Source organism: Bacillus sp. z14 (2026) (assembly GCF_058313575.1).
Window position 1 is genome coordinate 1 of the sequence record NZ_JBZFQK010000010.1, and the last position, 56,338, is coordinate 56,338.

A 56,338-nucleotide genomic window follows, 5' to 3' on the forward strand; every position below is an offset into this window, starting at 1 on the left:
AACCAAATAGTCCGGTAATGATGGCGAAGAGGCCACACCCGTTCCCATTCCGAACACGGAAGTTAAGCTCTTCAGCGCCGATGGTAGTTGGGACGCGAGTCCCTGTGAGAGTAGGACGTTGCCGGGCTATTTTTTATATTGGAGGATTAGCTCAGCTGGGAGAGCATCTGCCTTACAAGCAGAGGGTCGGCGGTTCGATCCCGTCATCCTCCACCATTATTGTGAGCCATTAGCTCAGTCGGTAGAGCATCTGACTTTTAATCAGAGGGTCGAAGGTTCGAGTCCTTCATGGCTCATTTTTTATAGATAAATAAGCGAGTGAGCAGGAACGATAACCTCATTGGCCTAAGTTCTTATCACTGCTTTACTGTATAATGCGGAAGTAGTTCAGTGGTAGAACATCACCTTGCCAAGGTGAGGGTCGCGGGTTCGAATCCCGTCTTCCGCTCCAATGCCAAGTTATATGCCGGGGTGGCGGAATTGGCAGACGCACAGGACTTAAAATCCTGCGGTAGGTGACTACCGTGCCGGTTCGAGACCGGCCCTCGGCACTCTATATGCGCCCGTAGCTCAATTGGATAGAGCGTTTGACTACGGATCAAAAGGTTAGGGGTTCGACTCCTCTCGGGCGCGCCATTATATCGGGAAGTAGCTCAGCTTGGTAGAGCACTTGGTTTGGGACCAAGGGGTCGCAGGTTCGAATCCTGTCTTCCCGACCATTTTAAAAATTTGGGGCCTTAGCTCAGCTGGGAGAGCGCCTGCTTTGCACGCAGGAGGTCAGCGGTTCGATCCCGCTAGGCTCCACCATAGTCCGGTAATGATGGCGAAGAGGCCACACCCGTTTCCATTCCGAACACGGAAGTTAAGCTCTTCAGCGCCGATGGTAGTTGGGACGCGAGTCCCTGTGAGAGTAGGACGTTGCCGGGCAGCCAAAACCAGTTCAAATTGAACTGGTTTTTTTGTATTTTAGGGAAAAAAGATCCTTTTTACAGGAAGGTTTCAGGGTTTTAAAAAAGGAAATTTGGGTAGAATTGAAGTATTGGTTTTTTATAAAAAGGTTAATTGTGCAGTATACATATAATAAGTTAGAGTAAAGTATAATGATTGCCAAATTGAGGATGCTTTTGTATAATTATAGTCAAATATAGTCAAAGTCAAAACAGTGAGAGGGGGAGCCTATATGAAAAATATATCCGATATTATTGAAAATTATTTGAAGAGCGTTCTCGATATAAGCGAGAAAGAATTGGTAGAGATAAAAAGAAGCGAAATTGCTGATAAGTTCCAATGCGTTCCCTCTCAAATTAATTATGTGATCAATACTCGTTTTACAATCGAAAGAGGTTATCTGGTAGAAAGTAAACGGGGTGGTGGGGGTTATATTCGTATAATGCGGGTACAGTCCCATGACAGAGCACATTTAATTGAACAAATCAGTAATTTGGTTGGACAGCGTATCTCTCAAAGTAATTCTGAAGATTTAATTGGCAGATTAGTTGAGGAAGAAGTTATATCTTCACGGGAAGCAAAAATCATGTTGAGTGTAATGGACCGTTCTGTACTCCATTATGATTTACCTGAACGAGATGAATTGCGCGCGCGAATCTTAAAAGCGATGTTTATGACATTAAGGTATAAATGAGTTGCTACGGAGAGGGTGAAAACAATGCTTTGTCAGGAATGTAACGAAAGACCCGCTACGATGAAGGTTACAAAAATCGTTAACGGCAAACAAACGGAAGTAAACCTTTGTGAATATTGTGCTGAAGAAAAAGGCGATTTTTTTTCATTCAATAATCTGTTAGCAGGTTTATTAAATATGGGATTAGGTATGAAATCAGCCAACTCTAAATCTCCCTTTAGTAATGAAGATCAACTGACATGTCCCCATTGTGGATTAACATACCGTGAATTTGTTAATATCGGTCGGTTTGGATGTTCGGAGTGCTATAAGACATTCAATCCATATTTGGAATCCATATTAAGAAAATTGCATGGAGGGAATGTCCATCATAACGGAAAAATTCCTAAACGTGCTGGCGGAACTATACATATAAGAAAGCAAATAAATGATTTAAAGGCTCAAATCAATGATTATGTTGAGGCAGAGGAATTTGAGAAGGCAGCAGAAGTCAGGGATCAGATTCGTTCATTAGAGAAGGAAATTGAAGCCTCTCAAGAAGGGGGCGAACAAAAATGACAATTGAACACTTTATGGAAAATGCCATCAGTTCATGGATGAACCAGGAAGGGCCGGAATCGGATATTGTATTGAGCTCAAGAGTCCGGCTGGCCAGAAACGTAAAAAATGTTGCCTTTCCGATTGTTTTTTCACAGGAAGAAGCCAAAAGATTACTAAAAAAAGTTGAAGATCGTATTGGCGGTCAGTATCTTTCAGGATTAGGACATTTGGAAATGGTAAAAATGATAGATCTAAATCCATTAGATAAGCAAGTACTGGTAGAAAAACATTTAATAAGCCCTCTGTTGGCAAAACATAAAGATGTAGGTGCCTGCCTTATTTCAGAAAATGAAGAAGTCAGCATAATGGTTAATGAAGAAGATCATATCCGAATTCAATGTCTATATCCTGGACTGCAAATTTCTGAAGCTCTCGAAGTAGCAAGCAGAATTGATGATTGGGTAGAGAGTGAATTGGACTATGCATTTGACGAAAAGATTGGATATCTAACAAGTTGTCCAACGAATGTTGGAACTGGATTAAGAGCATCTGTCATGGTTCATTTACCGGGCATTGTGTTAACAAGACAGATAGACAGAGTGGTATCTGCTATTAATCAATTAGGATTGGTTGTGCGCGGTATCTATGGTGAGGGCAGCGAGGCACTGGGAAATATATTTCAAATATCCAATCAAATGACGCTCGGAAAGACCGAGGAAGACATCGTTGATGATTTAACCAGTGTAGTGGAACAGATTATTATGCAGGAAAAGGCAGCAAGGGACACATTAGTACAATCATCAAACATACAATTGGAAGATAGGGTTTTCCGTTCACTTGGTATACTGTCTCATGCCAGAATCATTGAATCCAAGGAAGCGGCAAAATGTTTATCAGATGTTAGATTAGGTATTGATTTAGGTTACATTCCTAATATATCTAAACATATATTAAATGAATTAATGATTGTTACTCAGCCTGGATTCCTTCAGCGATATGCAGGAGGGGAGTTAAATTCAAAAAACAGGGATATTCGAAGGGCTACTTTAATCAGGGATCGATTATTGATGGAAGATAAAACACAAGATGAATAGGAGGAAAACATAATGATGTTTGGTCGATTCACAGAAAGAGCACAAAAAGTATTGGCACTTGCACAGGAAGAGGCAATTAGGCTTGGGCATAATAATATTGGCACTGAACATATCTTGCTTGGTTTAGTGAGAGAAGGGGATGGAATAGCTGCTAAAGCGCTCTATGCTCTTGGGTTAAGTCCTGAAAAAATTCAGGAAGAGGTTGAGAGCCTGATTGGTAAGGGATCTGAGACTGTACAAACTATTCATTATACTCCTCGTGCTAAAAAAGTCATTGAATTGTCTATGGATGAAGCCAGAAAGCTGGGACATTCTTATGTAGGTACTGAACATGTCTTATTAGGGTTAATTCGCGAAGGCGAAGGTGTAGCAGCCCGTGTTCTGAATAATCTGGGTGTAAGTTTGAATAAAGCAAGACAACAGGTATTACAACTCTTAGGCAGCAATGAAGCAGGTATTCATCAGGGAGGATCATCTTCTGCAGCAAGCACGCCTACCTTGGATAGCCTTGCCCGTGATTTGACTGCGATTGCGAGAGAAGGCAGCCTGGATCCGGTAATAGGAAGAAATAAAGAAATACAACGGGTTATTGAGGTATTAAGTCGTCGTACTAAAAATAATCCTGTGCTTATTGGTGAACCGGGAGTCGGTAAAACAGCAATTGCAGAAGGACTCGCCCAACAAATCATTAATAATGAAGTTCCTGAGATCCTTCGAGATAAAAGAGTTATGACACTCGATATGGGGACAGTTGTTGCCGGTACGAAATATCGCGGTGAATTTGAAGATCGCCTTAAAAAAGTGATGGATGAAATTCGTGCTGCAGGTAATGTTATTCTGTTTATTGATGAACTCCATACCTTAATTGGTGCAGGCGGAGCCGAAGGAGCAATTGATGCCTCCAATATTCTAAAACCTTCATTGGCTAGAGGGGAATTGCAATGTATCGGAGCCACAACACTTGATGAATATAGAAAATATATTGAAAAAGATGCAGCTTTGGAAAGACGCTTTCAGCCAATTCAGGTTGACGAGCCAACAATTGAGGAATCTATCCAAATACTTAAAGGCTTGCGCGATCGCTATGAGGCACATCACAGAGTATCAATCACAGATGAAGCAATCGATGCTGCAGTTAAGCTATCTGATCGGTATATCTCCGATCGGTTCCTACCAGATAAGGCAATTGACCTGATTGATGAATCAGGTTCCAAGGTAAGACTCCGTTCCTACACTACGCCGCCTAATTTAAAGGAACTTGAAGTTCGCCTGGAAGAGGCACGAAAAGAGAAGGATGCGGCTGTTCAAAGTCAGGAATTTGAAAAAGCGGCATCATTGCGTGATATCGAACAAAAATTACGTGAAGAACTTGAGAATACAAAACGTGAATGGAAAGAGAAACAAGGGAAAGAAAACAGCGAAGTTACTGTAGAAGATATTGCGCACGTTGTATCGAGCTGGACTGGTATACCGGTTACGAAGCTTGCACAAACTGAATCTGATAAGCTTCTGAATATGGAGGAGATTCTCCATAACCGTGTGATTGGTCAGGAAGAAGCAGTTATAGCTATTTCTAAAGCTGTGCGTAGAGCAAGAGCTGGACTGAAAGATCCTAAACGTCCAATCGGGTCATTTATCTTCCTTGGTCCTACAGGGGTTGGTAAAACAGAATTAGCTAGAGCACTGGCCGAATCAATGTTTGGCGATGAAGATGCAATGATTAGAATTGATATGTCTGAGTATATGGAAAAGCATTCAACATCCCGCCTTGTTGGGTCACCTCCAGGATATGTTGGGTATGAGGAAGGCGGACAATTAACAGAAAAGGTTCGTCGTAAACCATATTCCGTTGTGCTTCTTGACGAAATTGAAAAAGCGCATCCGGATGTCTTTAATATCCTGTTACAGGTATTAGAAGATGGACGTCTGACAGATTCAAAGGGTAGGACAGTTGATTTTCGTAACACAATTTTGATTATGACTTCCAATGTCGGAGCTCACAGTTTGAAAAAGAATCGTTATGTTGGGTTCAATATGCAGGATCAAGGCCAGGATTATAAAGATATGAAAGGCCAGGTTATGGAAGAATTAAAACGTGCTTTCCGTCCAGAATTCCTAAACAGAATTGATGAGATTATTGTGTTCCACTCTCTGGAAAAAGAGCATTTGAAATCGATTGTTACGTTGCTGGGTGACCAGCTGATTAAACGCTTGGCTGAGCAGGATATTAATCTTGAATTGACGGAAGCGGCAAAAGGAAAAATTGTAGAAGAAGGCTATGATCCTGATTATGGAGCACGTCCTTTGAGAAGATCTATCCAAAAACATGTTGAAGACTTCTTATCAGAACAACTGTTGAAAGGAAAGATTGAAAAAGGTAAAAAAATTACTATCGATGTGGTTGATGGTGAGTTTACTGCCAAAACAGGGGATGAAGTAATAGCTGCTAAGTAAGAAATATTGGTTTGAGGGCACTGCCATAGGGTTGTGCCCTTTCCTTACAGATAGCTATAAATACTTTATAATGACAAATAATAAGAATAAGAATAGCGATATAATCCGTAAAATAAAAAGAGAAGCACATAATTAGTTAATTTATTCCCCGGAGAGGATTAAAGAAATATGGCAAAAAAGAAAACGAAATTTATCTGCCAAAGTTGTGGATATGAATCAGCAAAATGGATGGGGAAATGCCCTGGCTGTAATGAATGGAATACCATGACAGAGGAAATTGAAATAACAGCTAATAAAAATCAGAGACGTACAGCTTTTACCCATTCGGATCAGGCAATGGCGAAACCTACATCGATTACTTCCATAGGTACGGAGCAGGAACCTCGCGTATTGACAGATTCAAATGAACTCAATCGTGTTCTTGGAGGAGGAATTGTACCTGGGTCCTTATTATTGATAGGTGGAGATCCAGGAATTGGAAAATCTACTTTATTACTGCAGGTTTCATCCCAGCTAGCGAATAATAATTACGATGTTTTGTACATATCTGGCGAAGAATCAGTGAAGCAAACAAAACTGAGGGCTGTTAGACTAGGGGTATCTTCAGACCATCTCTATGTTTATTCTGAAACAGATATGGGGATGATTGAACAAGCTATCAATGAAATGAACCCTAATTTTGTCATAATCGACTCTATTCAAACAGTATTCCATCCTGATGTAACATCTGCTCCAGGCAGTGTATCACAGGTTCGTGAATGTACAGCTGAATTAATGAGACTGGCTAAGACAAAGGGAATTGCAATATTTATTGTTGGCCATGTTACAAAAGAGGGTAATATTGCCGGACCGAGACTATTGGAACATATGGTGGATACCGTGCTCTACTTTGAAGGGGAACGTCATCATACTTATCGTATTCTAAGGGCAGTCAAGAACAGATTTGGTTCTACAAATGAAATGGGTATTTTTGAAATGAAGGAAGAAGGATTGGAGGAAGTTTTGAATCCTTCGGAGATATTCCTCGAAGAACGTTCTCAGGGTGCAGCGGGTTCAACTGTCGTAGCTTCGATGGAAGGAACACGGCCCATACTTGTAGAAATACAAGCCCTCATTTCTCCATCTATCTTCCCTAATCCAAGAAGGATGGCAACAGGAATTGACCATAATCGTGTCTCTTTGTTAATGGCTGTTCTGGAGAAAAGAGTTGGTCTCTTACTTCAAAACCAAGATGCATATTTAAAGGTCACCGGTGGAGTAAAGCTGGGTGAGCCTGCTGTAGATTTGGCTGTAATTGTCAGTATAGCTTCAGGCTTTAAAGACGTACCTACTAGAGCAACGGATTGCATTGTTGGTGAAGTTGGATTAACCGGTGAAGTTAGAAGGGTATCGCGGATAGAACAAAGAGTAAAGGAAGCAGCGAAGCTTGGATTTGAGCGTATTATCGTGCCTGCCAATAATTTGGGTGGCTGGAAACCTCCGTCAGAAATCAAAGTGATTGGAGTCAATTCGGTAAGCGAAGCTTTAAAATATGCATTAGGGGGTTAAGGTAATGGATAAAAAGGCAGCAGAAAAAGCCAAGGCGCAAATCATTCAATTGGTATCCCCAGGCACACCCTTTAGAGAGGGCCTTGATAATGTTTTGCGTGCCAATACGGGTGGATTAATTGTGGTTGGATATAACGATAAAGTTAAATCCCTTGTAGATGGAGGATTTAAAATCGGCTGCCCTTTTTCACCCAGTTATCTATATGAATTAGCTAAAATGGATGGAGCCATTATCCTTAATGAGAAAGTGGAGACCATTATGCTTGCGAATGCCCATCTTGTACCAGATAAAACGATACCTTCAATGGAAACCGGAATGAGGCATCGAACAGCCGAGAGAATTGCTAAAGAGACGAAGGCATTGGTAATAGCTATTTCTCAACGAAGAAATATCATTACTCTTTATCAAGGAAACTTTCGATACGTGCTGAGGGAATTGTCTGTGATATTAACAAAGGCTAATCAAGCGATGCAAACACTTGAACGGTATCGTTCTGTTTTGCAGGAAAGTATTCATAATTTAAGTAAGCTGGAATTTGAAGAGATGGTAACATATGCGGATATTCTATATGTAATGCAGAGGCTTATAATGGTTATGAGAATTAAAACCGAGCTTTTGATTTATATGAATGAATTAGGTGTTGAAGGAAGGCTGCTGCGTTTGCAATTACATGAAATGCTGCATGTGGTGGAACAGGAGGTAATGCTTGTCTTAAAGGATTACACAATTGATCCGGAGGGCCTTAAGCCAGAACAGGTTTTTCAGGCGTTTGTTGATTTATCCTATTCAGAATCTGTTGAGGACACAGCTATCATGAAAACTCTTGGGTATACAGGGTTTGTACCGATGGAACAGATCGTCTCACCCTGTGGGTATCGGGCCCTTCATAAGATACCAAGGCTGCCCTTCAGTATCATCCATAATCTCGTAAAGAGGTTTGGCAAGCTATCTAATTTGTTGAATGCAAGCGTAGCGGATTTGGATGACGTAGAGGGTATAGGAGAAGTAAGAGCTAAAAAAATCCACCATGGGCTGAGACATATAAAAACAGAAATTGGGCAGCACAGCTTATAAGATAAGATAAAATATGGAAGTTCTGACATCTATCTGACGTATAATCAGGTTATAATAATAGATAATGCATAAAAAAGGCTGATATATGCTTTTTGTTACAGTGTAATTACATCTTCTTTACAGCAAGTTAATTAATGGGTAAAAACTATTAAAGCAGGAAAGTCCTCGTTTATAATTATTAATGGGAGGTGAAGGAATGTTAAAAAGAATTATACAACTGTGTTTCTTAATCGTAGGAGGAGCTATAGGAATCATCGTATTGCCAGATTTATTTTCATTAATTACTGATAATTCATTTATTACTAATCCTATTTTTACTGGTTTCGCAGGTGCAATTATTTTTTATATCATTACTTTCTGGATGGTTGATCATGTAGTACATTTCATTAAATGGGTGGAAGAACAATTAATTATTGCTCCCATCACGGATATTATATTTGGAAGTATGGGGCTTTTACTTGGCCTTCTATTGGCCTTCCTTATTGGTCTTCCGCTGAATTCAATTCAGTTACCGATCATCAACACAGTCGCTCCAATTCTCTTGACTTTAATATTTGGTTATTTAGGCTTCCAGGTGGGCTTTAAAAAACGGGATGAGCTAACCAACCTTGTGACTAACTCGGTTAAAACAAGGAAAAAAGGTACAGAGCAAGATGGCGATACAGAAGCAGCTCCATCCAATATAAAAAGGAAAGTTCTCGATACAAGTGTAATTATCGACGGACGTATTGCAGATATTTGTAAAACTGGCTTTTTGGAAGGACCTATCGTTATTCCACAATTTGTGCTTGGTGAATTGCAGCATATTGCTGATTCTTCCGATGCACTGAAAAGAACAAGGGGAAGAAGAGGGCTCGATATTCTGAATAAAATCCAAAAAGAGCTTCCAATTGAAGTCGAGATGTATGAAGGTGACTTTGAAGACGTACAGGAAGTAGATAGTAAGCTGGTCAAATTAGCCAAGGTATTGGACGGTATTGTTGTGACCAATGACTTCAATTTAAATAAAGTCTGTGAGTTCCAAAATGTTCAGGTATTAAATATTAATGATTTAGCAAATGCAGTTAAACCGGTGGTTATTCCTGGTGAAGAAATGCTCGTCCAGGTTATCAAGGATGGGAAAGAGCAAAATCAGGGTGTAGCGTATCTGGATGACGGAACGATGATTGTGGTTGAAGAAGGCCGAAATTATATCGGTAAGAAGATTGAGGTCATTGTTACATCCGTTTTACAGACTTCGGCTGGACGTATGATATTTGCGAAACCAAAATTATTGGAAAAAGCATTATAAGAGAAATAGCTATCGATGATATAGGAGTAGAAGATGGATTATGAAGTGATTATCCCTGCAGCTGGGCAAGGGAAAAGAATGAAGGCAAGTAAAAATAAGCTTTGGATTGAACTGAAAAATAGCCCGATTATCGCACATACCTTGTCTGTGTTTGGCACGGATAAGCATTGTAAACAAATTATTTTGCCAATCAATCCTGCTGAAAAAGAAGAATTTAATAGGCTGATCAAAACATTGTCACTACCGACTCCTATTGTATTGATAAATGGCGGCAGCGAGCGGCAATATAGTGTCAGTAATGGGTTGAAAGCCTTAAGTGACGAGGCAGAAATCGTCCTCGTGCATGATGGAGCAAGACCGTTTATTAATCATTCTATGTTAAGAAATTTAATTGCTGATGCAAAAGAGTTCGGTGCAAGTGTGTTAGCTGTACCTGTTAAGGATACGATTAAACAAGTCAGAGATACCATGGTAGAGAAAACAATCGATCGATCAAGCTTGTGGGCAATTCAAACCCCGCAAGCTTTTCGTGTGTCTCTGTTAAAAGAGGCACATGAGGCAGCGGTTAGCGCAAATTACCTTGGAACAGATGATGCGAGTTTGGTTGAGCAGATTGGGAAGAGAGTAGCCATAACAGAAGGAAATTACGATAATATTAAAATTACCACACCAGAGGATCTATATTTTGCTGAAGCGATTCTGGAGAAAAACTTAAAAGGAGACCGTCATGTTTAGAATAGGACAAGGTTTTGATGTACATCAATTAGTAGAAGGACGACCATTGATTATTGGGGGTATTACTATTCCTAATGATAAAGGATTGCTTGGGCATTCTGATGCGGATGTTCTGCTCCATACTGTAGCAGATGCATGTCTGGGTGCTGTCGCAGAGGGAGATATTGGCAAGCATTTTCCGGATACTGACCCGGCTTTTAAAGATGCCGATTCTAAAAAGCTTTTAACTCATGTATGGAAACTTGTAAAGCAAAAGGGATATAAGCTAGGCAATATTGATTGCACAATCATTGCAGAGCGGCCGAAAATGCGCCCTTATATCGATCAAATGCGTGAAGTGATAGCCGGTCTACTTGAAGGTGACATGGAACAAGTAAACGTAAAAGCTACTACAACTGAAAAGCTTGGATTTCCAGGCAGAGGTGAGGGCATAGCGGCTCAAGCTACGGTTCTTTTAATAAAAGAATAGAACTGGTGGTTTTAAACCAGATTAAAATAGTGGTAAAATGAATCCTACTTAGGTACTTTATCATTTGGGAGGAAATATTAATGACTAGCAGTATACGTGTTCGGTACGCTCCAAGTCCAACTGGACATCTTCATATCGGTAATGCCAGAACAGCTTTATTTAACTATTTATTTGCACGCAGCCAGGGTGGCAGCTTTGTTATAAGGATTGAAGATACAGACCAAAAAAGAAATATTGCCGGTGGAGAAGAAAGCCAATTAAAGTATTTGAAATGGCTGGGCATGGATTGGGATGAAAGTGTCGATGTACCTGGTGCATATGGACCTTATCGCCAATCAGAACGTACTCATATTTATGAGGAATATTATCGTGATCTTATTAAAAGAGATATGGCTTATAAATGCTATTGCACAGAAGAAGAACTAGAACAAGAACGTGCGGAACAGATGGAACGTAATGAAACTCCGGCTTATTCGGGTAAATGTCGCCATCTGACAGAAGAAGACCATGCAAGGCTCGAAGCGGAAGGCAGAAAGCCAAGCATTCGCTTTGTTGTTCCAAAAGGTAAAGTATACACATTCAATGATATGGTTAAAGGTGATGTATCGTTTGAATCTGATGGCATTGGAGACTTTGTCATTATTAAAAAAGATGGAATTCCTACGTATAACTTTGCAGTAGCAATTGATGATCATTTAATGGAAATATCTCATGTACTTCGCGGAGATGACCATATCACCAATACGCCTAAGCAATTGATGGTTTATGAAGCCTTTGAATGGGATCCTCCTGTTTTTGGCCATATGACATTGATTGTCAATGAGAGCCGTAAAAAATTAAGTAAGCGTGATGAATCCATTATTCAGTTTATCGAGCAATATGAAGAACTTGGCTATTTGCCTGAGGCTCTGTTTAATTTTATTGCGCTTTTAGGATGGTCTCCAAGCGGTGAGGAAGAAATCTTCTCGAAGGAAGAATTTATCTCAATCTTTGATGCAGACCGATTATCTAAATCACCAGCTTTGTTTGATAAACAAAAGCTTACGTGGATGAATAATCAATACATGAAAAAGGTTGATACGGAACGAGTGCTTGAATTGGCGTTGCCTCATTTACAGCAAGCAGGTCTTGTACCAACTGAAATGTCTGAGGAAGAACATCATTGGGTACAAAAGCTTATAGCTTTATATCAGGATCAAATGAGCTACGGAGCAGAAATCGTGGACCTATCAAGCATCTTCTTTAAGAAAGAGATTGTTTATAATGATGAAGCGAAGGAAATACTGGGAGAAGAACAGGTTCCTGAGGTATTGAAGGCCTTCCTTGATGAAGTAAAGAGTATGCCTGAATTTGTTGACAGTGAGATTAAGGCAGCAATTAAACGAGTGCAAAAAGAAACAGGCCATAAAGGCAAAAAATTATTTATGCCTATCCGTGTAGCGGTAACCGGACAAGCTCACGGTCCTGATCTGCCAAAAGCAATCGAGCTTTTCGGCCGCAATCGAGTGATTTCTCAATTAGAAGAACTTTTACGTTAACATTTTAACCGTAATATAATATAGTATAATTAAACATTCATACTTAAAGTGATGAATGGGGATAAGTAGGATTAAAGAAGATGTTTATTAGAGAATAACCATCATTGGCTGGAAATGGTTATAACCTCTCTTAATCTGAATGCACCCCTGAGCCCTTCTTTGAACGCCTGGTAATTTAGGTCAGTAGAGGAAGGCGGCATACCCACTGTCGTTAAAAAGGGGAAAGTTGGAGCTCGATACTTAAGCTCAAACAGAGTGGAACCGCGCCTATAAGCGTCTCTGTCTTTTGGACAGGGCGCTTTTTTTATGCAGAAAAATGGCCGATGATGGGAGAAACAGGATGTTTATTATACGATCTTTAGGAAGGATAAGTTACCGTGTTTCCATCTTTCGTAAAGTACATCTCTAGAGAAGAGAAAAGTACTGCTTGTTTTTGCTTTTATGCGTTTAAGGAGGGGTAACATCATGTGGAAACGGTTAAAAGAAGATATAGACGTTATATTTGAACAGGATCCTGCAGCAAGATCGACAATTGAAATCATCCTGACGTATTCAGGTTTACATGCTATCTGGAATCATCGAATTGCACATTTTTTTTATAAGAGAAATTTCAAATTTATTGCCAGGGTCATCTCCCAGTTTAGCCGATTTTTAACCGGTATAGAGATACATCCGGGAGCGACAATCGGCAGGCGCTTTTTTATTGATCATGGCATGGGTGTCGTTATTGGAGAAACTTGCGAGATTGGTGATAATGTGACTGTATACCAGGGGGTTACACTTGGAGGTACAGGTAAAGAGTCAGGCAAACGTCATCCAACAGTTGAGGATAATGTATTGATTGCAACGGGGGCTAAAGTGCTCGGCTCCATCGTCATAGGGGAAAACTCGAAGGTTGGAGCGGGTTCAGTGGTTTTAAAAAATGTCCCTGCCAACTCAACGGTAGTCGGCATTCCCGGTAAGGTAGTTATCAAAGATGGCGTACGATTAAAACAAGATTTAAATCATCGGGACCTTCCTGACCCTGTAGAAGATCATTGCAATCGAATGGAACAGGAAATTGATATATTAAAGAAAGAGATAATGGATTTGCGAAAGGAGTTAAATAAACGTGAGCGTTCAAATTTATAATACACTGACAAGAAAAAAGGAAACCTTTCAGCCGATTGAAGAGGGAAAGGTTAAGATGTATGTGTGCGGTCCGACTGTATACAACTATATTCATATAGGGAATGCGAGACCGGCGATTGTATTTGATACGGTCCGCAATTACTTACAATATAAAGGCTATGATGTAAAGTTTGTTTCTAATTTTACAGATGTTGATGACAAGTTAATCAAAGCAGCTCGTGAACTGGGAGAAGATGTACCGGCTACAGCTGACCGGTTCATTAAAGCTTATTTTGAGGATGTTGGAGCACTTGGATGCAAAAAAGCTGATGTGCATCCAAGGGTAATGGAAAATATGGACTTAATCATTGAATTTATTCAGGCCCTAATAGATAAAGGAATGGCTTATGAATCCAGTGGGGATGTGTACTACCGTACAAGAGATTTTAAAGATTATGGAAAGCTTTCGCACCAGTCCATTGATGAGCTGCGGGTAGGCGCGAGAATAGAAGTAGATGAGCGGAAACAGGATGCACTTGATTTCACTTTGTGGAAAGCGGCTAAAGATGGTGAAATTTCTTGGGATAGCCCATGGGGCAAAGGAAGACCGGGTTGGCATATAGAATGTTCTGCGATGGCTAAAGAATACTTAGGTGATACGATTGATATTCATGCTGGAGGACAGGACTTAGCATTCCCTCACCATGAAAATGAAATTGCACAGACAGAAGCTTTAACCGAAAAGCCATTCGCAAATTATTGGATGCATAATGGCTATATTAATATTGATAATGAAAAAATGTCTAAATCTCTCGGTAATTTTGTAATGGTACATGATATTATTAAGCATCATGATCCGGCAGTATTAAGATTTTTTATCCTGTCCGTTCATTACAGAAATCCAATTAATTACAGTGAAGAGTTATTAGAGTCAACGAAGATTTCATTGGACCGCTTGCGAACTACTTACGAAAACTTAAAACACCGCCAAACGGCAAGCACCAATATTACTCATAACGATGCGGAATGGTTCGAGAAAATCGGAGAATTACATGCAATGTTTGAAGAAGCAATGGATGATGATTTCAATACCGCAAATGCTATTTCGGTATTGTTTGAACTATCAAGGCAAGGAAATTATTATCTGTTAGAAAAAGTGACCTCCGATGCAGTTATTGAAGCATTTTTAAATGAGTTTCGCATTTTATTTGATGTACTCGGTATTAAGCTTGAGGTTGAACAATCGCTTGATGCTATGGTAGAAAAATTAATTGAAGAACGTAATCGGGCAAGAAAAGAACGTAATTTTACTCGCTCTGACGAGATTAGAGATGAGCTAAAAGCAATGAATATTATTTTGGAAGATACTGCCCAAGGTACACGCTGGAAACGGGGATAAAAAGAATGCTTGAGGACTTAAAGGAATTAGATGTAACGGCTTTGGGAAGTCTAGCTCTGGCCTATATTGGAGATGCGGTATATGAAGTATATATTCGCCATCATCTGCTATCTATTGGACAAGTAAAACCAAACAGGCTTCATAAAGAAGCAACGAAGTATGTATCTGCTAAATCACAGAGTGCAGTCGTACATTATTTATTAAATGAGCATCTTCTAACTGAAGAGGAAGAAGCTGTTATCCGCAGAGGGAGGAATGCTAAGTCAGGCACAATCCCAAAAAATACAGATGTGCAAACATATAGATACAGCACAGCTTTTGAAGCATTAATTGGTTATCTATATGGGAGCAAGAAACAGGAACGTCTTGATGAAATTATAGAGTTGGCGATTCAATTTAAAGAGAGGAGTGAAGTGCAGAGATGAGCGATGATTTAATTATGGGACGTAATACCGTCTTAGAGGCATTGCGATCGAAACGCGATATTCATAAGATTTGGATTGCAGAAGGAGCTACGAAAGGGCAGATTCAGCAGGTAATCGCGGTTGCAAAAGAAAATAAAATTATGATACAAACAGCACCAAAGAAAAAACTGGATCAAATGATTGAGGGGAATCACCAGGGAGTTATTGCTCAGGTGGCGGCCTATCAATATGCAGAAATTGACGACATGTTTAAGCTGGCGGAATCCAGACAGGAAGACCCATTCATTCTGTTGCTTGATGAATTGGAGGATCCGCACAATTTGGGTTCTATCTTAAGGACAGCTGATGCATCCGGTGTTCATGGTATCATTATTCCCAAGCGGAGAGCGGTTGGGTTAACAGCTACAGTTGCTAAATCATCGACCGGGGCAATTGAGCATATCCCGGTTGCACGCGTAACGAATTTATCACGCACGATAGAAGATTTAAAGGAACGCGGTGTATGGATTGCTGGTACAGATGCGAAGGGAAGCCAGGATTATCGGTTGATGGATGGAACGATGCCTCTTGGGATTGTAATTGGTAGTGAAGGGAAAGGAATCAGCCGGGTAATCAAGGAAAAATGCGATTTCTTATATCACTTGCCAATGGTGGGGCATGTTACTTCTCTCAATGCAAGTGTGGCAGCCAGCTTGCTAATGTATGAAGTATATCGAAAGCGATATCCGTTAGAGGGATAAAGATGGAAACCATACTGGTGGTAGATGGCTATAATATCATAGGTGCATGGCCTGATTTGCGTAAGCTGCGCGATCAGGACCTTGCTGCCGCTAGAGACCGTTTAATTGAAATGATGGCTGAATTTCAAGGTTTTTCCGGACACCGGGTTATAATTGTATTTGATGCTTACTTCGTACAGGGAATGGAGAAAAAGTATAGAAATTCAAAAGTTGATGTTATTTTTACAAAGGAAAATGAAACAGCTGATGAATGTATCGAAAGGCTGGCTTCTAAATTAATAAAAATAAATACTCGTGTGTATGTTGCGACATCAGATTACACGGAGCAGCGAACCATCTTTGCGCAGGGGGCTTATCGGAAATCTGCCCGTGAACTGTTGCAGGAGATGGAATATGTAGAAAAAGAGATTGAAAAAAAGGTCGTGCAAACAAAGGATGAACAGCCTGTATCAAGGATCCCGTTGAGTCGAGAAGTGTCGGAAATGTTCGAAAAATGGAGGAGAGGAAATCTGTGAGGGCATTGACGCTATAAAAGCGCTTACTGTATAATATTGCTATCTTTGGTATCTTACGGAGGGATCGGTGTGGCAATTTCTATCGGGGTAATGCTGGATGATGATTATGGTCATATGGAAGATGAACTGTTAGTCGACCGGGTTCATCAAGGGGACAGCGGGGCCCTGGATTTTTTGATCCACAAATACAGAAACTTTGTAAGGGCTAAAGCGAGAACCTATTTTTTAATAGGTGCAGATAAAGAAGATATTGTTCAGGAAGGTATGATTGGTTTATTCAAGGCCATCCGAGATTATAAGGAGGACAAGCTTACATCCTTTAAAGCGTTTGCTGAGCTCTGTATTACCAGGCAAATTATTACTGCAATTAAAACTGCGACAAGGCAGAAACATATACCGCTCAATTCCTATGTCTCTTTGGATAAGCCTATCTATGATGAAGAGTCAGATCGCACATTGATGGATGTTATAACAGGTGTTAAAGTTATGGATCCAGAGGAATTAATTATTAATCAAGAAGAATTTGATTATATTGAGCTTAAAATGAGCGAGCTGCTAAGTGATCTGGAACGAAAAGTCCTGTCTCTGTATTTAGATGGACAATCCTATCAAGAGATATCAGAGGAATTGGATAGACATGTTAAATCAATTGATAATGCATTGCAAAGAGTAAAGCGTAAATTGGAACGGTATCTAGAAGTTCGCTAGTTTAGTATATTCATAGGGTTATATCTTTAACCCGCTTATTGACAGACAATTTCCTACATGATAAATTTGTATTGGACTTGTTAATTAAAATAAAGGTGCATTTTTATGAATAAAAAAGTTATCATCGCATGTACAAAATGCGGTTCAAGGAACTATTCAACGAATCATAACCAGTCTAACCAAGAAAAGGTGCGACTGGAGCTAAATAAATTTTGTAAAACTTGTAATACGCACACACCTCATAAACAAACAATCTAATGATTTGGATTGTAAAACTGTATTGGCTGGAGGTTTCAAATTAATGCGACGCATTCTAGAATTCTTCCGAGGCGTTTCTCGAGAAATGAAAAAGGTAAGCTGGCCTAAGAAAAAAGAGCTTACAACCTATACGATAACTGTTTTATCAACAGTCATCATTATGGCAGTGTTTTTTGCGGTTATTGATCTAGGGTTATCCGAACTTATTCGTGTCATTCTTAAATAGTGAATAAACAGCACAAAACATGGTATAATGAAAACTAGCATAAGAAAAGACTTGAAAGCCCGGAAACGGGTTTTTTAATTTGTCTAAAAAATAGATTCGATACTTAGCAGGAATCTGCTGGATTTAAAATTTGCGCAAAAATTAAAAAATAACAGCTGACAAGATATATTTGAATATCACTGTTTGCAAGGAGGGAAGGACGTTTAGTCCTAATAGAATATGGAGAAAAATTGGTATGTTGTTCATACGTATTCCGGATATGAAAATAAAGTTAAAGCGAACTTGGAAAAACGTGTAGAGTCAATGGGTATGCAAGATAAGATCTTCCGTGTCATTGTTCCGGAAGAAGAAGAAACTGATTTCAAAAATGGTAAGAAGAAAGTAGTTAAGAAAAAGGTATTCCCAGGATATGTACTCGTGGAAATTGTTATGACAGACGATTCTTGGTATGTTGTCCGCAATACACCAGGTGTAACTGGGTTTGTAGGTTCGACTGGATCAGGTTCTAAGCCGGTTGCGTTAATGCCTGAAGAAGCAGCAGTGATTCTGAAAAGAATGGGTATGGACGAAAAAAGAATTGAAATCGATTTGTTTATTGGCGATTCAGTTAAAGTTAAGGAAGGTCCTTTCGCTGAATTTGCTGGTACAATAGAAGAGTTGGACAAGGCTAAGGGTAAACTGAAAGTTCTTGTTAATATGTTTGGCCGCGATACCCCGGTTGAATTGGATTTTGACCAGGTGGAAAAATTATAATCCTGAAAAACTTGCCTTTCATATTAAAAAGTGATAATATTTCTAGGGTCAGTATGTCTCAAGACAGAGACCTGAACTAATGGTAAATTCTTTATGAGTGAAATAAAGAATGATTGTATATTTGAGTGGGAGGGCAAAGCCCAATTACCACATCACGGACGATAAGGAGGTGTGTCTCGTGGCTAAAAAAGTAATTAAAATCGTGAAATTGCAGATTCCTGCAGCTAAAGCTAATCCAGCTCCACCGGTTGGTCCAGCATTGGGTCAAGCAGGTGTTAACATCATGGGTTTCTGTAAAGAGTTTAATGCTCGTACAGCAGAACAAGCAGGTCTAATCATTCCTGTTGAAATCACAGTATTTGAAGACCGTTCTTTCACTTTTATTACAAAAACTCCTCCAGCGGCTGTTCTTCTTAAGAAAGCAGCAGGAATTGAGTCTGGTTCTGGTGAACCAAACCGTAATAAAGTGGCAACAGTTAAGCGTGACAAAGTACGTGAAATCGCTGAATCCAAAATGCCTGACTTAAATGCAGCAAGTGTTGAATCAGCTATGCGTATGGTAGAAGGTACTGCACGCAGTATGGGAATTGTCATCGAAGACTAATTGTTGTATGGAGGTTGCGAATGTACGGTACATCGCAACCTTTTTCGTGGGAGGTCAATTCCGTTAAAACCACAATATTAGGAGGATATAATAATGGCTAAGAAAACTAAAAAATACGCTGAAGCTATTCAGCTTATCGATCGTACAAAAGCTTATTCCGTAACAGAAGCAATTGAATTAGCGAAGAAAACAAGCTTCACTAAATTTGATGCAACTGTAGAAGTAGCATTCCGTCTTGGAGTTGATCCTAAGAAAGCTGATCAACAAATCCGTGGAGCGGTTGTACTTCCAAACGGTACTGGTAAAACACAACGTGTATTAGTATTTGCTAAAGGTGAAAAGCTTAAAGAAGCTGAAGCTGCAGGTGCTGATTATGTTGGAGATACTGACTACATCAACAAAATCCAACAAGGTTGGTTTGACTTTGATGTTATCGTAGCGACACCTGATATGATGGGTGAAGTTGGTAAATTAGGTCGTGTATTAGGACCTAAAGGTTTAATGCCAAACCCTAAAACAGGAACTGTTACATTTGATGTTGAAAAAGCAATCAATGAAATTAAAGCTGGTAAAGTAGAATACCGTGTTGATAAAGCAGGTAACATTCATGTACCTATCGGAAAAGTTTCCTTCGAAGATAGCAAGCTAGTTGAAAACTTCACTACAATTTTTGAAACTCTTCAAAAAGCGAAGCCAGCAGCAGCTAAAGGAACTTACATGAAGAATGTAGCTGTGACTACAACTATGGGACCTGGAATCAAGGTAGATCCATCTTCTTTCTAAGCTAAAAAATAAAATTTGACAACAGGGTAGTTATTTAATATAATTACAAATGTTGTTATAAATAAATTTAACATTTATGCCATAGACAGCAGGTGCTGGTTAAAGCTTAATTTCCTGCCGAGGTATTCGATCATAATAGAACTATTTTGTTCGGACTATCATCGTACCTCCATGTCTGTCATGATATGGAGGTTTTTTTACGGGTGTGAATGGTAACATTCTACAGGAGGTGTTAATATGAGCAATGCGAATAATGTTAATGCAAAGAAACAAATTGTTGATGAAATCGCTGGTAAACTGAAAGACAGTGTATCCACAGTTGTTGTTGACTACCGTGGTTTAAACGTTGCTGAAGTTACAGAACTTCGTAAACAATTACGTGAAGCTGGCATCGAGTTCAAAGTTTACAAAAACTCCATGACTCGCCGTGCTGCTGATCAAGTTGAACTTTCTGACCTTAACGAAGCTCTTACTGGACCAAATGCGATTGCATTCAGTACTGAGGACGTTGTAGCTCCGGCTAAAATCTTGAACGACTTCGCTAAAAAACACGAAGCTCTAGAAATTAAAGCAGGTGTAATCGAAGGAAACGTTGCAACTGTTGAAGAAGTTAAAGCTCTTGCAGAACTTCCATCTCGCGAAGGTTTGCTTTCTATGTTGCTCAGCGTGCTTCAAGCACCTATCCGCAACTTGGCGCTTGCTACAAAAGCAGTGGCAGAACAAAAAGAAGAACAAGGAGCTTAATTGCTTCTTGATTAGAAATACGTATACAACGATTTATTAAAAACTAAGGAGGAACTTATAATGACTAAAGAACAAATCATTGAAGCAGTTAAAAATATGACTGTTTTAGAACTTAACGATCTTGTAAAAGCAATTGAAGAAGAATTTGGCGTAACTGCAGCTGCTCCTGTAGCTATGGTTGGTGCTGCTGGCGGAGAAGCTGCAGCTGAAAAAACTGAATTTGATGTTGTTCTAGCTAGCGCTGGAGATCAAAAAATCAAAGTTATCAAAGTAGTACGTGAAATCACTGGCCTTGGTCTTAAAGAAGCTAAAGAAGTTGTTGATAACACTCCTAAAGCTATCAAAGAAGGCGTTTCTAAAGACGAAGCTGAAGAAATCAAAGCTAAACTTGAAGAAGTTGGCGCTGGTGTAGAAGTTAAGTAATTTTACACACATCATATGAAAAGGCTCGCTGCAAATACAGCGGGCTTTTTCTGACTTTAGAAATAAAAGTTGGAATTTAGGTTTTCGTTAAAACGATCCGAAATGCAATTGGTCAGGAGGGATCTGGGTTGTCAGATCATTATTATTCCCGCAATCCTCAGGTTGATAGTAATCCTGATGAATGGAGCTATACTTTAAGAGGGAAGACATTTCGTTTTAAAACAGATGCTGGTGTTTTTTCTAAACGTGAGGTTGATTTTGGTTCAAGATTGTTAATCGAGGCCTTCGTGGAACCTGAGGCTTCCGGCAAACAGCCAATCATTGATGTCGGCTGTGGATATGGCCCGATAGGTTTATCTTTGGCTGATTCTTTTTCTGACAGAACAATTCATATGGTAGATGTGAATGAAAGAGCTCTCCATTTGTCAGGGGAAAATGCTCGAATCAATGAGATCAAAAATGTTAAGATTTATGAGAGTTCTGTTTATCAAAATGTTACGGAAACTGAGTTTGCAGCGGTTGTTTCGAATCCGCCCATCAGAGCCGGAAAAAAAGTAGTTCATGAAATACTTGAAAGAAGTAAGAGTGTTTTACAGGATGGCGGCGAGTTGTGGATTGTCATTCAAAAGAAACAGGGAGCTCCATCCGCAATGGCTAAAATGGAAGATGTTTTTGGAAACGTGGAGGTCATTATAAAGAAAAAAGGGTACTATATTTTGAAGTCTAAAAAAGTTTGACTTGACAATATGCCTATGTTAATATTAAAAAATGCATATATATAATTTGGGACACCCTGCACATTTTGGTAAAGAAATAAATAAATGTGTATATGTTCTGGAAAATATGGAAAAAATAAACCAATACTATGCGTTTTTGAAATTGAGGTTTTCAGATTGAAACCCTTTTTCTTTTTTGTTCTATCAGCTTGTATAGGGCTGTTGGAATATAAATTCTATCATAAACGCTTTATTTGAGGGGTGAATCAGTTGACAGGTCAACTTGTTCAGTATGGACGACATCGCCAACGCCGGAGCTATGCGCGCATTAGCGAAGTGCTCGAATTACCGAATTTAATTGAAATTCAAACCTCTTCCTATCAATGGTTTCTTGATGAGGGCTTAAGAGAAATGTTCCAGGACATTTCCCCTATCGAGGATTTTACAGGAAATCTGTCTCTTGAGTTTATCGATTATAGCCTCGGAGACCCGAAATATCCTGTGGAAGAATCTAAGGAGCGGGATGTAACCTACTCCGCCCCATTACGGGTTAAAGTAAGACTTGTAAACAAAGAGACGGGAGAAGTTAAAGACCAAGATGTCTTTATGGGTGATTTCCCTCTCATGACGGAAACGGGAACGTTTGTTATAAACGGTGCCGAACGTGTTATCGTATCCCAATTAGTACGATCCCCGAGTGTATACTACAGCGGGAAGGTTGATAAAAACGGAAAGCGTGGATTCACAGCTACCGTAATTCCAAACCGCGGAGCATGGTTGGAATATGAAACTGACGCGAAAGATGTAGTTTACGTAAGAATCGATCGTACAAGGAAGTTGCCGGTAACGGTTCTTTTGCGTGCTCTTGGATTCGGCTCTGATCAAGAAATCATCGATCTAATCGGTGATAACGAGTACATCCGTAACACATTGGAAAAAGATAATACTGAAAGTACAGAAAAAGCTTTGCTTGAAATCTATGAGCGTCTTCGCCCAGGTGAACCACCTACGGTCGAAAATGCGAAAAGTTTGCTTGTATCACGTTTCTTTGATCCGAAGAGATATGATTTGGCAAATGTAGGACGCTATAAAATTAACAAGAAACTTCATATAAAAAATCGTCTTTTCAACCAAAAAGTAGCTGAAACTTTGGTGGACCCTGAAACAGGAGAAATCTTAGTTGAAAAAGATACTTTGTTGGATCGCCGTACTCTCGATAAAATCATCCCTTACTTAGAAAATGGGATTGGCTTCAAAACGTACAACCCTGTTGGGGGAGTCGTGGAAGAAGATGTACTGGTTCAAAATGTAAAAATCTATGCACCGAGCGATGCTGAAGGTGAAAAAGTAATTAATGTTATCGGCAATGCTTATGTAGAAAAGAAAGTTAAAAACATTACACCTGCTGATATTGTATCTACTATCAGTTACTTCTTTAACTTACTGCATGGTGTTGGCGACACAGATGATATCGATCATTTAGGTAACCGACGTCTGCGTTCAGTTGGTGAGCTATTGCAAAACCAATTCAGAATTGGTTTATCCCGTATGGAGCGTGTGGTTCGTGAGAGAATGTCCATCCAGGATACAAACACAATTACACCGCAGCAGCTTATTAACATTCGCCCGGTTATAGCTTCTATTAAAGAATTCTTTGGAAGCTCCCAGTTGTCTCAGTTTATGGATCAAACAAATCCACTTGCTGAATTGACACATAAACGGAGATTGTCTGCACTTGGACCTGGTGGTTTAACAAGGGAACGTGCCGGAATGGAAGTTCGTGACGTTCACTATTCCCACTATGGACGTATGTGCCCAATTGAAACACCTGAGGGACCAAACATTGGTTTGATTAACTCACTATCTACATTCGCAAAAGTAAACCCATACGGTTTCATTGAAACGCCATATAGAAGGGTAGACCCTGCGACAGGCAAAGTAACTGATCGAATGGATTACTTGACTGCTGATGAAGAGGATCTTTATGTAGTGGCACAGGCAAATGCCCCGCTAACTGAAGATGGTGGATTTATGAACGAGGAAGTTGTAGCTCGTTTCCGTGGTGAAAATACAGTTGTTAAACGTGATCGCGTTGACTATATGGACGTATCACCTAAACAGGTTGTATCAGCTGCAACAGCTTGTATCCCGTTCCTTGAAAACGATGACTCCAACCGTGCCCTTATGGGAGCGAACATGCAACGTCAAGCGGTTCCGCTTATTCGTCCGCAGGCTCCAATTGTTGGTACAGGTATGGAATATGTATCCGGTAAAGATTCCGGTGCTGCTGTAATTTGTAAGCACGATGGAATCGTAGAACACGTGGAAGCCAGAGAAATCTGGGTAAGACGTGTTAGTGAAGTAGATGGTGAAGAGGTAAAAGGTAATCTTGATAAATACCGTACCCTTAAATTCATCCGTTCTAACCAAGGAACATGTTATAACCAACGTCCGATCGTTAAATCGGGTGACCGTGTTGTTAAAGGAGAAATTCTTGCAGATGGTCCGTCCATGGAGCTTGGCGAATTGGCATTAGGCCAAAACGTACTTGTTGCCTTCATGACATGGGATGGTTATAACTATGAGGATGCCATCATTATGAGTGAACGTCTTGTTAAAGACGATGTATATACTTCTATTCATATCGAAGAATATGAATCTGAAGCTCGTGATACTAAACTTGGACCGGAAGAAATTACACGTGACATTCCAAACGTTGGGGAAGATGCTCTGCGCAACTTGGATGACCGTGGAATCATTCGCATCGGTGCCGAAGTTAAAGACGGTGACCTTCTAGTTGGTAAGGTAACTCCTAAAGGGGTTACGGAGCTGACTGCAGAAGAAAGATTGTTACATGCAATCTTTGGTGAGAAGGCTCGTGAAGTTCGTGACACATCTCTCCGTGTACCGCATGGCGGTGGAGGAATTGTCCATGATGTTAAAGTCTTTACACGTGAAGACGGTGATGAACTGCCACCAGGTGTGAACCAGTTGGTACGTGTATACATCGTTCAGAAACGTAAGATCCATGAAGGAGATAAAATGGCCGGTCGTCACGGTAACAAAGGGGTTATCTCCCGAATTTTACCTGAAGAAGATATGCCTTTCCTTCCGGATGGAACACCTGTCGATATCATGTTGAACCCATTAGGGGTACCATCACGTATGAATATCGGTCAGGTATTGGAATTGCACTTAGGTATGGCTGCAAGACAGCTTGGAATCCATGTGGCAACTCCTGTATTTGACGGTGCGCGTGAAGAAGATGTTTGGGATACAATCGAAGAGGCTGGTATGTCTCGCGATGCGAAAACAATTCTTTATGACGGCAGAACTGGAGAACCATTTGATAACCGTGTTTCCGTTGGTGTCATGTATATGATCAAACTGGCACACATGGTTGATGATAAACTTCATGCCCGTTCAACAGGACCTTACTCACTTGTTACGCAACAACCATTGGGTGGTAAAGCTCAATTCGGTGGTCAGCGTTTTGGTGAGATGGAGGTATGGGCACTTGAAGCATATGGTGCTGCATACACACTTCAAGAAATCCTTACAGTTAAATCTGATGATGTTGTTGGTCGTGTGAAAACTTATGAAGCAATTGTAAAAGGTGACAATGTACCTGAACCGGGCGTTCCGGAATCTTTCAAGGTTTTAATCAAGGAACTTCAAAGTTTAGGTATGGATGTTAAGATTCTTTCTGGTGATGATAAAGAAATTGAAATGCGTGATCTGGAAGATGATGACGATATTCACCAAGCAGATACATTAACCATAGATCCTGATGTGAAAAGTCCCGAATCAGAAACAGTTGGTACAATCGAGTAACCTTAGTGATATTGGGATACGGAAAGGGAGGTAGGCCCCTTGTTGGATGTAAACAATTTTGAATATATGAAAATAGGCCTTGCTTCACCGGATAAGATTCGCTCTTGGTCTTTCGGAGAAGTGAAAAAGCCAGAAACTATAAACTACCGTACACTTAAACCTGAAAAAGATGGGTTGTTCTGTGAGCGCATTTTCGGTCCTACAAAGGACTGGGAATGCCACTGCGGTAAATATAAAAGAGTACGCTACAAAGGTGTAGTTTGTGACCGTTGTGGTGTTGAAGTAACTAGAGCTAAAGTGAGACGTGAGCGTATGGGCCATATTGAATTGGCTGCTCCGGTTTCTCATATTTGGTACTTTAAAGGAATTCCAAGCCGTATGGGTCTTTTGCTTGACATGTCTCCGCGTGCCTTGGAAGAAGTAATTTATTTTGCTTCTTACGTTGTTACAGAAGCAGGAGATACTGCTTTAGAGAGAAAGCAGCTTCTATCTGAAAAAGAATACCGTGCATACCGTGATAAATACGGCAACAAGTTCCAAGCTGGGATGGGTGCAGAATCCATTAAAAAGCTTCTTCAGGATATCGATCTTAACAAAGAGGTAGAATCCTTGAAAGAAGAGCTTAAAACAGCTCAGGGACAACGCCGTACACGTGCGATTAAACGTCTTGAAGTATTGGAAGCATTCCGTCATTCAGGTAACGAACCTTCTTGGATGATTCTGGATGTACTTCCGGTTATTCCTCCTGAGCTTCGTCCAATGGTTCAATTGGATGGCGGCCGTTTTGCAACATCTGACTTGAATGACCTGTATCGCAGAGTAATCAACCGTAACAATCGTTTGAAACGTCTGCTTGATTTAGGTGCTCCAAGCATCATTGTTCAAAATGAAAAGCGTATGCTTCAGGAAGCAGTTGACGCATTGATTGATAACGGTAGACGTGGCCGTCCTGTAACAGGACCTGGTAACCGTCCGCTTAAGTCTTTGTCTCATATGCTTAAAGGTAAACAAGGTCGTTTCCGTCAAAACTTACTCGGTAAACGTGTTGACTATTCTGGTCGTTCCGTTATCGTTGTAGGACCAAACTTGAAAATGTACCAATGTGGTTTGCCGAAGGAAATGGCAATCGAACTATTCAAGCCTTTCGTAATGAAAGAACTTGTTGAAAAAGGATTGGCTCATAACATCAAATCAGCTAAGAGAAAGATCGAAAGACATTCTCCTGATATTTGGGATGTGCTTGAAGAAGTAATTAAGGAGCATCCGGTTCTATTAAACCGTGCCCCGACACTTCACCGTCTAGGAATCCAGGCGTTCGAACCAACATTAGTTGAAGGTAGAGCTATTCGACTTCACCCGTTAGTATGTACAGCGTATAACGCTGACTTTGACGGTGACCAAATGGCTGTTCACGTACCTTTATCTGCAGAAGCACAAGCGGAAGCCCGTCTATTGATGCTAGCTGCGCAAAACATCCTTAACCCTAAGGATGGTAAACCGGTTGTAACTCCATCACAGGATATGGTTCTTGGTAACTATTATCTGACAATGGAAAGACCAGGTGCAGTTGGAGAAGGTATGATCTTCAACGACACTAATGAAGCAGTACTTGCCTATCAAAACGGATATGTTCACTTACACACTCGTGTAGCTGTTCATGCTAGCTCTTTAAATAACGAAACGTTTACGGAAGAACAGAATAAGCAATTATTGCTTACTACTGTTGGTAAATTGATATTCAATGAAATTCTTCCTGAAACTTTCCCTTATATTAACGAACCAACAAGATCCAATCTGGAAGAAAAAACACCAGAGAAATATTTTGTTGAAAAGGGAGCAAATGTGAAGGAAATCTTAGCGAATCGTGAGAGAATCCAACCATTTAAGAAGAAAATTCTTGGTAACATTATTGCTGAAGTCTTTAAACGTTTTAAAATAACAGAAACATCCAAAATGCTTGACCGCATGAAGGATCTAGGATTTAAATATTCGACTCGTGCAGGTATTACTGTAGGGGTTGCAGATATCGTCGTTTTACCTGAAAAACAAGAAATTCTTGAAAAAGCTCAAGGTAAAGTAGACAGTGTCATGAAACAATTTAGACGTGGTTTGATCACAGAAGAAGAACGTTATGACCGTGTTATCTCAATCTGGAGTGAAGCGAAGGATGATATCCAAAGCAAACTGATGGCATCCTTACATCACTTGAATCCAATCTTTATGATGAGTGATTCCGGAGCCCGTGGTAACGCATCTAACTTTACGCAGCTTGCGGGTATGCGTGGATTGATGGCCAACCCGGCTGGTCGTATTATTGAGCTCCCAATCAAATCAAGTTTCCGTGAAGGCTTAACAGTATTGGAGTACTTCATCTCCACTCACGGTGCGCGTAAAGGTCTTGCCGATACAGCATTGAAAACAGCCGATTCCGGTTACTTAACAAGACGTCTGGTTGATGTTGCACAGGATGTTATCGTTAGAGAAGACGACTGTGGAACAGATCGCGGCTTAGAAGTAAGAGCTTTGAAAGATGGTACAGAAACAATTGAAAGCCTTGAAGAACGTCTTGTAGGACGTTATGCAAGGAAGAAAGTTAAACATCCTGAAACAGGCGAAGTTCTGATTAATGAGAACGAAATCTTCACTGAAGATCTTGCTCAAAAAATCGAAGAACTTGGTATTGAAGAAGTGACAATTCGCTCTGCGTTTACATGTAACACTCGCCATGGTGTATGTAAAAAATGTTACGGACGTAACCTTGCAACTGGTCAAGAGGTTGAAGTTGGTGAAGCAGTCGGTATCATCGCGGCTCAATCCATCGGTGAACCTGGTACACAGTTGACAATGCGTACTTTCCATACAGGTGGGGTTGCCGGAGACGACATTACACAAGGTCTTCCGCGTATTCAGGAGTTGTTTGAAGCACGTAACCCTAAAGGGCAGGCAGTTATTGCTGAAATCGAAGGTACGGTTACAGCGATTAACGAAGTCCGTGACAAACAACAGGAAATCACAATTCAAGGTGCAGTGGAAAGCCGCTCTTATACAGCTCCGTACTCTGCGCGCTTGAAAGTGAATGTAAATGACACAGTTGTTCCTGGTCAGGAACTTACAGAAGGTTCTATTGATCCAAAAGAACTTCTTAAAGTTACAAATGTACGTTCTGTACAGGAATACCTGTTAAAAGAAGTGCAAAAAGTATACCGCATGCAAGGGGTAGAAATTGGCGATAAACACGTAGAGGTTATGGTTCGTCAAATGCTTAAGAAAATTCGTGTTATCGATGCCGGAGAAACCGATGTATTGCCAGGAACATTACTGGATATTCATCAGTTCACAAAAGCAAACCATGAGGCGTTGCTTCAAGGTAAAAATCCTGCTACGGGACGCCCGCTATTGCTTGGTATTACAAAAGCATCTCTTGAAACGGATTCCTTCCTGTCCGCCGCATCCTTCCAGGAAACTACTCGTGTCCTTACAGATGCAGCGATTAAAGGAAAACGTGATGAATTGCTTGGACTTAAAGAGAACGTTATTATCGGTAAGTTAATACCTGCTGGTACAGGTATGCATCGTTACCGTAAAGCTGTTCCGGTTCTAACTGAACAAAAGGAAGAAACGGTTCCAGCTGAGTAACCAATCTACATCAGAAGAGGTAGCCGGATGATCAATCCGGCTAATCTTCTGTATATATAAAGTAAATAAGGGTAACAAATTAATTTTTTTCGTGCGATTGTTGACATTTATGTTTTATAAATGGTACTATAGCAAAGGTGCTCCTATTAACCTGTTACTTTGGAGGATATTAATGATGTCTTATGAAAAAGTATCTCAGGCAAAGAACCTGATAATAGGGACGAAACAAACAGTGAAAGCTCTCCGAACAGGAAATGCCGAAACAGTTATTATTGCTCTTGATGCTGATTCAACAATCACATCAAAAGTAATTGATGCTGCTAAAGAGTATTCCGTTCCAATCGATTATGTAGACTCGATGAGGTTGCTCGGAAAAGCATGCAAAATAGATGTTGGAGCAGCAGCTGTTGTCATTATGAAATAGAAAACTGTTTTTGCAGTTGATGCAAAAACTTTGTTTTTACCCTTTTATGAACCACCTGGATGTGTGGGACTAGGGGAACCAATTTTGAAGGGAGGAAACATCATGCCAACTATTAACCAATTGGTACGTAAGCCACGTAAATCTAAAGAAGAAAAATCAAAGTCTCCAGCTTTGAATAAAGGTTACAATAGCTTCAAGAAATCCCAAACAAACGTATCATCTCCACAAAAACGTGGGGTATGTACTCGTGTTGGTACAATGACTCCAAAGAAACCAAACTCCGCGTTACGTAAATATGCGCGTGTACGTTTGACTAATGGAATCGAGGTTACTGCTTACATTCCTGGTATCGGCCACAACTTGCAAGAGCACAGTGTTGTATTAATCCGTGGAGGACGTGTAAAAGACCTTCCAGGGGTACGTTACCACATCGTGCGTGGCGCTCTTGATACTGCAGGCGTTAACAACCGTATGCAAGGTCGTTCTAAATACGGTACGAAAAAACCTAAAGCAGCAAAAAAATAATTTTAAAACCAAAATAATTACTTCTTTGAAAGGAGGAACAAAATATGCCTCGTAAAGGACCTGTTTCAAAAAGAGATGTATTACCTGATCCGATATATAATTCCAAGCTTGTAACAAAATTGATCAACAAAATGATGATCGATGGAAAAAGAGGGACTTCCCAAAAAATCCTTTATGCTTCTTTCGATATCGTAAGAGAGCGTACTGGTAACGATCCAATGGAAGTTTTCGATCAAGCTTTAAAAAATATCATGCCAGTTCTAGAAGTTAGAGCACGCCGTGTAGGTGGAGCTAACTACCAAGTACCAGTTGAGGTTCGCCCTGACAGACGTACTACTCTAGGACTTCGTTGGTTAGTAAACTATGCTCGTCTTCGTGGTGAAAAAACTATGGAAGAGCGCTTAGCTAACGAAATCATGGATGCAGCTAATAACACTGGCGCTTCTGTTAAGAAACGCGAAGATACACATAAAATGGCTGAAGCTAACAAAGCTTTCGCTCACTATCGTTGGTAAAATCAAAACTACTAAAAATCTATATCCACAAGGAAGGAGAAAGACCCAATGGCTAGAGAGTTCTCCTTAGAAAAAACTCGTAATATTGGTATCATGGCTCATATCGATGCTGGTAAAACGACGACTACTGAGCGCGTTCTTTACTACACAGGTCGTATCCACAAAATTGGAGAAACTCATGAAGGTGCATCACAAATGGACTGGATGGAGCAAGAACAAGAGCGTGGAATCACGATCACATCTGCTGCAACAACAGCAGCTTGGAAAGAACACCGTGTAAATATCATCGACACACCAGGACACGTAGACTTCACAGTTGAAGTTGAACGTTCCCTTCGTGTACTTGATGGTGCGGTAGCAGTACTAGATGCACAATCCGGTGTTGAACCACAAACTGAAACAGTTTGGCGCCAAGCTACAACTTACGGAGTACCACGTGTTGTTTTTGTTAACAAAATGGACAAAATCGGTGCGGATTTCTTATACTCCGTAAAAACTTTACATGAACGCCTTCAAGCGAATGCACACCCAATTCAGATACCAATCGGTGCTGAAGATGACTTCGAAGCAATCATTGACCTAGTGGAAATGAACGCAGTATTCTATGGTAACGACCTTGGTACTGATATCGAAGTTCGTGAAATTCCTGAAGAGCACATGGCAATAGCAGAAGAATACCGTGAGAAGTTAATAGAAGCAGTAGCAGAACTTGACGAAGAATTAATGGAAAAATACCTTGGCGGTGAAGAAATCACTAAAGAGGAATTGAAAGCAGCTATCCGTAAAGGTACTGTAAACGTTGAATTCTACCCAGTTATCTGTGGTTCTGCATTCAAAAACAAAGGTGTTCAGTTAATGCTAGATGCTGTAATCGACTACCTTCCATCTCCATTAGATGTACCTGCAATCAAAGGTATTCTACCGGATACAGATGAGGAAGTTGAACGTCATGCTGATGACAGCGAGCCATTCTCTGCGCTTGCTTTCAAAGTTATGACTGACCCTTATGTTGGTAAATTAACATTCTTCCGTGTATACTCTGGTACTTTGAGCTCCGGTTCATACGTACAAAACTCTACTAAAGGAAAACGCGAGCGTGTAGGACGTATCCTGCAAATGCATGCGAACTCCCGTCAAGAGATCTCAGAAGTACACGCTGGGGATATCGCCGCTGCTGTAGGTCTAAAAGATACTACAACTGGAGATACTCTATGTGAAGAAAAGAACCTGGTTATCTTGGAATCCATGGAATTCCCTGAGCCAGTTATCTCTCTTTCAATTGAACCTAAATCTAAAGCAGACCAAGACAAAATGTCTACTGCTCTTCAAAAGCTTCAAGAGGAAGATCCAACTTTCCGCGCTCATACTGACCAAGAAACTGGTCAAACTATCATCGAAGGTATGGGTGAGCTTCACTTAGATATTCTTGTTGACCGTATGCGTCGTGAGTTTAAAGTAGAAGCTAATGTTGGTGCACCTCAGGTTGCTTACCGTGAGACTTTCCGTACACCTGCACAGGTTGAAGGTAAGTTTGCTCGTCAATCCGGTGGACGTGGACAATACGGTCACGTTTGGATCGAGTTCTCACCTAATGAAGAAGGTAAAGGCTTCGAATTTGAAAATGCTATCGTTGGTGGTGTAGTACCACGTGAATACGTTCCTGCTGTACAAGCTGGTCTAGAAGACGCTCTTGACCGCGGTGTACTTGCTGGCTACCCATTAATCGATATTAAAGCAAAACTATTTGATGGTTCTTACCATGACGTTGACTCCTCTGAGATGGCATTTAAAGTAGCAGCATCTTTAGCACTTAAAAATGCAGCGAAAAAATGTAATCCAGTTATCCTTGAGCCAATGATGAGCGTTGAAGTTGTTATCCCTGAAGAGTACATGGGTGACATCATGGGTAATATCACAGCTCGTCGTGGACGTGTAGAAGGTATGGAAGCACGCGGTAACGCACAAGTTGTACGTGCTATGGTACCTCTATCTGAAATGTTCGGTTACGCAACAACATTGCGTTCCAACACTCAAGGACGTGGCGTGTTCTCTATGACTTTCGATCACTACGAAGAAGTTCCTAAGAGCATCGCTGAAGAGATTATCAAAAAAAATAAAGGTGAATAATTGATTTTCATTCTTTATTAAAGTATAACTACTTATGTAAGCCAAGATAGAAGACATTGTCAACTGTCTTGGCACATAGTATAAAATAACAATTTTCTTATATTAAAGGAGGAAATTCCTAAAATGGCAAAAGCTAAATTTGATCGTTCTAAACCACATGTTAATATCGGAACAATCGGTCACGTTGACCATGGTAAAACAACTTTAACAGCTGCAATCACTTCTGTACTTGCAAAAGTAGGTGGAGCTGAAGCTCGCGCTTACGACCAAATCGATGGTGCTCCAGAAGAAAGAGAACGTGGTATCACAATCTCTACTGCACACGTTGAGTATGAAACTGAAACTCGTCACTATGCACACGTTGACTGCCCAGGACACGCTGACTATGTTAAAAACATGATCACTGGTGCAGCACAAATGGACGGCGGTATCTTAGTAGTATCTGCTGCTGACGGCCCAATGCCACAAACTCGTGAGCACATCCTTCTTTCTCGTCAAGTAGGTGTACCTTACCTTGTTGTATTCATGAACAAATGTGACATGGTTGATGACGAAGAACTTCTTGAACTAGTTGAAATGGAAATTCGTGACCTTCTTTCTGAATACGAATTCCCTGGCGATGATATCCCAGTAATCAAAGGTTCTGCTCTTAAAGCTCTTGAAGGAGAAGCTGAGTGGGAAGAAAAAATCAACGAGCTTATGGCTGCTGTTGACGAATACATCCCAACTCCAACTCGTGACACTGACAAACCATTCATGATGCCAGTAGAGGACGTTTTCTCTATCACTGGTCGTGGAACAGTTGCTACTGGCCGTGTTGAACGTGGTCAAGTTAAAGTTGGTGACGTTATCGAAATCATCGGTCTTGCTGAAGAACCAAAATCTACAACTGTAACAGGTGTAGAAATGTTCCGTAAGCTTCTTGATTACGCTGAAGCTGGTGACAACATCGGAGCTCTTCTTCGTGGTGTAGCACGTGAAGAAATCCAACGTGGACAAGTACTTGCTAAACCAGGTACTATCAACCCACACACAAAATTCAAAGCAGAAGTTTACGTATTGTCTAAAGAAGAAGGCGGACGTCACACTCCATTCTTCTCTAACTACCGTCCACAATTCTACTTCCGTACAACTGACGTAACTGGTGTTGTAAACCTTCCAGAAGGAACTGAAATGGTTATGCCTGGAGACAACATCGAAATGTCTGTTGAACTAATTGCTCCAGTTGCGATCGAAGAAGGAACTAAGTTCTCTATTCGTGAAGGCGGACGTACAGTAGGCGCAGGCGTAGTTGCTAGCATTACTGAATAATTCTTACTTATTAAAACAGGCGGGTGTACAACCGCCTGTTTTTTTGTTTTGTTTTTTCCTGCGAAATGTGGGAAGTTGGATACGTTAATTTGTTCATATTAGGATTCATTCCCCAGCAAATATCTACCCTTATCTATTAATACAACCTCATATACACAATTCTCCACGCTGTTTACAAAAAATTGAAATTATTTAACACCCATAAACTTCCTACGATGTAAAAAATCAGATACAATAGATATATGCAAATTTTTAGTGGGGGACAAAGGATGATAGGAACGTTAAAATCTATGCTTCACCCTCGAGAAACAAACATCGAGATGAGAAGCGTAATGACAAAAACTCATTACATACTTTGGTTTGGTGGATTACTTCTATTTAGTACGATTTTATTTGGGGTCTATGGATATCTAGGGTTGGGCAGCGAAAACTTGTCAGTATATATGGAGACTGTAAAAGAAAACAGATGGGAAATGACCAAGGTTTTATACTTCATTGGCAAACTAGCTGCTGGTCTCTTATATCCGTTATTATTCACACTATATTTTACAGTACTATTTTGGATCGTATTTGAGGACCTCTCATTTCGAGGAGTGTGGAAGCTTCAGCTTATTCCTTTAATAGTGATGCTCATAGCGAAAACAATAGAACTAATATTTATGCTGTTACTCAGGGTACCTGAACACTCATCACCATTTAGTCTAGGGATCATGACGCAAATGCTAACACCACAGATCTTTTGGGTAGAATTAGCTGCAAATATTACTATATTTGTACTGTTGGCAGGCTATCTTCAATATCGAATTTTCCACAAGTCACTTGATTATAGTAAAAAGAGAGTGATTATAACTGTATCATTATCCTGGATAATATATATATTGCTGGATGGTGCATCGGATACATTATTTAGAATCATGAAGGTGATTATATGAATTTTAGCATTAGGGAGAAAAAATGGTCTCTTGTATCCTTAGCTGTATTTTTATTTATACTTACAAATACCATTATTATTTACAAAATAGATAAAATTGATCGTACAGTCCTTATTACAGACCCTTATATCACGAAAAAAGGTACATTAAAGGAAACGCTTCAAACGGAAGGGAAGGCTGAGCCTTCTGAGATATATAAGATTTATTATGAAGGACCTAGAGGGATGCTCGATGAGATCCTGGTGGAAGAGGGAGAGGATGTCCAAGTAGGAACGCCATTGCTAACCTACATTATAGATAACGATAGCAGCGATGTTATAAAACAATTAGAAAATGCTAACAAACGTCTCTCTATGAAAATAGATAAATTAAATGAAGATATATCCGTGCTCCAGTCAGAAGTCCAAGAGTATGAAAGCTTGCAGACTGTTGAAGAAGAGGAGAAAGAACCGGATTTAGATAACACACGAATATTGGAGTATGAGATAAAAAACATAGAATATGAAATTAAGATGATCGAGCTGCAAATTGAGGATAATCAAACACAGATAGATATGGCCAACAGTGCTGAAGATCAAATTACAATAGAAAGTAAAATTGATGGAACTATTGTGCATAGGAATGATTTTAGCAGAACAGCAGATAATCCGTTATTGACTATTATGAATCAAGCCTCTTTAGTAGTGGACGTTTTGGTTGGGGAAGATGACATCCAGCGAATAAAACTGGATCAGGAGGTCATCATTAAACCAAAGCATTTGGATTCAAAATTGATTACTGGCAAGGTAATAAAAATAAGTGATGTTCCGTTTAGTGAGGATCATAAGAAAGATAAAAGCTTCTATAATATATCGATTCAACCAGAAAATCTAAGTGAATCATCAGAAGAAAGTACAGAGAGTCAGATTTTAATCGGATCACATGTGGCTGCTGATATCACATTGAAGGAACTTAACAATGTAGTAGTTCTTCCAAAGAAAACTTTGGCAGGAAATCATGTGGTGCTTCTTGAAAAGGGAAAGCTGAAACAAAAAAAGATTACGGCAGGATTAGAATTCGATGAAAAGGTAGCCGTAACCAAAGGGCTTAAAGAAAAACAACGTATACTTCCTGCAGCTGATGCGAGCATTAAGGGTGATACAAGGTACATAAAATTCGTGGACTTTGATCACATAAATAAGAAGGCTTATAATCAATTTAATAATGAAGAGAGATTGTGGTTACTGGCACGAGGTCTCATACAATAATCAGTTGGTGAGTGGTGAGAGAGGAACAAGCTTCCCTCTCTTTTGTTATTTACATGTAAGAGAAAGCTAGTATATTTATGGAAAGAAGAACGATAACTTGAAAAAGTAGAAGTGAGATTGTATACTAATATTCGTGTGATAGAAGAAATTATTTTTAACTGTTGCATACCCAGAAAGTATAATGTATAATAGACAATGTTGGTCTTTTCATTGCGATGATGTGGAAGGTTGCTGACACACCCGGCCGCTTTGCCATGGCGCGTGTGTAAGGAGATTTCCACGGAGAATGTCTATTACAAAATAGGCGATAAAGGAGGGAAAATAATGGCAAAACAAAAGATTCGCATTCGTTTAAAAGCATATGATCACAGAATTCTTGATCAATCTGCTGAGAAAATTGTAGAAACTGCAAAACGTTCTGGTGCAGCTGTTTCCGGTCCGATTCCACTTCCGACTGAGAAAAACGTGTACACGATCCTACGTGCGGTTCATAAATACAAAGATTCTCGTGAGCAATTCGAAATGCGCACACACAAACGTCTAATCGACATTGTAAATCCTACACCACAAACTGTAGATTCACTAATGCGTTTAGATTTGCCGTCTGGCGTAGATATCGAAATCAAATTATAATCGTTCTATAAAAATAAAAAAGAAAACACTAGGAGGTGTGACTCATGACCAAAGGAATCTTAGGTAGAAAAATCGGTATGACTCAAGTATTCGCTGAGAACGGTGAACTTATCCCGGTAACAGTTGTTGAAGCAGTACCAAACGTTGTTCTTCAAAAGAAATCTGTTGAAAATGATGGCTACGAAGCTATCCAACTAGGTTACGAAGATCTTCGCGAAATGCTTTACAACAAACCACAACAAGGACACGCTGCTAAAGCGAACACTGCTCCTAAGCGCTTCGCTCGCGAAATTCGCGATGCAGATCTCAATAACTATGAGGTAGGTCAAGAAGTCAAGGTAGATCTTTTCGCTGAAGGCGAAATCGTTGATGTAACAGGAATCTCAAAAGGTAAAGGTTTCCAAGGACCAATTAAGCGTCACAACCAATCTCGTGGCCCAATGTCTCACGGATCTCGTTACCATCGTCGTCCTGGTTCAATGGGACCAGTTGCTCCAAACCGCGTATTCAAAGGCAAAAAACTTGCTGGACGTATGGGTGGAACTCAAATCACTGTACAAAACCTTGAAATCGTTAAGGTTGATGCAGAACGTAACGTAATCCTTATCAAAGGTAACGTTCCTGGACCTAAAAAAGCTTTACTTAAAATCAAAAGCGCGGTTAAAGCGAACTAATCTATCGAGAAAGGAGGAAAATCGCAATGCCGAAAATTGCTCTTTTAAACCAAGCTGGTTCTCAAGTAGGCGATATCGAGCTTAACGAATCAGTATTTGGTATTGAACCAAATGAGAGTGTTGTAACTGAAGCAATCCTTATGCAAAGAGCGTCTTTGCGCCAAGGAACTCATAAAGTTAAAAATCGTTCTGAAGTAAGTGGCGGTGGCCGTAAACCATGGCGTCAAAAAGGAACTGGACGTGCTCGTCAAGGTTCCATCCGTTCCCCACAATGGCGTGGTGGTGGTGTGGTATTCGGACCAACACCAAGAAGCTACTCTTACAAACTTCCTAAGAAAGTACGTCGTTTAGCTATTAAATCTGTACTTTCCGCTAAAGTGAACGAAGAAAACGTAATCGTTCTTGATGCTTTAACTTTTGAAGCACCAAAAACTAAAGAATTCACAGCTGTATTAAAAGGCTTGAATACTGAAAACAAAAAAGCGTTGATCGTAACTGCGGATGTAGACGAAAACGTTGCACTTTCCGGTCGTAACATTCCGGGAGTAACAATCGTTGAAGCTAACGCTATTAACGTATTGGATGTTGTAGGGCATGAGAAGTTAATCATGACTAAAACAGCTGTTGAAAAAATAGAGGAGGTGCTTGGATAATGGAAGCACGTGATATTATTAAGCGCCCCGTCATTACTGAAAGCTCAGCTGACATCATGGCCGATAAAAAATACACTTTTGAAGTTGACGTAAGAGCTAATAAAACTCAAATCAAAGATGCTGTTGAAGAAATCTTTGAAGTTAAAGTTGAAAAAGTTAACGTTATGAACTACAAAGGTAAATTCAAACGCATGGGTAAACATGCTGGATATACAAACAAACGCCGTAAAGCGATTGTTAAACTAACTGCTGATAGCAAAGAAATCGAATTCTTTGAAGCATAATTTCTAAAGAAAAGGAGGGACACAACATGGCGATTAAAAAGTATAAACCTACCAGTAATGGTCGTCGCGGAATGACTGTTTCCGATTTCGCTGAAATTACAACGGATCAACCGGAAAAATCATTATTAGCACCTTTACACAGAAAAGGTGGCCGTAACAACCAAGGTAAGTTAACTGTTCGTCATCAAGGTGGCGGTCACAAGCGCCAATACCGTATCATTGATTTCAAACGTGATAAAGATGGCATTCCAGGACGCGTTGCTACTATCGAGTACGATCCAAACCGTTCTGCTAACATTGCACTAATCAATTATGTTGATGGGGAAAAACGTTACATTCTTGCTCCGAAAAACTTGGTGGTAGGCATGGAAATCATGTCTGGACCAGAAGCGGATATCAAAGTAGGTAATGCTCTTCCATTAATTAATATCCCAGTGGGTACTGTTATCCACAATATCGAGTTGAAACCTGGCAAGGGAGGACAATTAGTTCGTTCCGCAGGTACTTCTGCTCAAGTTCTAGGTAAAGAAGGACGCTACGTACTAGTACGTCTTAATTCCGGAGAGGTTCGTATGATACTTGCTACTTGCCGTGCAACAATCGGTCAAGTTGGTAACGAGCAACACGAACTTATCAACATCGGTAAAGCGGGACGTTCTCGTTGGTTAGGTAAACGCCCTACTGTACGTGGTTCTGTAATGAACCCAGTAGATCACCCACACGGTGGTGGTGAAGGTAGAGCACCTATCGGACGTAAGTCTCCAATGACTCCATGGGGCAAACCAGCTCTTGGATTCAAGACTCGTAAAAAGAAAAACAAATCAGACAAATTTATTGTTCGTCGTCGTAAAAAATAACGCGGTTGTACTACGGTTCGCGTGTAGAACCGTAGAGCAATCACGAAGGGAGGCACAAACATGGGTCGCAGCCTAAAAAAAGGACCATTTGTTGACGATCATCTCATCAAGAAGGTTGAAGCATTGAATGAAGCTGACAAGAAACAAGTTATCAAAACTTGGTCAAGACGTTCTACAATCTTCCCACAATTCATCGGACACACAGTTGCTGTATACGATGGACGCAAACACGTACCAGTTTATGTAACGGAAGACATGGTAGGCCACAAGTTCGGTGAATTCGCACCAACTCGCGCTTACAAAGGTCATGCCGGAGACGATAAGAAAACAAGACGTTAATCAGAGAGGAGGGCATAAATATGCAAGCAAAAGCTGTTGCTAGAACAGTTCGTATTGCTCCTCGTAAAGCTCGTTTAGTATTAGATCTAATCCGAGGTAAGCAAGTAGGCGAAGCAGTTGCTATTCTTAACTTAACTCCGAAAGCAGCTTCCCCTGTTATCGAAAAAGTATTAAAATCTGCTGTTGCAAACGCAGAACACAACTACGATATGGACGTTAACTCGCTTGTCATTTCTGAAGCCTATGCTAACGAAGGACCAACACTTAAACGTTTCCGTCCACGTGCAATGGGTCGTGCAAGCGCGATTAACAAACGCACAAGCCACATCACAATCGTTGTATCAGAAAAGAAGGAGGGATAATCCGTGGGTCAAAAGGTAAATCCGGTCGGTATGCGTATCGGGATCATCCGTGATTGGGAATCCAAATGGTTCGCAGAAAAGGACTACGCTAAACTTTTGCACGAAGACATTAAAGTACGTGAGTACATTATGAAACGTCTTCACGATGCATCTGTTTCTAAAATCGAAATCGAACGTGCTGCAAACCGCGTGAACATTTCTATCCACACTGCAAAACCTGGTATGGTTATCGGTAAAGGTGGTACAGAAGTTGAAGCGCTTCGTAAAGCACTTAATCAATTAACTGAAAAACGTGTTCACATCAACATCATTGAAATCAAGAGAGCTGATTTGGACGCTAAATTAGTAGCGGAAAATATCGCGCGTCAATTAGAAAACCGTGTATCTTTCCGTCGTGCACAAAAACAAACTATCCAACGTGCAATGCGCGCTGGTGCAAAAGGTATCAAAACTCAAGTATCTGGACGTTTAGGTGGAGCTGATATCGCTCGTGCTGAACACTACAGTGAAGGAACTGTTCCACTTCATACTCTTCGCGCTGACATCGACTATGCTACAGCAGAAGCGGACACTACTTACGGAAAGCTTGGAGTAAAAGTATGGATCTATCGTGGAGAAGTCCTTCCTACCAAGAAGAAGTCTGTGGAAGGAGGAAAATAATATGTTATTGCCTAAACGCGTAAAACATCGCCGTGAACACCGCGGAAAGATGAGAGGCCGTGCAAAAGGCGGTACAGAAGTAGCATTCGGTGAATACGGTCTACAAGCTCTTGAGGCTTCTTGGATCACAAACCGTCAAATCGAAGCAGCTCGTATCGCAATGACTCGTTATATGAAACGTGGCGGTAAAGTTTGGATTAAAATTTTCCCTCACAAACCATACACTGCAAAACCTTTAGAAGTACGTATGGGTTCCGGTAAAGGGGCACCTGAAGGTTGGGTAGCAGTAGTAAAACCTGGTAAAATTATGTTCGAAATCGCTGGAGTATCTGAAGAGGTAGCACGTGAAGCCCTTCGTCTTGCAGCTCACAAACTTCCAGTAAAATGCAAGTTTGTAAAACGTGAAGAAATTGGTGGTGAAGCAAATGAAATCTAATGAGATCCGTGATTTAACCACTGCCGAAATAGAACAAAAACTTAAAGCACTTAAAGAAGAGCTTTTTAACCTTCGCTTCCAGCTTGCTACAGGACAATTAGAAAATCCTGCACGTATTCGTGAAGTTCGCAAAGCGATTGCACGTATGAAAACAGTTGTACGTGAAAGAGAGCTCAACGTAAACAATTGATAATGAGAGGAGGTTCACACAATGAGTGAACGCAACCAGCGCAAAGTATACACTGGCCGTGTTGTTTCTGACAAAATGGATAAAACAATCTCTGTTGTCGTTGAAACAAAGAAAACACATCCTTTGTATGGCAAACGCGTGAAATACTCCAAAAAATATAAAGCTCATGATGAAATGAATGAAGCAAAAGTTGGCGATATCGTTAAGATTATGGAAACTCGCCCATTATCCGCAACTAAACGCTTCCGTTTAGTAGAAGTTGTAGAAAAAGCGGTTATCATTTAATATAAATGTTTCGGATTTAGTAATTCCGAAGGGAGGTTACGCAGATGATTCAACAGGAATCTCGTTTGAAAGTAGCTGACAACTCTGGTGCTCGTGAAGTACTTACAATCAAAGTTCTTGGCGGTTCCGGTAGAAAAACAGCTAATATTGGTGATGTAATCGTATGTACGGTCAAACAAGCAACACCAGGAGGCGTTGTTAAAAAAGGTGACGTTGTGAAGGCAGTTGTTGTTCGTACTAAACGCGGCGTTCGTCGTACAGATGGTTCATACATTCGATTCGACGAAAATGCATGCGTGATTATTCGTGATGACAAGAGCCCTCGTGGAACACGTATTTTTGGACCTGTTGCTCGTGAACTTCGCGACAGCAACTTCATGAAAATCGTTTCACTAGCTCCTGAAGTTCTTTAATAAACAGTGATATAGACTTTTCAAGGAGGTGCGAATCTCGTGCATGTAAAAAAAGGTGATAAAGTAGTAGTCATCTCCGGCAAGGATAAAGGGAAACAAGGCGTAGTTCTTGAAGCATTCCCTAAGAAAGATCGTGTTCTTGTTGAAGGTGTAAATATTGTAAAGAAACACGCTAAGCCTTCTCAAGCGAACCCACAAGGTGGTATTTTCGAACAAGAAGCAGCGATTCATGTTTCTAACGTTATGATTATTGATCCTAAGACTGGTAACCCTACTCGTGTAGGCTATCAAACAGTCGACGGCAAAAAAGTACGTGTAGCAAAAAAATCAGGTGAATCTTTAGATAAATAAGTCATAAACGAAGGGAGGTACAACAAGTGAACCGCCTTAAGGAAAAATATCAAAAAGAAATTACTCCTGCTCTAATGAGCAAGTTTGAATATAATTCAGTAATGCAAGTTCCTAAACTTGAAAAAATCGTTGTGAACATGGGTGTCGGCGATGCCGTTTCAAACGCGAAAGCATTGGACACTGCTGTAGAAGAATTAGCAACTATCACTGGTCAAAAACCAGTTGTAACTAAAGCTAAGAAATCTATCGCTGGTTTCCGTCTTCGTGAAGGCATGGCAATCGGTTGTAAAGTAACTCTACGCGGAGAGCGTATGTATGAGTTCCTTGATAAATTGATTGCAGTTTCCCTACCACGTGTACGTGACTTCCGTGGAATCTCCAAAAAAGCATTCGACGGTCGTGGTAACTACACATTAGGTGTTAAGGAACAGTTGATTTTCCCTGAAATCGACTACGATAAAGTAAACAAAGTCCGCGGCATGGACATTGTTATCGTAACGACAGCTAATACTGACGAAGAAGCTCGTGAGCTTCTAACTCAATTCGGAATGCCATTCCAAAAGTAATCGCTAAATAAGGGAGGCGAAAAAGTGGCTAAGAAATCAATGATCGTGAAACAACAACGTACACCAAAGTTTAAAGTACAAGAGTACACACGTTGCGAACGCTGCGGCCGTCCGCATTCTGTATACCGCAAATTTAAACTTTGCCGTATTTGTTTCCGTGAACTAGCATATAAAGGACAAATTCCAGGCGTTAAAAAAGCTAGCTGGTAAAACCCGAAAACGGGAAGGAGGTTATCATTGTGGTAATGACAGATCCAATTGCAGATTTGCTAACTCGCATTCGTAATGCGAACATGGTTCGTCACGATAAATTGGAAGTTCCAGCTTCCAAAATGAAAAAGGATGTAGCTGATATCTTGAAACGTGAAGGTTTCATCCGTGACGTAGAATTTATTGAAGATAATAAACAAGGTATCTTGCGTATCTTCTTAAAATATGGTGCTAACAACGAGCGCGTAATTACTGGTATCAAACGTATCAGTAAACCAGGTCTTCGTGTATACGCAAAAGCAGGAGATGTTCCTCGCGTATTAAACGGTCTTGGAATCGCAATCGTATCTACTTCTCAAGGTGTTATCTCTGATAAAGAAGCACGCGCTAAGAAAATTGGCGGAGAAGTAATCGCGTACGTATGGTAATAAACATTTCACTGATGAATGGAGGTGCACGAAATGTCCCGCGTAGGTAAAAAACCTGTAGAAATTCCAGCTGGAGTTACAGTTACTTTGAACGGAAATACAGTAACTGTTAAAGGACCAAAAGGTGAATTGACTCGTACTTTTCACTCTGATATCGAAATCAAAGTTGAAGATAATATCGTAAATGTATCCCGTCCAACTGATGAAAAACTTCATCGTTCATTGCACGGTACTACACGCGCTATCATCGCTAACATGGTTGAAGGTGTCTCCCAAGGCTTCGAAAGAAATCTTGAGTTAATCGGGGTTGGTTATCGTGCTCAAAAACAAGGTAAGAAACTTGTATTGAATGTAGGATACTCTCACCCAGTTGAGATCGAACCAGAAGAAGGAATTGAAATTGAAGTTCCTGCTAACACAAAAATCACAATCAAGGGTACTGACAAGGAGCGCGTTGGAGCTTTAGCTGCTAACATCCGCGATGTACGTCCTCCTGAACCTTACAAAGGTAAAGGTATCCGTTATGCTGGCGAACAAGTTCGTCGTAAAGAAGGTAAAACTGGTAAGTAAAGGCCCTAAAGCTTAGGAAAGGAGTGTCGTAAATGATCACGAAGGCTAACAAAAACGCTACTCGTAAGAAAAGACATGCACGTGTCCGCGCTAAATTAGCGGGTACACCGTCTCGTCCGCGTTTAAATGTTTTCCGATCCAATAAGCACATTTATGCACAGCTTATTGATGATGCTAATGGTGTTACTTTAGCTAGTGCATCAACACTTGATAAAGAAATTAGCCTTGAGTCCACTAGTAACGTGGATGCAGCTAAAAAAGTTGGCGAAGTAATCGCTAAACGTGCTGTAGAAAAAGGTGTTTCCGAAGTTGTTTTTGACCGTGGAGGATACTTATATCACGGACGTATACAAGCACTTGCAGATGCTGCACGTGAAAACGGATTACAATTCTAATAGACAAAGGAGGGACATATTAGATGCGTCGCATTGATCCAAATAAATTAGAACTTGAAGAACGCGTAGTTACAGTCAACCGCGTAGCGAAAGTTGTTAAAGGCGGACGTCGTTTCCGTTTCACAGCGCTAGTGGTTGTCGGAGATAAAAATGGGCATGTAGGATTCGGTACTGGTAAAGCACAAGAGGTGCCAGATGCAATCCGTAAAGCTGTTGAGGATGCGAAGAAAAACCTGGTTACTGTACCAATGGTTGGAGTTACAATTCCTCATGAAGTAATCGGACGTTTCGGATCTGGTGAAATCTTAATGAAGCCAGCTTCTGAAGGTACTGGAGTTATCGCTGGTGGACCAGTTCGTGCCGTGCTTGAATTAGCAGGTATCGCTGATATCCTTTCCAAATCTCTAGGCTCTAACACACCTATCAATATGGTACGTGCTACTATTGATGGCATTAAACAAATGAAAAGTGCGGAAGAAGTTGCAAAATTGCGCGGTAAATCTGTAGAGGAACTGTTAGGATAAGGAGGGAAATCAAATGGCTAACAAATTAGAAATTACCCTCACGCGTAGCTTAATCGGTCGTCCTGAAGATCAACGCGTAACAGTAAATACTCTTGGTCTTAAAAAAATGCACCAAACTGTAGTGCATAACGACAATGACGCTATTCGCGGTATGATTAACAAGGTATCTCACCTTGTTACTGTTAAAGAAATCTAAGCTTACTAACGTTTATATAAGGAGGTGCCAGCATGAAACTTCATGAATTAAAACCTGCAGAAGGTTCTCGTAAAGAACGCAAACGCGTAGGCCGCGGTATTGGTTCAGGTCATGGTAAAACTGCCACTAAAGGACACAAAGGTCAAAACGCCCGTTCCGGCGGTGGAGTAAGACCAGGATTTGAAGGGGGTCAAACTCCTTTATTCAGACGTTTACCTAAACGCGGATTTACAAACATTCATCGTAAAGAATACGCAGCAGTTAACCTTGAAAAATTAAATCGCTTTGAAGATGGTACTGAAGTAACACCTGAATTGTTAATCGAAACAGGTGTTGTGAAAAGCGAAAAAGCAGGAATCAAAATTCTTGCAAAGGGTAATGTAGAGAAAAAATTAACAGTTAAAGCACACAAATTCTCTGCAGCTGCTAAAGAAGCGATTGAAGCCGCAGGCGGTAAAACTGAGGTGATTTAATGTTCCGTACATTGCGTAATTTCATGCGAGTGAAAGATATCAGGAATAAAATTCTCTTTACTCTTGCAATGCTGGTTATCTATCGCATCGGGTGCTTTATACCTGTTCCCGGTGTGAATGCAGACATTCTTGCAATGAACGATGAGTTAAGTGTATTTGGAGTTTTGAACTTCTTCGGTGGAGGAGCTTTAAGTAACTTCTCTATCCTTGCAATGGGGATCATGCCATATATTACGGCTTCGATCATCATCCAGCTATTGCAAATGGATGTAGTTCCTAAATTTGCAGAATGGGCAAAGCAAGGTGAAGTTGGAAGGCGTAAATTAGCTCAGTTTACCCGCTATGGAACCATAGTTCTTGGATTTATTCAAGCACTTGGAATGTCATATGGTTTTAATAACATGGCTAATGGAGCTTTGATTGATAATCCAGGAATTACGACATATCTGTTAATAGCTACTGTATTAACAGCCGGTACCGCATTTCTATTGTGGCTCGGTGAACAAATCACTTCTAAGGGAGTAGGAAACGGAATTTCGATCCTTATCTTCGCGGGTATCGTATCGGCAATTCCTTCTACGCTCAACCAGGTTTATGCATCCATGTTCGAAGATGCTGGAGATGCATTATTCCTTAATATAGCAATTGCTGTATTGATTGTACTTGCAATCATCGCTGTAGTTGTTGGTGTAATATTTATTCAACAGGCAAACAGAAAAGTACCTATTCAATACGCTAAGCAGGTTTCAGGTAAAAGTCCAGTCGGTGGACACAACACACATTTACCTTTAAAAGTAAACTCTGCTGGTGTTATTCCGGTTATCTTTGCAGTTTCCTTTATTATTACTCCGCCAACAATTGCATCATTTTTCGGTGAGAATAGTGTAACAACATGGATTACTAAAACATTTGATTACACACAACCCGTTGGAATGATCCTTTACGTTGCTTTGATTATTGCATTCTCCTATTTCTATGCTTTTATTCAGGTTAATCCGGAGCAATTGTCCGAAAATCTGAAGAAGCAAGGTGGATATGTACCAGGAATACGTCCAGGCAAAGCCACTCAGGAATACTTCACGAGAGTATTATACCGATTGACTTTTGTTGGGGCTCTATTCCTTTCATTCATCGCAGTGCTTCCTGTAATATTTATCAAGCTAGGCAATCTTCCATCATCTGCCCAAATAGGTGGAACGAGTCTCTTGATTATAGTTGGGGTAGCCTTGGATACAATGAAGCAATTAGAATCGCAACTTGTAAAAAGACATTACAAAGGTTTTATTAAATAAAAGGTTTCGGGGACTATTATGCTCCCCAAGCCTATTATTGTTTAGGGGGAAAAAGTGTGAATCTTGTATTAATGGGACTGCCAGGAGCCGGTAAAGGTACTCAGGCAGAAAGAATAGTAGAAGAATACAACATCCCTCATATCTCTACTGGAGATATGTTTCGGGCAGCTATGAAAGAGGAAACACCACTTGGTTTAGAAGCTAAATCATATATGGATAAAGGTGAACTGGTACCGGATGCAGTTACAATCGGTATCGTACGTGAACGTTTAGCTAAAGATGATTGCCAAAAAGGCTTTTTGCTAGATGGATTTCCACGCACAGTTGCTCAGGCTGAAGCACTTGAACAGCTTTTAGCTGAAATGGATCGTCAATTAGACTATGTCATTAATATACAAGTCAATAAAGATAGCTTGTTAGAACGATTGACAGGCCGCCGCATCTGTAAAGATTGCGGAGCTACCTACCACCTAGTATTTAATCCTCCTGCCAAAGAAGGCGTGTGCGACCGCTGTGGTGGAGAGTTGTACCAAAGAGCTGATGATAACATCGATACGGTGCAAACCCGTCTCGAAGTAAACATTCAACAGTCGCAGCCACTGATTACCTTCTATGAAGGAAAAGGATATTTACGAAATCTTGACGGACAACAACCGATTGATAAAGTCTTCGCGGATATAGAAGAGCTTCTCGGGAGCTTGTCTCGATGATCATTTGTAAAACCCAACGCGAGATTGAAATCATGCGTGAAGCTGGGCGTATTGTTGCTCTGACACATCAGGAACTGCAAAAATACATTAAACCCGGTGTTTCAACAAAGGAACTGGATGCTATTGCGGAAAAGTTTATACGCAAACATAATGCAATTCCGTCCTTTAAAGGGTATAATGGTTTTCGTGGCAGTGTTTGTACATCCGTTAACAACGAACTTGTACATGGCATTCCTGGGGATAAGACATTAAAAAACGGCGACATTATCAGCATTGATATTGGTGCACAACTTAATGGCTATCACGGCGATTCAGCATGGACCTATCCAGTTGGAGACATTGATGATGAAACCAGGAGACTGCTTCAAGTAACAGAAACATCCCTCTATAAGGGGATTTCGGAAATAAAGCCAGGCCAACGTCTCTCTAATATCTCACATGCTATTCAAACATATGTCGAGGAAAACGGCTTTTCTATAGTAAGAGAGTATGTCGGACACGGTATCGGTCAAGACTTACATGAAGCACCGCAATTGCCTCACTTTGGTCCGCCGAATAAAGGCCCAAGATTGAAGCCGGGAATGGTGCTGTGTGTTGAGCCAATGGTGAATGCAGGAAGCCGCTATGTTCAAACATTAGCCGACAACTGGACAGTTGTTACAGTTGATGGGAAGAACTGTGCTCATTTTGAGCATACCATTGCGATTACCGAAGAAGGCTATGAAATCTTAACATTAGTTTAAATGTAGGTGATCTTGATTGGTCCAAAAGGATAGATCTCCCCGGTTGGGACAATTTGTTCGGGTCACTCAAGGCAGGGATACCGATCAATATGCCATAATTGTAAAAATTATAGATGAAAAGTTTGTTTGTATTGCTGACGGAGACAAGCGTAAGTTTGATTCTGCCAAGCGTAAAAACATACTTCATCTTCATTTGTACGAAGACTGGTCTCAGGAAGTGGAGAGCAGTTTAGGGGAAACAGGTCGCGTAACGAACGGAAAGCTCCGTTTCGCTTTGACTTATTTTATGAAAAGCCAAGAGAAGAAGGGAGAAGAACTGTAATGGCAAAAGATGATGTTATTGAAGTTGAGGGTACAGTTACTGAGACTTTACCAAACGCTATGTTTAAAGTTGAATTAGAGAATGGCCATACTGTCCTTGCCCATGTATCAGGCAAAATCAGAATGCATTTCATTCGTATTCTGCCAGGTGATAAAGTGACGGTAGAGCTATCTCCTTATGACTTGACCCGCGGAAGAATTACGTATCGTTTTAAATAATCTCGGTTGCACTCCGCATTTTATAAGGAGGGAAAACAATGAAAGTCAGACCATCAGTAAAACCAATCTGCGAAAAATGTAAAGTTATCCGTAGAAACGGTAAAGTAATGGTTATTTGTGAAAACCCAAAACATAAGCAAAAACAAGGGTAATATTTGAAGGAGGTGCACATAAATGGCACGTATTGCAGGTGTAGATATTCCTCGTGAAAAACGAGTTGTTATTTCTTTAACTTATATTTTCGGTATTGGTAGACCAACTGCTGAAAAAGTACTTGCAGAAGCTGGAGTTTCTCAAGATACTCGCGTACGCGATCTTACTGAAGATGAATTGAACAAAATCCGTGATATTATCGATGGATACAAAGTAGAAGGTGACCTTCGACGTGAAGTTTCCTTAAACATCAAACGTTTAATGGAAATCGGTTGCTACCGTGGATTACGCCACAGAAGAGGACTTCCTGTTCGTGGACAAAACACTAAAAACAACGCACGTACTCGTAAAGGCCCACGTAAAACTGTTGCTAACAAGAAAAAATAATAAGTAAGGAGGTTTTGTCGATATGGCACGCAAAACGAACACACGCAAACGCCGCGTGAAAAAGAATGTAGAGTCAGGTATTGCTCACATTCGTTCTACTTTCAACAACACAATTGTTACAATTACTGATGCACACGGAAATGCTATTTCTTGGTCAAGTGCTGGTGCACTTGGTTTCAGAGGTTCCCGTAAATCTACACCATTTGCAGCGCAAATGGCAGCAGAAACTGCAGCTAAAACTTCTATGGAACATGGTATGAAAACTTTAGAAGTTACTGTTAAAGGCCCAGGATCTGGTCGTGAAGCAGCTATTCGTGCATTACAAGCAGCTGGTCTTGAAGTTACTGCAATTAAAGACGTAACTCCAGTACCTCATAATGGTTGCCGCCCGCCTAAACGCCGTCGTGTATAATATTGTTTGAATAGAATTTATTTCCCTGTCTATAATGGGGTAATATAGTGATTTTTCTTTTCTCAAGGAAATCACAAATATGTTGCGCACATTGGGAGTATATATTGGGGAATTTCGGTTAGATGCAAACCACTACCTTCTTCTAGCCGGGGTTTCGACGTTACGAAGGAGGGTATTGTTGAATGATCGAGATAGAAAAACCAAAAATTGAAACGGTTCAAATCAGCGAAGACGGAAAATATGGTAAGTTCATCGTTGAACCACTTGAGCGTGGATATGGAACAACTTTGGGTAACTCCTTACGTCGTATCCTACTATCCTCATTGCCTGGTGCTGCCGTTACATCTATTCAAATAGATGGTGTGCTCCATGAGTTCTCTACTATTGAGGGTGTAGAAGAAGATGTAACTGCTATTATCCTAAATATTAAGAAACTCGCATTAAAGATTTATTCTGATGAAGAAAAGACTCTTGAAATTGATGTTCAGGGGGAAGGGGCAGTAACGGCTGCAGATATTACACATGATAGCGATGTGGAAATCCTAAACCCGGATTTACTGATAGCTCACCTTTCTAAAAAAGCTCACTTGCGTATGCGCTTGGTAGCTAGAAGAGGAAGAGGCTACACGCCAGCTGATCAAAACAAACGTGATGATCAACCAATCGGTGTAATCCCTATTGATTCCATTTACACACCAGTATCTCGGATGACATATCAAGTTGAAAACACTCGTGTAGGTCAACTGACAAACTATGATAAACTTACAATCGATGTATGGACTGATGGAAGCACTGGTCCAAAAGAAGCTATAGCTTTAGGTGCGAAGATTGTAACAGAACATCTGAATATCTTTGTTGGTTTAACAGACGAAGCTCAAAATGCTGAAATTATGGTTGAAAAAGAAGAAGACCAAAAAGAAAAAGTTTTGGAAATGACAATTGAAGAGCTTGATCTTTCTGTTCGTTCTTACAACTGTTTAAAGCGTGCTGGTATTAATACAGTACAAGAGCTTGCTAATAAGACTGAAGAAGATATGATGAAAGTTCGTAATCTTGGCCGTAAATCACTTGAAGAAGTGAAAGCTAAGCTAGAAGAACTAGGTCTTTCCCTACGTAAAGACGATTAATGAATGAATAGATAGAATCAGTTATTTCAACAAAGGAGGGAAACTTTCATGGCATACAGAAAGTTAGGACGTACAAGCGCACAGCGTAAAGCAATGCTTCGCGATTTGGCTACTGATTTAATTATCAACGAGCGTATCGAAACGACTGAAACTCGTGCGAAAGAATTACGTTCCGTAGTCGAAAAAATGATTACTTTAGGTAAACGCGGAGATTTACATGCACGCCGTCAAGCTGCTGCATACATCCGTCACGAAGTAGCAAACGCTGAAACTGGGCAAGATGCAGTTCAAAAATTATTTGCTGATATCGCGCCTCGTTACGAAGAGCGTCAAGGTGGATACACTAGAATCATGAAAATTGGTCCACGTCGTGGAGACGCAGCACCAATGGTAATTATCGAGTTAGTCTAATGATGTAAGGGTAGGGGTGGACAGAGTATCTGACACCCATATCCTATATTAAATACCTTAATCCAATGATTCTGGTATAAGCTAACTAAAGCATCATGCGTTTACGCATGTGCTTTACTCTTATTTTACTGAATAATCCAAAAAACGATAGAGCGTTACGATAGGCATGAATTGGGTGACGATCCAATTGATGTTTGTCTAGCTCTCGCACCCCTTGTACAGACAAAACGTACGTTGTCTGACATTAAGATAAGTGAATGCTGCTCTTAATTCAGGAAATCCATTGGGATAATCCGGAAGGGGTGCAGCGTTTTTTTATATCCAAAAATAGTTGAGCTAAGCAGAGAATAGAGCAGCACAGGGAGGAAGCTATGAGTAAACCGTTGGCTGAAGTTAGTAATATATCCTTTCAATATGAAGCGAAGACGAATAAAGCTCTGGATAATGTATCGTTTAAAGTCCAGGAAGGTGAATGGCTCGCTATTGTTGGGCATAATGGTTCCGGCAAATCAACATTGGCCAAGCTATTAATAGGGCTCTATTTTGCTAATGAAGGTACGATCATGGTCAATGATATGGTCATGAGCGAAGGCACTGTTTGGGATATCCGACAGCATATTGGAATGGTCTTTCAAAATCCTGATAATCAGTTTGTAGGTACAACTGTGCAGGATGATGTGGCTTTTGGTTTAGAAAACGCCGGCATTGAGAGAGAGGATATGATAAACCGTGTCCAGGATGCATTAAGGAAAGTTCGCATGGATGAGTTTCTCAATCAAGAGCCGCACCATTTATCAGGTGGACAAAAGCAACGTGTTGCAATAGCAGGTGTACTGGCCTTGCGCCCATCTATTATTATTCTGGATGAAGCCACCTCCATGCTTGATCCTTTGGGTAGATCAGAAGTACTTGGCATTATTAGAGAATTGAAGGAAGACAAACAATTGACAGTAATATCGATCACTCATGACTTGGAGGAAGCTGCCCGAGCTGACCGGATGATTGTATTGAATCAGGGGAAAATATTTGCGGAAGGCAGTCCGGCTGAGATATTTAAGTTAGAGGAAGAACTTGTGAAATTAGGACTTGATATCCCGTTTTCTATAAAACTTTCTAAATCATTAAGAGAAAATGGTATCCAGGTTTCTGATCAAATCACCGAAGAAGGGCTGGTGAATGAACTATGCAAATATCACTTGAAGAAGTAGAGCATACCTATCAACTGGGGACGCCATTTGAGCATCGCGCTTTATATGATATTAATGTTCGTTTTCCAACTAATTCTTTTATAGGTGTAATTGGTCATACTGGCTCAGGCAAATCTACTCTCTTACAGCATTTAAATGCCTTGTTAAAGCCAACAAAAGGGAAAGTCACCATTGGAGAAAGAGTTATCTCCGCAGATAAGAAAGAAAAGAATTTGAAAGCCATCCGTCAAAAAGTAGGAATTGTCTTTCAGTTCCCTGAACACCAGCTTTTTGAGGAAACCGTATTAAAAGATATCTGCTTTGGACCCATGAATTTTGGTGTGAGTGAGGAAGATGCCAAAAAACGTGCGTATGCAGCGATCAAATTAGTGGGTCTGGACGATTCGATTATGGAGTCTTCTCCATTCGATTTATCCGGCGGTCAAATGCGAAGAGTAGCTATAGCAGGAGTACTGGCCATGGAACCGGAAGTTATTGTTCTGGATGAACCTACAGCCGGGTTGGATCCAAGAGGGCGAAAAGAAATTATGGATATGTTTCATGCCCTTCATAAGGAAAAGGCTCTTACAACCATATTGGTTACACATAGCATGGAAGATGCAGCAAGATACTCAGACGAACTGATTATCATGCATAGAGGAACGATTGTCAAAAAAGCCTCTCCAAATGAAGTATTCTCTGATCCAGAGGCGTTAATGGATTTAGGACTGGCAGTGCCTGATACCATTCGATTCCAGATGGAATTTGAACAAAAGAGCGGTTTAGTCCTCTCCAAGAAGCATCTGTCATTGGATGATTTGATTAGCGAGATATCAAATCTCCTGGGAGGTGGACAACAATGATGGATAAATTTATAATGGGGCGCTATGTTCCAACTGATTCAGTTGTCCACAGAATGGACCCAAGGGCAAAATTATTATTAGTCTTTTTCTATGTATGCATCGTATTCCTGGCTAATAACTGGATATCGTACGCCATTTTAATTACTTTTACCTTAGTATTGCTAGGATTAACAAAAATTAAACCGCTATTCCTATTACAGGGATTAAAGCCGGTAATCTTTTTAATCATTCTAACATTGCTTATACAACTGTTTTTCACAAAAAGAGGAGAGGTTGTCTTCTCGCTCGCCGGTATTGATATTTATGATGAAGGAATTAAGATGGGGATCTTTATATCCTTGCGTTTTACATTATTAATCTTAGTTACTTCTATCCTGACGCTTACGACAACGCCGATTGAGATAACGGATGGAATGGAATATCTATTGAACCCTTTAAGGAAAATTAAATTCCCGGTTCATGAGCTTGCATTAATGATTTCTATCTCATTACGCTTTATTCCAACGTTGATTGAAGAGACGGATAAAATTATGAAGGCACAAACCTCAAGAGGCGTCGATTTTTCATCGGGCCCGCTGAAGGAAAGATTGAGTGCAGTCGTCCCGCTCCTTGTTCCATTATTTGTAGGTTCTTTTAAACGTGCTGAGGAGCTGGCTACAGCGATGGAAGCAAGGGGATACAGGGGCGGAGAAGGCAGGACCAAATATCGTGCTCTTAAGTGGGAATTTCCTGACATGATCTTAATCATCTCTCTCATCCTCTTATCAATCGCTCTTATCCTCACTAGAAACTAATAGGGAGAGTACTGGAATGATACGTTACAAATGTACAATAGCTTATGATGGGACAAATTTTGCCGGCTACCAAATTCAGCCTGACAAGCGTACGGTTCAATTGGAATTGGAAAAGGTCCTAATGACCATGCATAAGGGAAGAGAGGTCAAGGTGGCTGCTTCAGGGCGTACAGATGCCGGTGTTCATGCCAAAGGGCAAGTCGTTCACTTTGACTCTCCACTTGAGCTGCCTGCGGAAAGATGGAAAAAAGCACTGGGAACTATGCTGCCTGCAGATATAGCCATCGTAGATATCGAGAAGGCAGATCCTGAATTTCATGCCAGGTTTAATGCGGTTGGTAAAGAATACCGTTATAGTATTTCGTTGGCTGAAGTAAAAGATCCCTTTATACGAAATTATGCCTATCACTATCCTTATAAACTCGATTTAGCTATGATGGAGAGAGCGACAGAGTATTTAACCGGGACCCACGATTTTACCAGTTTTTGCTCCGCTAAAACAGAAGTGGTGGATAAAGTAAGAACGGTCAAGTCAATTAATTTTCTTAAAGATGATCAACAATTGGTCATACGTTTTGTTGGAGATGGCTTTCTGTATAATATGGTACGGATTATGGTAGGTACTTTATTGGACGTTGGAATTGGTAAACGTCGTCCGGAGGATATGAAGGATATCATAGCTGCCCAAGATCGCACGAAAGCGGGGAGAACCGCACCAGGACACGGGCTATATTTATGGAAAGTAGATTATAAATAAAATCTAAATTCCATGACAACTAATCCAGGTGTAACATTTTCTTGACAATGGCCGAAAAACGGTATATCATATCCTTTGGTATGTTAAAACCACGAGAATAGCCCCGGAAACTATTTCGTGTTTAGATAGAGCCACAAATTTTATCAAAAAAATGAAACAATGAACTATTTTTAGGAGGGTAAATCAATGCGTACGACGTATATGGCGAAAGCTAGTGATGTAGAACGTAAATGGTACGTTGTAGATGCCGAAGGTCAAACTTTAGGTCGTCTAGCATCACAAGTAGCCTCAATTCTTAGAGGTAAACACAAACCAACTTATACTCCACATGTTGACACTGGTGACCATGTGATTATTATCAATGCATCTAAAATCGAACTGACTGGTAAGAAATTAACTGATAAAATTTACTACCGTCACTCCATGCACCCAGGTGGTTTGAAAACAAGAACTGCTCTTGAAATGAGAACTAACTACCCAGAGAAAATGTTGGAGCAAGCTATCAAAGGTATGCTTCCAAAAGGATCTCTTGGTCGTCAAATGGGTAAAAAATTAAACGTATATGCTGGAGCTGAGCATCCACATCAAGCACAAAAACCTGAAGTTCTTGAGCTTCGCGGTTAATATTAAAGGAGGATATAACATTGGCACAAGTACAATATTACGGTACTGGTCGACGTAAGAGCTCCGTTGCTCGTGTGCGTTTGATTCCAGGTGAAGGCCGCATCATTATCAATGATCGTCAAATCGATGACTACATTCCATTCGCAGCACTTCGTGAAGTAGTAAGACAACCTCTAGTTGTTACTGAAACAACAAACAGCTATGACATTTTAGTAAACGTTAAAGGTGGAGGCTACACAGGTCAAGCAGGCGCTATCCGTCACGGTATCGCTCGTGCATTACTTGAAGTAGATCCAGAATACCGTCCAGGACTAAAACGTGCAGGATTGTTAACTCGTGACCCACGTATGAAAGAGCGTAAAAAATACGGTCTTAAAGGCGCGCGTCGTGCACCTCAGTTCTCAAAACGTTAATTTTACAATTGCGTTCAAAAGACTCTCAGACATTTGTCTGGGGGTCTTTTTTTGTTATGTTTGGACATATTGACCAACAGACGGC

General features: G+C 40.5%; 70 protein-coding genes, 7 tRNA genes, 2 rRNA genes and 2 other annotated features. All 79 genes read left to right on the top strand.

Going from position 1 to position 56,338, the window contains the following annotated elements:
* Positions 1–10: 10 nt before the first annotated feature.
* A 5S ribosomal RNA gene (rrf, locus tag AC4G3O_RS18195) occupies positions 11–127 on the top strand.
* 13 nt (positions 128–140) lie between these two features.
* Positions 141–216, top strand: a tRNA-Val gene (locus AC4G3O_RS18200).
* Positions 217–223: 7 nt separating this feature from the next.
* Positions 224–296 (top strand) — tRNA-Lys (locus tag AC4G3O_RS18205).
* A gap of 80 nt (positions 297–376) precedes the next feature.
* Positions 377–451, top strand: a tRNA-Gly gene (locus tag AC4G3O_RS18210).
* A 14-nt stretch (positions 452–465) separates the two neighbouring features.
* Positions 466–551 (top strand) — tRNA-Leu (locus AC4G3O_RS18215).
* A gap of 8 nt (positions 552–559) precedes the next feature.
* Positions 560–636 (top strand) — tRNA-Arg (locus AC4G3O_RS18220).
* A 6-nt stretch (positions 637–642) separates the two neighbouring features.
* Positions 643–719, top strand: a tRNA-Pro gene (locus AC4G3O_RS18225).
* Positions 720–731: 12 nt separating this feature from the next.
* Positions 732–807, top strand: a tRNA-Ala gene (locus AC4G3O_RS18230).
* A 3-nt stretch (positions 808–810) separates the two neighbouring features.
* A 5S ribosomal RNA gene (gene rrf / locus AC4G3O_RS18235) occupies positions 811–927 on the top strand.
* A gap of 253 nt (positions 928–1,180) precedes the next feature.
* Complete coding sequence (locus tag AC4G3O_RS18240) at positions 1,181–1,642, top strand: CtsR family transcriptional regulator (protein WP_066103078.1); 462 nt, start codon at positions 1,181–1,183, stop codon at positions 1,640–1,642.
* Between the two features lie 24 nt (positions 1,643–1,666).
* Positions 1,667–2,200: a protein-arginine kinase activator protein McsA gene (gene mcsA / locus AC4G3O_RS18245; protein WP_491136564.1), complete on the top strand. Its 534-nt coding sequence runs from the start codon at positions 1,667–1,669 to the stop codon at positions 2,198–2,200.
* Positions 2,197–3,276 (top strand): protein-arginine kinase McsB, encoded by a 1,080-nt coding sequence (mcsB, locus tag AC4G3O_RS18250; RefSeq protein ID WP_066103072.1) that lies wholly within the window; start codon positions 2,197–2,199, stop codon positions 3,274–3,276. The genes mcsA and mcsB overlap by 4 nt, the downstream gene beginning before the upstream one ends.
* A 12-nt stretch (positions 3,277–3,288) precedes the next feature.
* The gene (clpC, locus tag AC4G3O_RS18255) at positions 3,289–5,730 is read left to right on the top strand and encodes an ATP-dependent protease ATP-binding subunit ClpC (RefSeq protein WP_490559020.1); all 2,442 of its coding nucleotides are present in this window, start codon (positions 3,289–3,291) and stop codon (positions 5,728–5,730) included.
* A gap of 168 nt (positions 5,731–5,898) precedes the next feature.
* The gene (gene radA, locus AC4G3O_RS18260; RefSeq protein ID WP_066103066.1) at positions 5,899–7,278 is read left to right on the top strand and encodes a DNA repair protein RadA; all 1,380 of its coding nucleotides are present in this window, start codon (positions 5,899–5,901) and stop codon (positions 7,276–7,278) included.
* A 4-nt stretch (positions 7,279–7,282) separates the two neighbouring features.
* Positions 7,283–8,353 (top strand): DNA integrity scanning diadenylate cyclase DisA, encoded by a 1,071-nt coding sequence (gene disA / locus AC4G3O_RS18265; RefSeq protein ID WP_490997160.1) that lies wholly within the window; start codon positions 7,283–7,285, stop codon positions 8,351–8,353.
* Between the two features lie 196 nt (positions 8,354–8,549).
* Positions 8,550–9,644: a PIN/TRAM domain-containing protein gene (locus AC4G3O_RS18270; RefSeq protein ID WP_066103060.1), complete on the top strand. Its 1,095-nt coding sequence runs from the start codon at positions 8,550–8,552 to the stop codon at positions 9,642–9,644.
* Between the two features lie 33 nt (positions 9,645–9,677).
* Positions 9,678–10,379 carry a 2-C-methyl-D-erythritol 4-phosphate cytidylyltransferase gene (gene ispD, locus AC4G3O_RS18275; protein WP_140462333.1) on the top strand — a complete coding sequence of 234 codons (702 nt, stop codon included), beginning with the start codon at positions 9,678–9,680 and terminating at the stop codon, positions 10,377–10,379.
* Entirely contained in the window at positions 10,372–10,848 is a 477-nt protein-coding gene (gene ispF / locus AC4G3O_RS18280; RefSeq protein ID WP_066103055.1) for a 2-C-methyl-D-erythritol 2,4-cyclodiphosphate synthase, read from the top strand. Before ispD ends, ispF begins: the two co-directional genes overlap by 8 nt.
* An 80-nt stretch (positions 10,849–10,928) precedes the next feature.
* Positions 10,929–12,386, top strand: a complete 1,458-nt coding sequence (gene gltX, locus AC4G3O_RS18285) for a glutamate--tRNA ligase (RefSeq protein ID WP_066103052.1) — start codon at positions 10,929–10,931, stop codon at positions 12,384–12,386.
* A 42-nt stretch (positions 12,387–12,428) separates the two neighbouring features.
* Positions 12,429–12,670 (top strand) — a binding site (T-box leader).
* A gap of 181 nt (positions 12,671–12,851) precedes the next feature.
* Positions 12,852–13,517 (top strand): serine O-acetyltransferase, encoded by a 666-nt coding sequence (gene cysE, locus AC4G3O_RS18290; protein WP_490553550.1) that lies wholly within the window; start codon positions 12,852–12,854, stop codon positions 13,515–13,517.
* The gene (gene cysS / locus AC4G3O_RS18295; RefSeq protein ID WP_066103047.1) at positions 13,498–14,895 is read left to right on the top strand and encodes a cysteine--tRNA ligase; all 1,398 of its coding nucleotides are present in this window, start codon (positions 13,498–13,500) and stop codon (positions 14,893–14,895) included. Before cysE ends, cysS begins: the two co-directional genes overlap by 20 nt.
* 5 nt (positions 14,896–14,900) lie before the next feature.
* Positions 14,901–15,320, top strand: a complete 420-nt coding sequence (locus AC4G3O_RS18300; protein WP_066103044.1) for a Mini-ribonuclease 3 — start codon at positions 14,901–14,903, stop codon at positions 15,318–15,320.
* Complete coding sequence (rlmB, locus tag AC4G3O_RS18305) at positions 15,317–16,060, top strand: 23S rRNA (guanosine(2251)-2'-O)-methyltransferase RlmB (RefSeq protein ID WP_066103041.1); 744 nt, start codon at positions 15,317–15,319, stop codon at positions 16,058–16,060. The genes AC4G3O_RS18300 and rlmB overlap by 4 nt, the downstream gene beginning before the upstream one ends.
* A gap of 2 nt (positions 16,061–16,062) precedes the next feature.
* Positions 16,063–16,575, top strand: coding sequence for an NYN domain-containing protein (locus AC4G3O_RS18310; protein WP_066103038.1), 513 nt, complete (start codon positions 16,063–16,065; stop codon positions 16,573–16,575).
* Between the two features lie 90 nt (positions 16,576–16,665).
* Positions 16,666–17,283 (top strand): RNA polymerase sporulation sigma factor SigH, encoded by a 618-nt coding sequence (sigH, locus tag AC4G3O_RS18315; RefSeq protein WP_066103081.1) that lies wholly within the window; start codon positions 16,666–16,668, stop codon positions 17,281–17,283.
* Between the two features lie 105 nt (positions 17,284–17,388).
* Positions 17,389–17,541 carry a 50S ribosomal protein L33 gene (rpmG, locus tag AC4G3O_RS18320; protein ID WP_077248002.1) on the top strand — a complete coding sequence of 51 codons (153 nt, stop codon included), beginning with the start codon at positions 17,389–17,391 and terminating at the stop codon, positions 17,539–17,541.
* A gap of 43 nt (positions 17,542–17,584) precedes the next feature.
* Positions 17,585–17,767 (top strand): preprotein translocase subunit SecE, encoded by a 183-nt coding sequence (secE, locus tag AC4G3O_RS18325; RefSeq protein ID WP_066103034.1) that lies wholly within the window; start codon positions 17,585–17,587, stop codon positions 17,765–17,767.
* Positions 17,768–17,986: 219 nt separating this feature from the next.
* Complete coding sequence (gene nusG, locus AC4G3O_RS18330; RefSeq protein ID WP_066103031.1) at positions 17,987–18,520, top strand: transcription termination/antitermination protein NusG; 534 nt, start codon at positions 17,987–17,989, stop codon at positions 18,518–18,520.
* 178 nt (positions 18,521–18,698) lie between these two features.
* Positions 18,699–19,124 carry a 50S ribosomal protein L11 gene (gene rplK, locus AC4G3O_RS18335; RefSeq protein ID WP_066103028.1) on the top strand — a complete coding sequence of 142 codons (426 nt, stop codon included), beginning with the start codon at positions 18,699–18,701 and terminating at the stop codon, positions 19,122–19,124.
* Positions 19,125–19,217: 93 nt separating this feature from the next.
* Positions 19,218–19,907, top strand: a complete 690-nt coding sequence (rplA, locus tag AC4G3O_RS18340) for a 50S ribosomal protein L1 (protein WP_066103025.1) — start codon at positions 19,218–19,220, stop codon at positions 19,905–19,907.
* A 61-nt stretch (positions 19,908–19,968) separates the two neighbouring features.
* Positions 19,969–20,114 (top strand) — a sequence feature (ribosomal protein L10 leader region).
* 30 nt (positions 20,115–20,144) lie between these two features.
* Positions 20,145–20,651, top strand: a complete 507-nt coding sequence (gene rplJ, locus AC4G3O_RS18345) for a 50S ribosomal protein L10 (protein ID WP_066103022.1) — start codon at positions 20,145–20,147, stop codon at positions 20,649–20,651.
* Positions 20,652–20,711: 60 nt separating this feature from the next.
* Complete coding sequence (rplL, locus tag AC4G3O_RS18350; protein ID WP_066103019.1) at positions 20,712–21,074, top strand: 50S ribosomal protein L7/L12; 363 nt, start codon at positions 20,712–20,714, stop codon at positions 21,072–21,074.
* Positions 21,075–21,202: 128 nt separating this feature from the next.
* The gene (locus AC4G3O_RS18355) at positions 21,203–21,811 is read left to right on the top strand and encodes a class I SAM-dependent methyltransferase (protein ID WP_066103016.1); all 609 of its coding nucleotides are present in this window, start codon (positions 21,203–21,205) and stop codon (positions 21,809–21,811) included.
* A gap of 249 nt (positions 21,812–22,060) precedes the next feature.
* Complete coding sequence (rpoB, locus tag AC4G3O_RS18360) at positions 22,061–25,624, top strand: DNA-directed RNA polymerase subunit beta (protein WP_066103012.1); 3,564 nt, start codon at positions 22,061–22,063, stop codon at positions 25,622–25,624.
* A gap of 39 nt (positions 25,625–25,663) precedes the next feature.
* Positions 25,664–29,260 carry a DNA-directed RNA polymerase subunit beta' gene (rpoC, locus tag AC4G3O_RS18365; protein WP_066103009.1) on the top strand — a complete coding sequence of 1,199 codons (3,597 nt, stop codon included), beginning with the start codon at positions 25,664–25,666 and terminating at the stop codon, positions 29,258–29,260.
* A gap of 175 nt (positions 29,261–29,435) precedes the next feature.
* The gene (locus AC4G3O_RS18370; protein ID WP_066103006.1) at positions 29,436–29,684 is read left to right on the top strand and encodes a 50S ribosomal protein L7ae-like protein; all 249 of its coding nucleotides are present in this window, start codon (positions 29,436–29,438) and stop codon (positions 29,682–29,684) included.
* Positions 29,685–29,786: 102 nt separating this feature from the next.
* A complete protein-coding gene (gene rpsL, locus AC4G3O_RS18375) occupies positions 29,787–30,209 on the top strand; it encodes a 30S ribosomal protein S12 (RefSeq protein ID WP_049672552.1) in 423 nt (140 codons plus the stop codon).
* A gap of 44 nt (positions 30,210–30,253) precedes the next feature.
* On the top strand, positions 30,254–30,724 hold the full coding sequence (gene rpsG, locus AC4G3O_RS18380) for a 30S ribosomal protein S7 (protein WP_066103004.1): 471 nt from the start codon (positions 30,254–30,256) through the stop codon (positions 30,722–30,724).
* 48 nt (positions 30,725–30,772) lie between these two features.
* Complete coding sequence (gene fusA / locus AC4G3O_RS18385; protein ID WP_066103001.1) at positions 30,773–32,851, top strand: elongation factor G; 2,079 nt, start codon at positions 30,773–30,775, stop codon at positions 32,849–32,851.
* A gap of 123 nt (positions 32,852–32,974) precedes the next feature.
* The gene (gene tuf, locus AC4G3O_RS18390) at positions 32,975–34,162 is read left to right on the top strand and encodes an elongation factor Tu (protein ID WP_066102999.1); all 1,188 of its coding nucleotides are present in this window, start codon (positions 32,975–32,977) and stop codon (positions 34,160–34,162) included.
* A gap of 269 nt (positions 34,163–34,431) precedes the next feature.
* Positions 34,432–35,094, top strand: a complete 663-nt coding sequence (locus tag AC4G3O_RS18395) for a hypothetical protein (RefSeq protein ID WP_491136565.1) — start codon at positions 34,432–34,434, stop codon at positions 35,092–35,094.
* Positions 35,091–36,341, top strand: coding sequence for an efflux RND transporter periplasmic adaptor subunit (locus AC4G3O_RS18400; RefSeq protein WP_491136566.1), 1,251 nt, complete (start codon positions 35,091–35,093; stop codon positions 36,339–36,341). Before AC4G3O_RS18395 ends, AC4G3O_RS18400 begins: the two co-directional genes overlap by 4 nt.
* A 324-nt stretch (positions 36,342–36,665) precedes the next feature.
* Positions 36,666–36,974, top strand: coding sequence for a 30S ribosomal protein S10 (gene rpsJ, locus AC4G3O_RS18405; protein ID WP_066102989.1), 309 nt, complete (start codon positions 36,666–36,668; stop codon positions 36,972–36,974).
* Between the two features lie 44 nt (positions 36,975–37,018).
* Positions 37,019–37,648, top strand: a complete 630-nt coding sequence (rplC, locus tag AC4G3O_RS18410; protein WP_066102983.1) for a 50S ribosomal protein L3 — start codon at positions 37,019–37,021, stop codon at positions 37,646–37,648.
* A gap of 26 nt (positions 37,649–37,674) precedes the next feature.
* Positions 37,675–38,301 carry a 50S ribosomal protein L4 gene (gene rplD / locus AC4G3O_RS18415; RefSeq protein WP_066102980.1) on the top strand — a complete coding sequence of 209 codons (627 nt, stop codon included), beginning with the start codon at positions 37,675–37,677 and terminating at the stop codon, positions 38,299–38,301.
* Positions 38,301–38,585, top strand: a complete 285-nt coding sequence (gene rplW / locus AC4G3O_RS18420) for a 50S ribosomal protein L23 (RefSeq protein WP_066102977.1) — start codon at positions 38,301–38,303, stop codon at positions 38,583–38,585. The genes rplD and rplW overlap by 1 nt, the downstream gene beginning before the upstream one ends.
* A 26-nt stretch (positions 38,586–38,611) precedes the next feature.
* Positions 38,612–39,442, top strand: coding sequence for a 50S ribosomal protein L2 (gene rplB, locus AC4G3O_RS18425; protein ID WP_066102974.1), 831 nt, complete (start codon positions 38,612–38,614; stop codon positions 39,440–39,442).
* 60 nt (positions 39,443–39,502) lie between these two features.
* Entirely contained in the window at positions 39,503–39,781 is a 279-nt protein-coding gene (gene rpsS, locus AC4G3O_RS18430) for a 30S ribosomal protein S19 (protein WP_066102971.1), read from the top strand.
* Positions 39,782–39,801: 20 nt separating this feature from the next.
* Positions 39,802–40,143 carry a 50S ribosomal protein L22 gene (gene rplV, locus AC4G3O_RS18435; protein WP_066102967.1) on the top strand — a complete coding sequence of 114 codons (342 nt, stop codon included), beginning with the start codon at positions 39,802–39,804 and terminating at the stop codon, positions 40,141–40,143.
* A 3-nt stretch (positions 40,144–40,146) separates the two neighbouring features.
* Positions 40,147–40,803, top strand: a complete 657-nt coding sequence (rpsC, locus tag AC4G3O_RS18440) for a 30S ribosomal protein S3 (protein WP_066102964.1) — start codon at positions 40,147–40,149, stop codon at positions 40,801–40,803.
* 1 nt (position 40,804) lies between these two features.
* A complete protein-coding gene (gene rplP, locus AC4G3O_RS18445; protein WP_066102961.1) occupies positions 40,805–41,239 on the top strand; it encodes a 50S ribosomal protein L16 in 435 nt (144 codons plus the stop codon).
* Positions 41,229–41,429: a 50S ribosomal protein L29 gene (rpmC, locus tag AC4G3O_RS18450; protein WP_066102959.1), complete on the top strand. Its 201-nt coding sequence runs from the start codon at positions 41,229–41,231 to the stop codon at positions 41,427–41,429. The genes rplP and rpmC overlap by 11 nt, the downstream gene beginning before the upstream one ends.
* Positions 41,430–41,450: 21 nt before the next feature.
* Positions 41,451–41,714, top strand: coding sequence for a 30S ribosomal protein S17 (gene rpsQ, locus AC4G3O_RS18455; protein ID WP_066102957.1), 264 nt, complete (start codon positions 41,451–41,453; stop codon positions 41,712–41,714).
* Between the two features lie 44 nt (positions 41,715–41,758).
* Positions 41,759–42,127 (top strand): 50S ribosomal protein L14, encoded by a 369-nt coding sequence (rplN, locus tag AC4G3O_RS18460; RefSeq protein WP_066102954.1) that lies wholly within the window; start codon positions 41,759–41,761, stop codon positions 42,125–42,127.
* A 39-nt stretch (positions 42,128–42,166) separates the two neighbouring features.
* Positions 42,167–42,478, top strand: coding sequence for a 50S ribosomal protein L24 (gene rplX / locus AC4G3O_RS18465; protein ID WP_066102951.1), 312 nt, complete (start codon positions 42,167–42,169; stop codon positions 42,476–42,478).
* 26 nt (positions 42,479–42,504) lie between these two features.
* Positions 42,505–43,044 (top strand): 50S ribosomal protein L5, encoded by a 540-nt coding sequence (gene rplE, locus AC4G3O_RS18470; protein ID WP_066102948.1) that lies wholly within the window; start codon positions 42,505–42,507, stop codon positions 43,042–43,044.
* A 24-nt stretch (positions 43,045–43,068) separates the two neighbouring features.
* Positions 43,069–43,254 carry a 30S ribosomal protein S14 gene (gene rpsN / locus AC4G3O_RS18475; RefSeq protein ID WP_053591330.1) on the top strand — a complete coding sequence of 62 codons (186 nt, stop codon included), beginning with the start codon at positions 43,069–43,071 and terminating at the stop codon, positions 43,252–43,254.
* Positions 43,255–43,283: 29 nt separating this feature from the next.
* The gene (rpsH, locus tag AC4G3O_RS18480) at positions 43,284–43,682 is read left to right on the top strand and encodes a 30S ribosomal protein S8 (protein WP_066102945.1); all 399 of its coding nucleotides are present in this window, start codon (positions 43,284–43,286) and stop codon (positions 43,680–43,682) included.
* A gap of 33 nt (positions 43,683–43,715) precedes the next feature.
* Entirely contained in the window at positions 43,716–44,252 is a 537-nt protein-coding gene (gene rplF / locus AC4G3O_RS18485; RefSeq protein WP_066102944.1) for a 50S ribosomal protein L6, read from the top strand.
* A gap of 32 nt (positions 44,253–44,284) precedes the next feature.
* Positions 44,285–44,647: a 50S ribosomal protein L18 gene (gene rplR / locus AC4G3O_RS18490; RefSeq protein WP_066102942.1), complete on the top strand. Its 363-nt coding sequence runs from the start codon at positions 44,285–44,287 to the stop codon at positions 44,645–44,647.
* 23 nt (positions 44,648–44,670) lie between these two features.
* Complete coding sequence (gene rpsE, locus AC4G3O_RS18495; RefSeq protein ID WP_066102939.1) at positions 44,671–45,171, top strand: 30S ribosomal protein S5; 501 nt, start codon at positions 44,671–44,673, stop codon at positions 45,169–45,171.
* A gap of 13 nt (positions 45,172–45,184) precedes the next feature.
* Positions 45,185–45,367, top strand: a complete 183-nt coding sequence (gene rpmD / locus AC4G3O_RS18500) for a 50S ribosomal protein L30 (RefSeq protein ID WP_066102935.1) — start codon at positions 45,185–45,187, stop codon at positions 45,365–45,367.
* 32 nt (positions 45,368–45,399) lie between these two features.
* Positions 45,400–45,840, top strand: coding sequence for a 50S ribosomal protein L15 (gene rplO / locus AC4G3O_RS18505; RefSeq protein WP_066102932.1), 441 nt, complete (start codon positions 45,400–45,402; stop codon positions 45,838–45,840).
* Positions 45,840–47,132: a preprotein translocase subunit SecY gene (gene secY, locus AC4G3O_RS18510; protein WP_066102930.1), complete on the top strand. Its 1,293-nt coding sequence runs from the start codon at positions 45,840–45,842 to the stop codon at positions 47,130–47,132. The genes rplO and secY overlap by 1 nt, the downstream gene beginning before the upstream one ends.
* Before the next feature lie 56 nt (positions 47,133–47,188).
* Complete coding sequence (locus tag AC4G3O_RS18515) at positions 47,189–47,842, top strand: adenylate kinase (RefSeq protein WP_066102927.1); 654 nt, start codon at positions 47,189–47,191, stop codon at positions 47,840–47,842.
* Positions 47,839–48,585, top strand: coding sequence for a type I methionyl aminopeptidase (gene map / locus AC4G3O_RS18520; RefSeq protein ID WP_066102924.1), 747 nt, complete (start codon positions 47,839–47,841; stop codon positions 48,583–48,585). Before AC4G3O_RS18515 ends, map begins: the two co-directional genes overlap by 4 nt.
* 16 nt (positions 48,586–48,601) lie before the next feature.
* The gene (locus AC4G3O_RS18525; RefSeq protein WP_140462330.1) at positions 48,602–48,907 is read left to right on the top strand and encodes a KOW domain-containing RNA-binding protein; all 306 of its coding nucleotides are present in this window, start codon (positions 48,602–48,604) and stop codon (positions 48,905–48,907) included.
* Positions 48,907–49,125, top strand: coding sequence for a translation initiation factor IF-1 (infA, locus tag AC4G3O_RS18530; RefSeq protein WP_040372572.1), 219 nt, complete (start codon positions 48,907–48,909; stop codon positions 49,123–49,125). The genes AC4G3O_RS18525 and infA overlap by 1 nt, the downstream gene beginning before the upstream one ends.
* Positions 49,126–49,163: 38 nt before the next feature.
* Positions 49,164–49,277, top strand: coding sequence for a 50S ribosomal protein L36 (gene rpmJ, locus AC4G3O_RS18535; protein WP_017473641.1), 114 nt, complete (start codon positions 49,164–49,166; stop codon positions 49,275–49,277).
* A gap of 22 nt (positions 49,278–49,299) precedes the next feature.
* Positions 49,300–49,665: a 30S ribosomal protein S13 gene (gene rpsM, locus AC4G3O_RS18540; protein WP_066102920.1), complete on the top strand. Its 366-nt coding sequence runs from the start codon at positions 49,300–49,302 to the stop codon at positions 49,663–49,665.
* Positions 49,666–49,687: 22 nt separating this feature from the next.
* Positions 49,688–50,077: a 30S ribosomal protein S11 gene (gene rpsK / locus AC4G3O_RS18545; protein ID WP_049672521.1), complete on the top strand. Its 390-nt coding sequence runs from the start codon at positions 49,688–49,690 to the stop codon at positions 50,075–50,077.
* Positions 50,078–50,259: 182 nt separating this feature from the next.
* Positions 50,260–51,204 (top strand): DNA-directed RNA polymerase subunit alpha, encoded by a 945-nt coding sequence (locus AC4G3O_RS18550; RefSeq protein ID WP_066102914.1) that lies wholly within the window; start codon positions 50,260–50,262, stop codon positions 51,202–51,204.
* A 48-nt stretch (positions 51,205–51,252) separates the two neighbouring features.
* On the top strand, positions 51,253–51,615 hold the full coding sequence (gene rplQ, locus AC4G3O_RS18555) for a 50S ribosomal protein L17 (protein ID WP_066102910.1): 363 nt from the start codon (positions 51,253–51,255) through the stop codon (positions 51,613–51,615).
* Between the two features lie 371 nt (positions 51,616–51,986).
* A complete protein-coding gene (locus AC4G3O_RS18560; RefSeq protein ID WP_491136567.1) occupies positions 51,987–52,823 on the top strand; it encodes an energy-coupling factor ABC transporter ATP-binding protein in 837 nt (278 codons plus the stop codon).
* The gene (locus AC4G3O_RS18565; protein WP_148631314.1) at positions 52,799–53,665 is read left to right on the top strand and encodes an energy-coupling factor ABC transporter ATP-binding protein; all 867 of its coding nucleotides are present in this window, start codon (positions 52,799–52,801) and stop codon (positions 53,663–53,665) included. Before AC4G3O_RS18560 ends, AC4G3O_RS18565 begins: the two co-directional genes overlap by 25 nt.
* Positions 53,662–54,459: an energy-coupling factor transporter transmembrane component T family protein gene (locus AC4G3O_RS18570; RefSeq protein ID WP_140462329.1), complete on the top strand. Its 798-nt coding sequence runs from the start codon at positions 53,662–53,664 to the stop codon at positions 54,457–54,459. The genes AC4G3O_RS18565 and AC4G3O_RS18570 overlap by 4 nt, the downstream gene beginning before the upstream one ends.
* Positions 54,460–54,475: 16 nt before the next feature.
* Complete coding sequence (gene truA / locus AC4G3O_RS18575) at positions 54,476–55,216, top strand: tRNA pseudouridine(38-40) synthase TruA (RefSeq protein WP_140462328.1); 741 nt, start codon at positions 54,476–54,478, stop codon at positions 55,214–55,216.
* A gap of 186 nt (positions 55,217–55,402) precedes the next feature.
* Positions 55,403–55,840: a 50S ribosomal protein L13 gene (rplM, locus tag AC4G3O_RS18580; RefSeq protein WP_066102895.1), complete on the top strand. Its 438-nt coding sequence runs from the start codon at positions 55,403–55,405 to the stop codon at positions 55,838–55,840.
* 20 nt (positions 55,841–55,860) lie between these two features.
* On the top strand, positions 55,861–56,253 hold the full coding sequence (rpsI, locus tag AC4G3O_RS18585; protein WP_066102893.1) for a 30S ribosomal protein S9: 393 nt from the start codon (positions 55,861–55,863) through the stop codon (positions 56,251–56,253).
* Positions 56,254–56,338: the final 85 nt, after the last annotated feature.

Coding starts and splice junctions, on each gene's coding strand:
- rplO (WP_066102932.1), top strand. CDS start 45,400: ATGAAACTTCATGAATTAAAACCTGCAGAAGGTTCTCGTAAAGAACGC.
- AC4G3O_RS18270 (WP_066103060.1), top strand. CDS start 8,550: ATGTTAAAAAGAATTATACAACTGTGTTTCTTAATCGTAGGAGGAGCT.
- AC4G3O_RS18560 (WP_491136567.1), top strand. CDS start 51,987: ATGAGTAAACCGTTGGCTGAAGTTAGTAATATATCCTTTCAATATGAA.
- cysE (WP_490553550.1), top strand. CDS start 12,852: ATGTGGAAACGGTTAAAAGAAGATATAGACGTTATATTTGAACAGGAT.
- disA (WP_490997160.1), top strand. CDS start 7,283: ATGGATAAAAAGGCAGCAGAAAAAGCCAAGGCGCAAATCATTCAATTG.
- sigH (WP_066103081.1), top strand. CDS start 16,666: ATGCTGGATGATGATTATGGTCATATGGAAGATGAACTGTTAGTCGAC.
- rpsM (WP_066102920.1), top strand. CDS start 49,300: ATGGCACGTATTGCAGGTGTAGATATTCCTCGTGAAAAACGAGTTGTT.
- AC4G3O_RS18400 (WP_491136566.1), top strand. CDS start 35,091: ATGAATTTTAGCATTAGGGAGAAAAAATGGTCTCTTGTATCCTTAGCT.
- rplB (WP_066102974.1), top strand. CDS start 38,612: ATGGCGATTAAAAAGTATAAACCTACCAGTAATGGTCGTCGCGGAATG.
- rpsE (WP_066102939.1), top strand. CDS start 44,671: ATGCGTCGCATTGATCCAAATAAATTAGAACTTGAAGAACGCGTAGTT.
- rpsG (WP_066103004.1), top strand. CDS start 30,254: ATGCCTCGTAAAGGACCTGTTTCAAAAAGAGATGTATTACCTGATCCG.
- rplF (WP_066102944.1), top strand. CDS start 43,716: ATGTCCCGCGTAGGTAAAAAACCTGTAGAAATTCCAGCTGGAGTTACA.
- rplM (WP_066102895.1), top strand. CDS start 55,403: ATGCGTACGACGTATATGGCGAAAGCTAGTGATGTAGAACGTAAATGG.
- rplQ (WP_066102910.1), top strand. CDS start 51,253: ATGGCATACAGAAAGTTAGGACGTACAAGCGCACAGCGTAAAGCAATG.
- rplC (WP_066102983.1), top strand. CDS start 37,019: ATGACCAAAGGAATCTTAGGTAGAAAAATCGGTATGACTCAAGTATTC.
- rplN (WP_066102954.1), top strand. CDS start 41,759: ATGATTCAACAGGAATCTCGTTTGAAAGTAGCTGACAACTCTGGTGCT.
- rpmG (WP_077248002.1), top strand. CDS start 17,389: ATGAATAAAAAAGTTATCATCGCATGTACAAAATGCGGTTCAAGGAAC.
- tuf (WP_066102999.1), top strand. CDS start 32,975: ATGGCAAAAGCTAAATTTGATCGTTCTAAACCACATGTTAATATCGGA.
- rpmJ (WP_017473641.1), top strand. CDS start 49,164: ATGAAAGTCAGACCATCAGTAAAACCAATCTGCGAAAAATGTAAAGTT.
- fusA (WP_066103001.1), top strand. CDS start 30,773: ATGGCTAGAGAGTTCTCCTTAGAAAAAACTCGTAATATTGGTATCATG.
- rplA (WP_066103025.1), top strand. CDS start 19,218: ATGGCTAAGAAAACTAAAAAATACGCTGAAGCTATTCAGCTTATCGAT.
- AC4G3O_RS18240 (WP_066103078.1), top strand. CDS start 1,181: ATGAAAAATATATCCGATATTATTGAAAATTATTTGAAGAGCGTTCTC.
- mcsB (WP_066103072.1), top strand. CDS start 2,197: ATGACAATTGAACACTTTATGGAAAATGCCATCAGTTCATGGATGAAC.
- gltX (WP_066103052.1), top strand. CDS start 10,929: ATGACTAGCAGTATACGTGTTCGGTACGCTCCAAGTCCAACTGGACAT.
- secE (WP_066103034.1), top strand. CDS start 17,585: ATGCGACGCATTCTAGAATTCTTCCGAGGCGTTTCTCGAGAAATGAAA.
- AC4G3O_RS18550 (WP_066102914.1), top strand. CDS start 50,260: ATGATCGAGATAGAAAAACCAAAAATTGAAACGGTTCAAATCAGCGAA.
- rpsJ (WP_066102989.1), top strand. CDS start 36,666: ATGGCAAAACAAAAGATTCGCATTCGTTTAAAAGCATATGATCACAGA.
- map (WP_066102924.1), top strand. CDS start 47,839: ATGATCATTTGTAAAACCCAACGCGAGATTGAAATCATGCGTGAAGCT.
- rpmD (WP_066102935.1), top strand. CDS start 45,185: ATGGCTAACAAATTAGAAATTACCCTCACGCGTAGCTTAATCGGTCGT.
- rpmC (WP_066102959.1), top strand. CDS start 41,229: ATGAAATCTAATGAGATCCGTGATTTAACCACTGCCGAAATAGAACAA.
- rpsL (WP_049672552.1), top strand. CDS start 29,787: ATGCCAACTATTAACCAATTGGTACGTAAGCCACGTAAATCTAAAGAA.
- rplW (WP_066102977.1), top strand. CDS start 38,301: ATGGAAGCACGTGATATTATTAAGCGCCCCGTCATTACTGAAAGCTCA.
- ispF (WP_066103055.1), top strand. CDS start 10,372: ATGTTTAGAATAGGACAAGGTTTTGATGTACATCAATTAGTAGAAGGA.
- rpsQ (WP_066102957.1), top strand. CDS start 41,451: ATGAGTGAACGCAACCAGCGCAAAGTATACACTGGCCGTGTTGTTTCT.
- ispD (WP_140462333.1), top strand. CDS start 9,678: ATGGATTATGAAGTGATTATCCCTGCAGCTGGGCAAGGGAAAAGAATG.
- mcsA (WP_491136564.1), top strand. CDS start 1,667: ATGCTTTGTCAGGAATGTAACGAAAGACCCGCTACGATGAAGGTTACA.
- rpsK (WP_049672521.1), top strand. CDS start 49,688: ATGGCACGCAAAACGAACACACGCAAACGCCGCGTGAAAAAGAATGTA.
- AC4G3O_RS18310 (WP_066103038.1), top strand. CDS start 16,063: ATGGAAACCATACTGGTGGTAGATGGCTATAATATCATAGGTGCATGG.
- rpsS (WP_066102971.1), top strand. CDS start 39,503: ATGGGTCGCAGCCTAAAAAAAGGACCATTTGTTGACGATCATCTCATC.
- nusG (WP_066103031.1), top strand. CDS start 17,987: ATGGAGAAAAATTGGTATGTTGTTCATACGTATTCCGGATATGAAAAT.
- rlmB (WP_066103041.1), top strand. CDS start 15,317: ATGAGCGATGATTTAATTATGGGACGTAATACCGTCTTAGAGGCATTG.
- rplV (WP_066102967.1), top strand. CDS start 39,802: ATGCAAGCAAAAGCTGTTGCTAGAACAGTTCGTATTGCTCCTCGTAAA.
- rplL (WP_066103019.1), top strand. CDS start 20,712: ATGACTAAAGAACAAATCATTGAAGCAGTTAAAAATATGACTGTTTTA.
- rplR (WP_066102942.1), top strand. CDS start 44,285: ATGATCACGAAGGCTAACAAAAACGCTACTCGTAAGAAAAGACATGCA.
- AC4G3O_RS18370 (WP_066103006.1), top strand. CDS start 29,436: ATGTCTTATGAAAAAGTATCTCAGGCAAAGAACCTGATAATAGGGACG.
- rplD (WP_066102980.1), top strand. CDS start 37,675: ATGCCGAAAATTGCTCTTTTAAACCAAGCTGGTTCTCAAGTAGGCGAT.
- truA (WP_140462328.1), top strand. CDS start 54,476: ATGATACGTTACAAATGTACAATAGCTTATGATGGGACAAATTTTGCC.
- rplP (WP_066102961.1), top strand. CDS start 40,805: ATGTTATTGCCTAAACGCGTAAAACATCGCCGTGAACACCGCGGAAAG.
- AC4G3O_RS18395 (WP_491136565.1), top strand. CDS start 34,432: ATGATAGGAACGTTAAAATCTATGCTTCACCCTCGAGAAACAAACATC.
- rplJ (WP_066103022.1), top strand. CDS start 20,145: ATGAGCAATGCGAATAATGTTAATGCAAAGAAACAAATTGTTGATGAA.
- infA (WP_040372572.1), top strand. CDS start 48,907: ATGGCAAAAGATGATGTTATTGAAGTTGAGGGTACAGTTACTGAGACT.
- AC4G3O_RS18300 (WP_066103044.1), top strand. CDS start 14,901: ATGCTTGAGGACTTAAAGGAATTAGATGTAACGGCTTTGGGAAGTCTA.
- AC4G3O_RS18565 (WP_148631314.1), top strand. CDS start 52,799: ATGCAAATATCACTTGAAGAAGTAGAGCATACCTATCAACTGGGGACG.
- radA (WP_066103066.1), top strand. CDS start 5,899: ATGGCAAAAAAGAAAACGAAATTTATCTGCCAAAGTTGTGGATATGAA.
- clpC (WP_490559020.1), top strand. CDS start 3,289: ATGATGTTTGGTCGATTCACAGAAAGAGCACAAAAAGTATTGGCACTT.
- AC4G3O_RS18570 (WP_140462329.1), top strand. CDS start 53,662: ATGATGGATAAATTTATAATGGGGCGCTATGTTCCAACTGATTCAGTT.
- secY (WP_066102930.1), top strand. CDS start 45,840: ATGTTCCGTACATTGCGTAATTTCATGCGAGTGAAAGATATCAGGAAT.